General features: G+C 36.3%; 43 protein-coding genes and 1 pseudogene (2 of these 44 only partly in view). 25 read left to right on the top strand and 19 right to left on the bottom strand.

The window, feature by feature from the left end:
• The 4 genes in view from K350_RS0106950 to K350_RS0106935 are tightly spaced (at most 45 nt apart) and all read left to right on the top strand, a layout consistent with a single transcriptional unit that may run on beyond the window.
• A protein-coding gene (locus K350_RS0106950) for a circularly permuted type 2 ATP-grasp protein (protein ID WP_037574452.1) crosses the window boundary here: on the top strand, positions 1-354 show its end. It extends 1,125 nt beyond the left edge of the window; the window shows 354 of its 1,479 coding nt (coding positions 1,126-1,479); its start codon lies beyond the left edge, outside the window; the stop codon is at positions 352-354.
• Between the two features lie 7 nt (positions 355-361).
• Positions 362-1,303 carry an alpha-E domain-containing protein gene (locus K350_RS0106945; protein WP_028979284.1) on the top strand — a complete coding sequence of 314 codons (942 nt, stop codon included), beginning with the start codon at positions 362-364 and terminating at the stop codon, positions 1,301-1,303.
• A gap of 9 nt (positions 1,304-1,312) precedes the next feature.
• A complete protein-coding gene (locus K350_RS0106940) occupies positions 1,313-2,167 on the top strand; it encodes a transglutaminase-like domain-containing protein (protein WP_028979283.1) in 855 nt (284 codons plus the stop codon).
• A gap of 45 nt (positions 2,168-2,212) precedes the next feature.
• The gene (locus K350_RS0106935; protein ID WP_028979282.1) at positions 2,213-2,938 is read left to right on the top strand and encodes a proteasome-type protease; all 726 of its coding nucleotides are present in this window, start codon (positions 2,213-2,215) and stop codon (positions 2,936-2,938) included.
• Between the two features lie 72 nt (positions 2,939-3,010).
• Here the strand turns inward: K350_RS0106935 and K350_RS0106930 are convergent, their stop codons facing one another.
• Both K350_RS0106930 and K350_RS0106925 read right to left on the bottom strand, forming a co-directional pair.
• Positions 3,011-3,691, bottom strand: a complete 681-nt coding sequence (locus K350_RS0106930) for a hypothetical protein (RefSeq protein ID WP_156026962.1) — start codon at positions 3,689-3,691, stop codon at positions 3,011-3,013.
• A gap of 74 nt (positions 3,692-3,765) precedes the next feature.
• Positions 3,766-4,356, bottom strand: coding sequence for a hypothetical protein (locus tag K350_RS0106925; RefSeq protein WP_028979280.1), 591 nt, complete (start codon positions 4,354-4,356; stop codon positions 3,766-3,768).
• Between the two features lie 171 nt (positions 4,357-4,527).
• On the opposite strand from K350_RS0106925, the gene K350_RS30900 reads away from it, so the two are divergent.
• The 6 genes from K350_RS30900 (at position 4,528) to K350_RS0106895 (ending at position 9,854) form a co-directional block, all read left to right on the top strand.
• Positions 4,528-5,166, top strand: coding sequence for a DUF4136 domain-containing protein (locus K350_RS30900; RefSeq protein WP_051312941.1), 639 nt, complete (start codon positions 4,528-4,530; stop codon positions 5,164-5,166).
• Positions 5,167-5,199: 33 nt separating this feature from the next.
• The gene (locus tag K350_RS0106915; protein ID WP_028979279.1) at positions 5,200-5,817 is read left to right on the top strand and encodes an outer membrane beta-barrel protein; all 618 of its coding nucleotides are present in this window, start codon (positions 5,200-5,202) and stop codon (positions 5,815-5,817) included.
• Between the two features lie 187 nt (positions 5,818-6,004).
• Complete coding sequence (locus tag K350_RS0106910; protein ID WP_162144140.1) at positions 6,005-7,381, top strand: FAD/NAD(P)-binding protein; 1,377 nt, start codon at positions 6,005-6,007, stop codon at positions 7,379-7,381.
• Between the two features lie 140 nt (positions 7,382-7,521).
• Positions 7,522-8,949: a cation:proton antiporter domain-containing protein gene (locus K350_RS27790; protein WP_037574665.1), complete on the top strand. Its 1,428-nt coding sequence runs from the start codon at positions 7,522-7,524 to the stop codon at positions 8,947-8,949.
• A gap of 60 nt (positions 8,950-9,009) precedes the next feature.
• Positions 9,010-9,348, top strand: a complete 339-nt coding sequence (locus K350_RS27785) for a four-helix bundle copper-binding protein (protein WP_051312940.1) — start codon at positions 9,010-9,012, stop codon at positions 9,346-9,348.
• A gap of 134 nt (positions 9,349-9,482) precedes the next feature.
• On the top strand, positions 9,483-9,854 hold the full coding sequence (locus tag K350_RS0106895) for a hypothetical protein (RefSeq protein WP_028979277.1): 372 nt from the start codon (positions 9,483-9,485) through the stop codon (positions 9,852-9,854).
• 68 nt (positions 9,855-9,922) lie between these two features.
• On the opposite strand, the gene K350_RS0106890 is transcribed toward K350_RS0106895, so the two are convergent.
• From K350_RS0106890 to K350_RS0106880, 3 genes are all read right to left on the bottom strand, one after another.
• Positions 9,923-10,657 carry an FkbM family methyltransferase gene (locus K350_RS0106890; RefSeq protein ID WP_162144139.1) on the bottom strand — a complete coding sequence of 245 codons (735 nt, stop codon included), beginning with the start codon at positions 10,655-10,657 and terminating at the stop codon, positions 9,923-9,925.
• A gap of 205 nt (positions 10,658-10,862) precedes the next feature.
• Entirely contained in the window at positions 10,863-11,843 is a 981-nt protein-coding gene (locus K350_RS0106885) for a polysaccharide deacetylase family protein (RefSeq protein ID WP_051312939.1), read from the bottom strand.
• Positions 11,844-11,949: 106 nt separating this feature from the next.
• Positions 11,950-13,509, bottom strand: a complete 1,560-nt coding sequence (locus K350_RS0106880; RefSeq protein ID WP_051312938.1) for a tetratricopeptide repeat protein — start codon at positions 13,507-13,509, stop codon at positions 11,950-11,952.
• 279 nt (positions 13,510-13,788) lie between these two features.
• Here K350_RS0106880 and K350_RS0106875 point away from each other — a divergent pair, with 279 nt between their 5' ends.
• From K350_RS0106875 to K350_RS0106865, 3 genes are all read left to right on the top strand, one after another.
• Complete coding sequence (locus K350_RS0106875) at positions 13,789-14,592, top strand: phytoene/squalene synthase family protein (protein ID WP_162144138.1); 804 nt, start codon at positions 13,789-13,791, stop codon at positions 14,590-14,592.
• A gap of 11 nt (positions 14,593-14,603) precedes the next feature.
• A complete protein-coding gene (idi, locus tag K350_RS0106870; RefSeq protein WP_028979272.1) occupies positions 14,604-15,128 on the top strand; it encodes an isopentenyl-diphosphate Delta-isomerase in 525 nt (174 codons plus the stop codon).
• A gap of 123 nt (positions 15,129-15,251) precedes the next feature.
• Entirely contained in the window at positions 15,252-17,372 is a 2,121-nt protein-coding gene (locus K350_RS0106865) for a sensor histidine kinase (protein ID WP_028979271.1), read from the top strand.
• A gap of 32 nt (positions 17,373-17,404) precedes the next feature.
• On the opposite strand, the gene nagB is transcribed toward K350_RS0106865, so the two are convergent.
• The 3 genes and pseudogenes from nagB to K350_RS0106850 form a co-directional block, all read right to left on the bottom strand.
• Positions 17,405-19,339: a glucosamine-6-phosphate deaminase gene (gene nagB / locus K350_RS0106860; RefSeq protein WP_156026976.1), complete on the bottom strand. Its 1,935-nt coding sequence runs from the start codon at positions 19,337-19,339 to the stop codon at positions 17,405-17,407.
• A 159-nt stretch (positions 19,340-19,498) separates the two neighbouring features.
• Positions 19,499-21,409: pseudogene (gene acs / locus K350_RS27780) on the bottom strand (acetate--CoA ligase).
• Between the two features lie 51 nt (positions 21,410-21,460).
• A complete protein-coding gene (locus tag K350_RS0106850) occupies positions 21,461-22,822 on the bottom strand; it encodes a sugar MFS transporter (RefSeq protein WP_028979269.1) in 1,362 nt (453 codons plus the stop codon).
• Positions 22,823-23,332: 510 nt separating this feature from the next.
• Here K350_RS0106850 and K350_RS0106840 point away from each other — a divergent pair.
• The 10 genes from K350_RS0106840 (at position 23,333) to K350_RS0106790 (ending at position 38,275) form a co-directional block, all read left to right on the top strand.
• Entirely contained in the window at positions 23,333-26,353 is a 3,021-nt protein-coding gene (locus tag K350_RS0106840) for a tetratricopeptide repeat protein (RefSeq protein WP_028979267.1), read from the top strand.
• A 1-nt stretch (position 26,354) separates the two neighbouring features.
• Positions 26,355-26,906, top strand: a complete 552-nt coding sequence (locus K350_RS0106835) for a cob(I)yrinic acid a,c-diamide adenosyltransferase (protein ID WP_028979266.1) — start codon at positions 26,355-26,357, stop codon at positions 26,904-26,906.
• A 52-nt stretch (positions 26,907-26,958) separates the two neighbouring features.
• A protein-coding gene (gene prfB / locus K350_RS0106830) for a peptide chain release factor 2 (RefSeq protein WP_156026961.1) occupies positions 26,959-28,036 on the top strand; the annotation gives its coding sequence in 2 pieces (ribosomal slippage) (positions 26,959-27,018 and positions 27,020-28,036; 1,077 coding nt in all).
• Positions 28,037-28,509: 473 nt separating this feature from the next.
• Positions 28,510-31,602: a SusC/RagA family TonB-linked outer membrane protein gene (locus K350_RS0106820; protein ID WP_081670922.1), complete on the top strand. Its 3,093-nt coding sequence runs from the start codon at positions 28,510-28,512 to the stop codon at positions 31,600-31,602.
• Positions 31,603-31,623: 21 nt separating this feature from the next.
• Entirely contained in the window at positions 31,624-33,159 is a 1,536-nt protein-coding gene (locus K350_RS0106815) for a RagB/SusD family nutrient uptake outer membrane protein (RefSeq protein WP_051312936.1), read from the top strand.
• Between the two features lie 19 nt (positions 33,160-33,178).
• Positions 33,179-34,324 (top strand): hypothetical protein, encoded by a 1,146-nt coding sequence (locus tag K350_RS0106810; RefSeq protein ID WP_028979262.1) that lies wholly within the window; start codon positions 33,179-33,181, stop codon positions 34,322-34,324.
• Between the two features lie 701 nt (positions 34,325-35,025).
• Positions 35,026-35,502, top strand: coding sequence for a hypothetical protein (locus K350_RS0106805; protein ID WP_028979261.1), 477 nt, complete (start codon positions 35,026-35,028; stop codon positions 35,500-35,502).
• Between the two features lie 151 nt (positions 35,503-35,653).
• Positions 35,654-35,899 carry a response regulator transcription factor gene (locus K350_RS32855; protein WP_028979260.1) on the top strand — a complete coding sequence of 82 codons (246 nt, stop codon included), beginning with the start codon at positions 35,654-35,656 and terminating at the stop codon, positions 35,897-35,899.
• 524 nt (positions 35,900-36,423) lie between these two features.
• On the top strand, positions 36,424-37,227 hold the full coding sequence (locus K350_RS0106795) for a response regulator transcription factor (protein ID WP_028979259.1): 804 nt from the start codon (positions 36,424-36,426) through the stop codon (positions 37,225-37,227).
• Positions 37,228-37,738: 511 nt separating this feature from the next.
• The gene (locus K350_RS0106790; protein ID WP_028979258.1) at positions 37,739-38,275 is read left to right on the top strand and encodes a hypothetical protein; all 537 of its coding nucleotides are present in this window, start codon (positions 37,739-37,741) and stop codon (positions 38,273-38,275) included.
• Between the two features lie 96 nt (positions 38,276-38,371).
• Here K350_RS0106790 and K350_RS30895 read toward each other — a convergent pair whose 3' ends face one another.
• From K350_RS30895 to K350_RS0106765, 4 genes are all read right to left on the bottom strand, one after another.
• Positions 38,372-42,622, bottom strand: a complete 4,251-nt coding sequence (locus K350_RS30895) for an Ig-like domain-containing protein (RefSeq protein WP_051312935.1) — start codon at positions 42,620-42,622, stop codon at positions 38,372-38,374.
• A gap of 510 nt (positions 42,623-43,132) precedes the next feature.
• Positions 43,133-45,787, bottom strand: a complete 2,655-nt coding sequence (locus tag K350_RS0106775; RefSeq protein WP_028979256.1) for an MGH1-like glycoside hydrolase domain-containing protein — start codon at positions 45,785-45,787, stop codon at positions 43,133-43,135.
• 194 nt (positions 45,788-45,981) lie between these two features.
• Positions 45,982-46,422 carry a hypothetical protein gene (locus K350_RS0106770; RefSeq protein WP_028979255.1) on the bottom strand — a complete coding sequence of 147 codons (441 nt, stop codon included), beginning with the start codon at positions 46,420-46,422 and terminating at the stop codon, positions 45,982-45,984.
• A gap of 51 nt (positions 46,423-46,473) precedes the next feature.
• Entirely contained in the window at positions 46,474-49,173 is a 2,700-nt protein-coding gene (locus K350_RS0106765; protein ID WP_156026960.1) for a PQQ-binding-like beta-propeller repeat protein, read from the bottom strand.
• 55 nt (positions 49,174-49,228) lie between these two features.
• Between K350_RS0106765 and dtd the strand changes: the two genes are divergently transcribed.
• Positions 49,229-49,681: a D-aminoacyl-tRNA deacylase gene (gene dtd / locus K350_RS32295; protein ID WP_028979253.1), complete on the top strand. Its 453-nt coding sequence runs from the start codon at positions 49,229-49,231 to the stop codon at positions 49,679-49,681.
• Positions 49,682-50,008, top strand: coding sequence for a nucleotide pyrophosphohydrolase (locus tag K350_RS32290; protein WP_028979252.1), 327 nt, complete (start codon positions 49,682-49,684; stop codon positions 50,006-50,008).
• Between the two features lie 51 nt (positions 50,009-50,059).
• Here the strand turns inward: K350_RS32290 and K350_RS0106750 are convergent, their stop codons facing one another.
• The 7 genes from K350_RS0106750 to lysS all read right to left on the bottom strand — a co-directional run.
• Positions 50,060-50,830 (bottom strand): dienelactone hydrolase family protein, encoded by a 771-nt coding sequence (locus tag K350_RS0106750; protein WP_028979251.1) that lies wholly within the window; start codon positions 50,828-50,830, stop codon positions 50,060-50,062.
• 141 nt (positions 50,831-50,971) lie between these two features.
• A complete protein-coding gene (locus K350_RS0106745; RefSeq protein ID WP_051312934.1) occupies positions 50,972-52,249 on the bottom strand; it encodes an MFS transporter in 1,278 nt (425 codons plus the stop codon).
• A 10-nt stretch (positions 52,250-52,259) separates the two neighbouring features.
• A complete protein-coding gene (locus K350_RS0106740; RefSeq protein ID WP_028979249.1) occupies positions 52,260-52,487 on the bottom strand; it encodes a hypothetical protein in 228 nt (75 codons plus the stop codon).
• Between the two features lie 51 nt (positions 52,488-52,538).
• Positions 52,539-53,129, bottom strand: a complete 591-nt coding sequence (locus K350_RS0106735; protein WP_028979248.1) for a TetR/AcrR family transcriptional regulator — start codon at positions 53,127-53,129, stop codon at positions 52,539-52,541.
• Positions 53,130-53,345: 216 nt separating this feature from the next.
• A complete protein-coding gene (locus K350_RS27770; protein WP_051312932.1) occupies positions 53,346-54,806 on the bottom strand; it encodes a trypsin-like peptidase domain-containing protein in 1,461 nt (486 codons plus the stop codon).
• A 341-nt stretch (positions 54,807-55,147) separates the two neighbouring features.
• Positions 55,148-56,050, bottom strand: coding sequence for a class I SAM-dependent methyltransferase (locus tag K350_RS0106725; protein WP_028979247.1), 903 nt, complete (start codon positions 56,048-56,050; stop codon positions 55,148-55,150).
• Between the two features lie 107 nt (positions 56,051-56,157).
• Positions 56,158-57,671, bottom strand: partial view of a lysine--tRNA ligase gene (gene lysS, locus K350_RS0106720; RefSeq protein WP_028979246.1) — the 3' portion only. Its footprint extends 217 nt past the window's final position; 1,514 of the gene's 1,731 nt are visible here — the last part of the coding sequence; its start codon lies off the right edge, out of view; the stop codon is at positions 56,158-56,160.

The raw sequence follows: 57,671 nt of genomic DNA, 5'->3' as shown, positions 1-57,671 counted from the left end.
AACATGGAAAACCTTGTCGTAAAACCAGTAGACGAATCGGGAGGATATGGCATATTCATGGGACATAAATCTACAGCTGAGCAGAGAAAAGAGTTTCAGGATAGAATTAAAAGCAACCCCAGAAAATATATCGCTCAGCCTATCATGTCTTTGTCCGTACATTCGACCTTCATTGAAGAATCTGAGTTTTTTGAACCAAGACATATCGATTTAAGAAGCTTTTGCCTGATGGGTAAAAATAAAGACTTTGTTCTTAAGGGCGGGTTATCAAGAGTAGCTTTAAAAAAGGGAAGCCTTATTGTAAACTCCTCTCAGGGCGGGGGATCTAAAGATACTTGGGTATTAGAAGGTTAGTTATCATATGCTATCAAGAATCGCAAATAGCCTGCTCTGGATGGGACGTTACCTTGAGAGAGCTCAACATACTGCCCGTTATGTTAATGTTCATTATTTTTCTGCTTTGGATGCTCCTAATCTTTCCAAAAAGGAATATGTTCTGGATTCCATTTCATGCATGACAGGCCTCAGTTATGAATACGATGAAGATATTCTTAACCTCGAAGATCAGAATCTTATCTATAAGATTACCCTTGATGAGACCAATCCGGTTTCCATCAAATCTTTTATCAACAATGCAAGAGAGAATGCCAGAGGAGCCAGAGATATTCTCTCTTCAGAGCTTTGGGAATCTATCAATAAGTTTTACCATAGTGCAAATGCATATCAAGGCAAGACACTTACTGAAGAAGAGATACTTAGCTTTACTGAAATGGTCGTGCATCAGTGCGCTATTGTAAATGGTTATATTGATCACAGCCTCCTCCATGATGAGACATGGTCGCTTATACAATTGGGCATTCATACTGAAGCCGCTGGACAACTTACACGTATGCTGATAGCAAAGGTTCGTGACATTGAAAAAACAGAACAGTTGAAGCTCGGGAAAGCTATGGAAACTTATCAGTGTATTGCAATGCTAAAAAGTGCGGAAGGATATGATATGAGTAGGGTCCATTATAAATCGGTACCAAATCTGAAAAAAGCTCTAGAGTTTCTTATTCTTAATAAAGATTTCCCAAGATCCATTATCTTTAACCTGGAAGCAGTGAATAATTGTCTCCAGAAAATCAGTCTTGTGAAAGGTGAAGAAAAAGGTTCTGTGGAATTCTTTGCGGGAAAACTTCAGGCTTCATATAGTTACCTCACTATAGAAGAAATTCAGGACCAGATACTACCCTTTCTTGAGAAAACACTTGATAATTTATATAAACTGGGATCGCTGGTGGACCAGAAAATTTCTTAACATAAAAATATGTCTACGTATTTTGACATTGTATATCAGTCCATCAGCGAATATGAATATCCTGTTAAGGAAGCTTTTTTCGAGTTCATGATCTCGCCTTGCGAATGCGAGTATCAGTCATTGATTGAATTCCAGATAAAAGTTTCTACAGGACAAGATATTTTCAGTACTAAAAACAGTTTAGGATTTAATCAGATAAGAATAAGACCTGCAGGATATTTCAAAAATTTTAAATTGGAATATTCTGCAAAGGTCAGAAAAGAAGAACTTAATAATATTGATAACGTTAGACCTTCAGCTCATGAACAGTGGGCTGAAATAAACTCTACAAACTTTTACATAGAAAATTTTCTTTATCTCCACACTTCCCCTCTCACAATTATCCCCAAAGAAAATCAGAATGAAGTACTAATTTATAGAAGGAGTTCAGACCTGCTTGATTATTCCCTGGAATTAAACACTCATATACATAATCTTTTGTCCTACGAAAAGGAAGTAACCGATGTAAACACCACAGCTGCAGATGTTATACTGTTAAAGAAAGGAGTTTGTCAGGATTATACACATTTGTTCCTCGCAATGGCCAGAAGCAACGGACTTGCCTGTCGCTATATATCAGGGTATCTTGACCAAGGATCATCCTATACTGGTTCAGCAGGGATGCATGCTTGGGCAGAAGTTTATATCCCCGGTATGGGCTGGACAGGATTTGACCCTACCAATAACTGCCGTGTAAATATTCATTATATAAAAGTAGCCCATGGAAGAGATTATAATGATTGCAGCCCGATTAAAGGAGTGCTGCTTTCTATTGGAGAAAATAAAACATACCATATTGTACAGGTAAGCCAGCAACAGCAATAATATTAGAATTTAGAATAAATTATAAAATTTTGTTTATTACATTATATGACCTATTGTTTAGGAATTAAATTAAAATCAGGACTTGTTGCATTATCAGACACAAGAATAACTTCAGGATCAGAAACTACTACTGCAAAAAAAGTATATGTTTATCAAAAAGAAAGACACGCTGTGTTCATTATGACAAGCGGTCTGAGATCAGTGAGAGATAAAGCCCTTACCTACTTTAAAGAAGTAATAGAAGAAAACGAAGGCAAAAACTTCGACAAATTATATAAAGTTGTTAATGCTTTTGGTTCTCAATTAAGGAGGGTAGCCGACGAAGACAGGAGCTCACTTGAAAGATCCGGACTGTTTATAAACTTGTTTACCATAGTTGGAGGGCAGCTTGAAGACGATGAAGAGCATAAGCTATTTTTACTTTACCCTGAGGGTAACTGGATAGAAATCTCTACCAGCACCCCTTTCGTGATAATAGGTAACTCAGGTTATGGGAAACCTATTCTCAACAGAATTCTAACTTATGAAACAGATTTTAATGAAGCTTTAAAAGCTGGTTTCCTATCCTTCGATTCAACAAGAGTAAGTGCCAACGATGTTGATTTTCCTCTGGATGTAGTATTGTATAAGCCTGATACCTTTAATATGGTAGAGCATCGATATGAAAAAGATGACCTTTACTACATTTCAGCAAAATGGGAAGAAGAGTTGAGAGCGGCTTTGAAAAATCTTCCGGAAGACTGGGTAAGTGCTGCTTTGAGTAAATTTTAAAAATTATCATTTTCCTTTTAAACCCTTTTCCAATAAGGAAAAGGGCTATAAGGAAAATTAAACTAAACGATACTATTTTAGAAACGATATAGGATGCTTTTGATTGTATTTCATGATAAACATAAAAGTCTTAACATCCTTCTTTCCTTTATATTTATTATAATCATTTAATAGCTCGGCATCTTTTGAAAGCAGACTTACAAGCTGTTTTTTATTAAGCAAAAACACCTCTCCATTTTCAAAATTCATAATGTATTTATCAGCCTGAGTTTTTCTTCCCGGATCCATCATGTTTTTTCTCGTAATGTTGGTGTATGCATGAGAATAAAAAGCATCATTCAAATCCAGCATAGGAGAAATCTTTACAAAAAAGCATATACTGCCTATAATATCAAGTCTTGAAAAACGACCGTATGAGTTGCAATAAACCCTTCTCCCATCTGAATACCCCCAGTATTCTGTATTTTTCAGCAGCCTCAACTGACCGTTATCATAGATGTAAATTTTTTTATGGCTTAATAAGTCTTTAAAAAAATGAACGGAATTCGAATCCAGATCAGTTTTAACAGCAGAAAGCGGCAAGGGTGAATTATTCTTAAAATCTTCATAAGTAAGGTAAATCCCCCTTTTGAATTTAAACTCAGGTGTGTAAACTACCAGAGAATCTGCTGGATCAGCATTTACACAAATGCTATCCTGCCCCATAACGTTCAGGCTGATTAAGACTAAAATAGCTAGTAAGGTACTCTTCATAATTCAATCAAATTATTCCATTGGCTGGTTGGTAAAAGCTAACGAAACCAAAAAGATTAAATTATTTTTTACCCCTATTTCACATAACTATTTTCCAGATTCAGAAGGCGAATATCTTTATAGGGATGAGAGTCATCGAGCGAATATTCTATTACTCGGGTATTTGCAGTGGGGGTTAAACTTAAATCAGAATCATTATAGACTGGAAATTGCCTGACCAGGTGTTTTCCCTGAATAAAAAGAGAATCTTGCCCGATATATCCTTCCATAATCTTTGGGTTCGGTTCAGGAAAGGCAAGCTGAACGACCTCGTCACTGCCAAATTCAAAGCCAATAAAACTCCCTTTGGCATTATTGCCTCTGCCTATTACAAAAACATAAATTTCGGGAAGATTATTATTGTTGAGGTCACCAGTTTTTACTCCATAAACTTTTCCGTTGACTATCCTTATCAAAGTATCATTAAGCTCTGGTGATTTTATGATGATAGTTAACTTTTTCAAACTGCTTGTCCCTTTTACTGAAACATCAAACGTCACATCATTATAATGTAACACCTGTTCCAGACTTTCAGGTATTTCAGAGAAAGTAAAATATTGTTCCTGATTTCCCCGGCAGGAAAATAAGGTTACCCCAATCAGCCAAAAATAGACCTTCAACTTCATTATCAAGGAATTAATTAAAATCAGCTATAATTGTTTCCAGAGTTGGTATTCTTCAAGAAATATTACTTCCCTAACTAATCACTTATCCCTCTTGCCTTATCATTCCTTTGTCATTTTAAACTTATTTTATCATTTTTGTGAAATTAAATTTTCAAATAAATCCACTTATCAATGTCTAAAATAAATTTGTTTCTGACAGGCATTCTTTTCTTAGCAATAGCTTTTTCCTGCCAGAAGGTTGACCCTTCTAATGACCTTTCATTTGAGGAACAGGATGTTTATGTAACCAATCATGACAAAAACTTTGATTTCAATACAGTAAAAACTTATTCTATCAGAAATTCAGTTTCTCCTGTAAATCTCCTTACTGAAACTGCAATCCCAAATATCTCAGACACTGCTTTTATTTCTCTTATAAATACGAATCTTGCACAAAGAGGATTTATAAGAGTAGATAAAAATGCAAATCCTGATCTTATAGTAATTGTTTCTCGCTTGCTGTTTTACACAGGTGGAAATGACTTTTCTTACATCAATAGGGGGACTTACGCCGGACTTGCAAATCCGGATACAATTCTTTTCCCAAAACCGTTCTCAGTACCTTCAGACTTCAATAATCCAGCAGTAGTTAGTGGAAGTTTATCAATAGATATGGTCAATGTAAAAACATCAACCGACTCTCTAAATATTGTATGGAATGGAATTGTTGTTGGCGCCTTGACAAGTCCATTTCCCGGGACTGAGCAAAGGACAAAAGATGGTATCAATAGTCTATTCAACCAGTCACCTTATCTATTTGCAGGACAATAAATTCAATAAACACAAACAGACATAATACTCAAAATGAGAAAATATATTTTACCGGTCTTAATAGCCATAATACTTTTATCAGTTCAAAGCACTTGCAATGCTCAGGATAATATAAAAACCTTATTCTCCTACAACTATGGATTAGGCTTTGCTACAGGCGATTTAAAGTCCTATATAGACAAAAAATTATTTGATGGTTTTTCCATAGAAGGCAGATATTTTATCAATAAAAATATATCTGTTGGTTTGAATCTCGGATATAATGATTTCAGAAAATATTTTGACAGAGAAGTTTATTCTACAGGTAGTGGGAATATTTCCGCTGTTCAGACAAGATACTTTAATACAGTACCTGTGCTGGCAACAGGCTTCTATTATCTTAACTCAATATCAGCATTCAAGCCATACGCAGGTATCGGAGTGGGTGCATATGTAAGTAATTATCAGAAGTTTTATTCGACTTTAGAATCAAAACATACCAAAACCTGCTTTGGCTTACGTCCTGAGATCGGTACTCTAATAAAGTTAAAAAACGGTTTGGGCCTTATTGTTTCCGGAAGATATAACTATGCTGCATATTCCTATCAGGAATTCAGCAGTCTGAACTACTTCGAACTTAATTTCGGACTATCTTTTTCTATTGAAAAATAATTACACCTTTGTAAGTAAATAATAGAAATGAAGACCTCCTTCATTTCTATTATTTACTTAAGATTTTTTTACGAGTTCAGCATTTTTTTTATAAAGAAAAGTCCCCTTACTACTTCATACACAAACCATAACTGTAAGGATTAAACATATCCCTTTTGCTGGCAGTTCTTTTTACAGGTTAATGGCTATGAAGACTATCAGTATTGTTGGCGGTGGATTCTGCGGATGCATGCTCACATTGCACTTATTTAAAAAAAGACATTCTCAAATAAAAATACATCTTATTGAAAAGTCTGAAAAACTGTGTAGAGGAGCAGCATACTCAACCGAATTCAACTTTCATTTGCTGAATGTAAATGCTGGCAAAATGAGTGCTTTCCAATCTGATGAAGACAATTTTATTAACTGGCTGAAAGAAAATAAATATCCATATAACCATGAGGACTATGTCCCCAGAAAGCTTTATGGGAATTACCTTTCCAGTCTCCTTTACCGTGAATTAAACGAGAACCTTGATGCTATTGACATCCATACCGAAGAGGCTATTGACCTCACATTGGATAATGATAAAGCAATTCTACTGCTTGAAAGTGGAAAAAAAATTATCAGCGATAAAGTAGTCCTTGCCCCTGGAAACTTTCCTCCTCAATCAGACAATGATCCTTTTGAAAAGTACATTAATGATGGGATATATTTTACAAATCCCTGGGACCATAAAACGATCATTGATAAAATACATAAAGAAGAAGACATACTTATTCTTGGAAGCGGCTTAACAATGATAGATTTATGCACAACATTATTCTACAATTCTCACAAAGGAAAAATATATACTTATAGCAGACATGGCTTTTTACCAGCGGTGCATAAACCTGTGAATTTCTATCCTCCCTTTTACAATGAAATCCAAAAGGCAAGCTCATTAACTGAAGTTTTCTCCATAGTAAAAAAACATTTGCGGAGCCACAAACAGCAAGGAGGAGACTGGAGAGATATTATCGAAAGTTTAAGACCATTTAACCAGAAAATCTGGATGAGTTTTTCCGCTAAAGACAAGGCGCTTTTCTTAAAAAAATTAAACAGGTTATGGAGTATTTCCAGACATAGGATACCGCAAGAATATCAAATAACCATTAATGAATTACTAAAGAATAATATGCTTGAAATTCATTCAGGTACAATAGAAACGCTTGAAAAAAATGGCAGAAAATTAAATATAACAATCAGAAAAAATAAGCATGAACAACCAACAACAATTAGTGTACATAGAGTAATCAATTGTACAGGACCCCAATTAAACTATCTGAAATTACAAGATCCCTTGATTCAAAGCATGTTTCAAAAAGGATTAATTCACCCAGGTCCTCTCAATTTGGGCGTGGATGCTTCTGCTGACGGCAAAGTAAAAAATCATTACAATGAAAATATCATTTATGCTCTTGGCTCTCCCCTTACAGGAGTATTGTTTGAATCAACCGCAGTACCGGAATTACGATTACAAGCCGAAGTTCTGGCAGATATTTTATTATTCTCAGACCTTCCTGTTGAACAAAAAACGTATTGACTTTTCACAGTGGTATTTTAAAATCTAAAAGCCATTCAAAAATAATATTTTTTGTAAATTTGCGTAATCAGACAGCAGCCAATTAAGCTGGAAATCATCATGGAAATACATTTTCAGCTGTCTTGATTTAACAATCTTTTATGAAAAAAAATCTGATTTTCTATACCCTCTTTACCGGCGGCTTTTCTTTGTTAATTTGGTTTTTGCTTAATAACGGTAAACACCTGGAGGCACAAAGAATATTGCCACAATTGGCATCAACCCAAAATGACTCTATATTCTCTGGTCTGAACAGTAATGTGCATAATCCTCTCAGTACATTAATACTACAAATAACTATTATCCTGGTAGTTGCAAGAATACTGGGCTATCTGTTCCAAAAAGCCGGACAACCTTCAGTAGTGGGAGAAATAATCGCCGGGATAGTATTAGGTCCCTCTCTTTTAGGTTTATACTTTCCAGAAGCGTCTTCATTCATTTTTCCTGCAGCTTCTTTAGGCAACATTCAGTTTTTAAGTCAGATCGGGCTTATTCTGTTTATGTTTATTGTTGGAATGGAGATTGACGGGGCTACGATTAAGAATCAGGCTCATCAGGCAGTAATCATAAGCCATGCAAGTATTATATTTCCTTTTTTTCTCGGAGTTGTAAGTTCATTCTTTCTTTACAGCACTTTTGCTCCACCTACAATTCCTTTCGTGGCCTTCGCGCTATTTATGGGAATTGCGATGAGTATCACAGCCTTTCCTGTATTGGCAAGGATAGTTCATGAAAAAGGACTGAGCAAACATCCTATAGGGATGGTTTCCCTTACATGTGCAGCAGCAGATGATGTTACTGCCTGGTGCGTATTGGCTGCGGTAATAGCAATTGTAAAAGCAACTACTATTCTTTCTGCATTGCTCACGATAGTTCTTGCTATTGCATATCTTTTATTCATGCTGTATGTTATAAAACCAGGACTTAAGAAGCTTTTTACTGTGAAAGCACAAAATGGAGATATTAGTAAGTCATTAACAGGAATTATTTTTCTCGTACTCCTATTATCTTCTTATATCTGCGAAATCATTGGGATCCACGCCCTATTCGGAGCATTCATAGCCGGAGTAATTATGCCTGAAGAGCTTAATCTGAAGAAAATTATTTCCGAAAAAATTGAAGATGTAGCCCTTGTTTTGTTACTCCCTCTATTCTTTGTATTCACTGGATTGAGAACACATGTGAATCTTTTGAATAATCCCCAATTATGGATCGTTTGCCTGGGCATTATAGTCCTGGCAGTTCTCGGAAAACTTGTGGGTAGCGCACTAGCTGCAAGGATTACCGGGCTTTCCTGGAAAAGATCTTTATCTATAGGTGTTTTAATGAATACCAGAGGCCTTATGGAACTAGTGGTCCTTAATATTGGCTATGATTTGGGAGTGCTCAGCACGGAGATATTCACCATCATGGTGATTATGGCACTCGTTACCACATTTATGACAGGTCCCTTCCTGAATTTTATAACGAAAAACATTCCTGACCATGAGCTTGTAGAGAATGAAAAGACTGTTAATTCTATTGGCTAAATTATAAAATAACAATAGCAGCATCAAGCCAGTTGTACTGATAACCAAAAGAGTTAAAATATGGTTAGTCAGGATGAACTTATTGAGATACTTTCAGCATGTTCTGTAGTATGTAAAAAATGTGCAGCAGCATGTTTGGTAGAAAACAACTTTGAAAAGTATTCTATCTGCGCCAAACTGACTCTTGACTGTGCTGGTATTACAAATCTGACTGGAGAATTATCAGTAAGAGGATCATTAGTTCTCGACAAACAATTGGATGTATGTATTGATATCTGCAGGCTTTGTGCTGCTGAGTGTGAAAGACATCCTGAGATTTCACTTTGCAAGAGTTGCGCTCATATCTGCCATGATTGCCAGATAGCTTGTGAAAGCTATGCGCATCAGCACTCAATATAAAATAGTATACTTTTTATTTTCAAATTCCCCTAAGAAGATTTCCCATTTTCAAAAAAACCAATTTTATTTAGGTGAAACAAGTGTTAGATTCTGTCGTTTCAGAATAGACCGACTTGACTCTGAATTAAATACCTATGAAAAAATACTTTTCCAAAGACGTACTGCTAAACTACTTATATGGAATTCTTTCAGGAAGGCTACTTGGTTTTGTAGTCGGAACCTGGGCGAGTACATTAGTCTCTCATTTCTTTGAAACCAAAAGCTTTAAAAACCTTTGGGGATTGAGAGCAAAAAAAACAATCATCAGCAAATCCGCTTTTTCCGAGCTTGAATGGGTTGCATCGATATTAATAGGTTTTATCGTATTCGAAATATTTGAAAAAATACTTAAGGAAAAATTACAAACCCATGGACCTGTATACTACCGTAATACAATGACTTACCTGGAAGAAAAAGGTGTATTACAAAAAGTAAGGGAAGTGAAGCAGAAGATCTTAAAAAAATAAATCTCTGAAGACAAAAAAGGGCAAGGCTTTAAAAGCCCTGCCCTTTTTGCAGCAAACTATTTCATATGCTAATGCACAAAGATAAAGTTTGTAGCTTTATGTATCTCCTGGTCAAAATCAACCAGGTCATTACCTTCAACAATTTTTGCCTTGTATCCGAGTCCGCATAATACTTCCATACTTTTGGTTCTATTTTCGTTTTCGCCCAACTCACAATAGATGACGGGCTTGTATTTGTCTAATATCTCGCGAGCTCCTTCAAGAACTGCCCATTCAAAATGCTCTACATCCAGCTTAATAGCCACAATGTCTTGAGAAGCATGTTTGAGATGTTTGATACTATCCAGCTTTCTAAGCGGCACTGAAAAGGTTTCCCCTTCACTGCTTTTCGGAATAGCATCATGGATTACGTGACATAATCCCTGCATCTTTACAGAATTTACAACCGGCATTACCATGTCGATTTCACTATCTTCATTTCCCAAAGCCATTGGAAACACTTCAACATTATCAAGTTTAAACAACTCGATATTCTGATTCAATGTTCCCAGATTATATGGTATCGGCTCAAATGAATAAACAGTAGATTCTGGAAATTTTTTAGCAAGTGTTACTGTCATGAGTCCGATATTAGCACCTATATCCAGTATAATTCCATCCTTAGGGATAAGCTTGACAAAGTGAAGAAAATCTTTCTCCGCTTTATCTACCCTTAGCGAATAGATTTTATATAAGGAAAACAGGTGTAGATAATATCTGAATCCCAGTAGTTTTTGAAGATAAGCTTTAATAACCCTTTTCATCAACCCTCCTTTCATTAAAACTCTCATCATTAATAATAAGAATATTAAAATACCATTTGTTAATTAGGATATAGGATGAAGCTCCGCATTTCTTACTGAGTTTTGAAAAGATTGAAAAATAACTCCACAGAGGCCTGGTAATGAATAAATTAAAATCAGATTAAATTAAATATTTTGACTAACAATCCACATTACTTTAATGTTATCACCGGATTTCATTGGTCAAACTTTGCCTTAGATCAAAGAGCAACCAATCTCCTTCCTTCACCTTGGGGCCTTCGTTTTTTATAAGATTTAAAAAATCCTTTACACCTACAGGCTCATTTCCATTTCCATGAATCAATACAATACTTCCATCATAGGCTTTCTGTCCCTTAGCAAGCCATGCGTCTGTGCCAATAGGTAAAAGCCCAAATGTTGTTACTTTTTCATATAGGGATTTATCGGAAACAAGACCAGGAAACCTAAACATACAGGAAGGTACCAGTCCTTCTTCAATCATTTCCCTTTCTGTATCGAGTATTTCTTCACTTATGTTTGTACTCTTCTCCAATAGGAAATTTTCCTTAAGTGGTTCTCTTAAACTTACCCTATGATGAAAGCTGTGGTTGATCCATTCCACTGTCATCTTCTTCTCCCTTACCAGCCTCTTGAGCCATTCGAGATCTTCATGGTGTTTCTCCATCCATAAACCAGAGACAGAAATAGCAAGGGGAACAGGATGATCAAATTTCTCAAATTCTGATATTATTGAAGTAAATATTCTTTTATCAAGAGGCAAGTGAGAAGGACAGAGATCAATGGTAAGATCAATACCTTTCTGGTCAGGCATTACGTGTGTGATACCTGCATCCTGAAGATTACTGCTGTTTTTAATTGAACGATTGATTAATCTGATATAAGGTGAATCTTTAAATTCCCGATTCACTGATTCCCAGGAGAGCTTTTGAGTAGATCCCTCTGGAGCTAAGATTATGCCCGTATTCAATGTATTGGGATCGACTATTAAAAAATATCCTTTTCCCTCCAGTAGAAATTTCCGCAGAATGAGTTTCTTCTCTGATTTCCAATCAGGTTTATAGACTGCAAAGTATACCTGATATTCTTCCGGCCAACTATTTTTAAAGCTTACAGAGCATAAACATACTGAAACAAGCAGTAGAGAAATAAAGATTTTAATCAGCATATCTTAAATTTATATATATACATTTCAAGCAAAATGATGTTTATATATGCTGAAACAAAAAGAGGCGGATATACCGCCTCTTTTTCTTATAACTTATAACTTATTATTATTTACCACATATAGACTTAACCAAATCTGCCGCTTCTTTATCTCCAAGCTCTACGGCTTTTTTAGCATCGACGCATGCACTATCATCTCCTAGTTGCTCTTTGGCAACAGCCCTGTTATGGAACGCTTCACCATCTTTTGGATTTAACTCTATTGCTTTTGTAAAATCCGATAAAGCTTCCTGATCTTTCTTTAACTGAAGATGAAACAATCCCCTGTTGAAATAAGCCTGACTGTTATTTGGAAACTTTTCTATGATATTGTTATACTCTGAAACAGCTGATTTTACATCGCCGGATAAAAATTTTGAATGAGCTTTTTCAAAATAAGCATCATTAAACTTAGGATCAAGTTCAATAGCTTTATTATAATCAGCAATAGCAGCAGTAAAATCCTTCAATTCCCTTTTACAATTACCTCTGTTAAAATAGCTTACTTTATCATTAGGATCCAACTCTATTACTTTATCATAATCTGCAGATGCTTCAGCAAATCGGTACAAAGCACTCTTTGCAAACCCTCGATAAAAAAATGCATAGTTGTACTTAGGATACAACTCCACTGTCTTAGTAAAATCAGTTATGGCCTCTTCGTATTTTCCATATTCGTTTCTCGCTAAACCTCTTTGATAATATGCCTGGAAATTCTGAGGATCTTTGGATATCACTTTGGAGAAATCAGCGATAGCATCAGAATATCTGCTATAAAGATAATATTCATGACCTCTGTGGATAAGCGCTTCCACTCGGGAAGAGTCCTGCTTTAAAGCAGCAGTAAAATCTTCAATCGCTTCAGACCTCATTCCACTTTTGCTTTCCGCTATACCTTTTTTGATATACGCTTCTGTATAGTCTGGTTTAAGACGAATACAATTATTAAAATCCTCTATTGCACCCTCTATATCACCTAATTCAGACTTTGCTATAGCAGATACATAAAAGGCTTCATAGTTCTCTTTATCATTCTTTGCCAAAGATTCCGCTTTTTGCAGGGCTAACATATAATTACCCTTTTTCAGCTCTTCCAAAGCTTCCTTTTTTAAATCACTGAGTTGCTGGGAACTTAAATAGCCTTTCCAATATGTAAAACTGATATAATCAAGATTATCACCACCTGTAGCCAAAGATTTATTATCATCAGATATATTATCAAAACGAAGTACCATATATTCTTCACCTCCTCTTAGCCTTGCTACATAATAACTATGGCTCTTAATCTCTTTAACTAAAGCCGTTGCTTTTCCAGCTGAATAAATCTTTTGTATTTCGGCAAAAGAAACGGAAGCAGGGCTAGCTATCTCTGCTGCTACAAAAGAGGTTTGATTTTTACTTGTAAAGTTTAGTTTAAAAGCAGGCAGGTCAATACTATCAGTAAGATTTACAAGATCTTTTTCAGAATCGCTGTCCGATAAAAACTTCTGTTTATCGTTTTTGAAGTCCCAAGCAGCTGCACTTTTACCTTGCATATTATAAATTTTTCCTTCATATGATGGTACTTGAGCCAATGCACAAAAGGAGCTTAAACTAGCAATCGCTGCGATTATGGATAATTTAGTCATAAATTTGTACTTAATTAAGCAATAAGAAAAAGTATTTAACAGTTTGAAAATTAAGAAGAAATTCTGGTACTTAAAACAAATAATATTCAAAATACTCCTATAATACTTATGTGAGAGAAGCCTTAATAAAGAACACAGAACAATTTTTCCTCCTTACGGTTTGCCTTCTTATCTCTCATATAGAATAATTGATATCCATTTTTAAATCTATTTGATTATAATCCAAAACAGGCATAAATAAAGACTTTGACGATGAGTAATCTATTTAATCAAGTCTCATTGAATTGCAGCAAAGATCTTTCTAAGACTTATAGATCTGGCTTTTCTATTGGGATCCACGCATTAAGGCCGCAATTCAGGGAGAACATATATAGCATCTATGCATTCGCTACCTTAGCAGAAGAAATAGCGAACAGCCTTGAAAACAGAGACAAAAAAGAATTACTTTTAGACTATAGTAATGAAACTTATAAAGCTATTGAAAAGAGGTTCAGCTTGAATCCTATTCTCAATAGTTTTCAATTTGTAATAAACAAATTCCGAATTGATACAGCTCTGGTAAGCAAGTTTTTAAAAGGTATTGAATTAAATATCTATCACCTACCTGCCGATTTAAAAAATTTCGAACTATATGCTGCAGGCCCCTCGGAAGCTCTGGGTTTAATGGTTTTAAAAGTTTTATGTGATGGCAATCACCAATTATATGAAACACTTGAAACACCAGCTAAAAAGTTTTCTTCTGCAATCTTAAAGCTCAATAAGTTGAAAAATTCATCAAAGCATCAATATAACACAGGGTCAGCGATCGGAATCCATTCTGAAGGGCTTTCAGAAGAAGTGAAATTAGCTATGGAACTATCAATAGAAGCTGACCTTAAAGCAGTAAAATGCAACATAAAGAAACTTCCTCAAGGCAGTCGAAGAGCAATTTATATTGTATTCGCATATTACAATACTTTATTAAAAAAGATTAGAAAACTTTCCCTTGAAAAAATATTAATGAACAAAATTGGGATTTCATATAACAGAAAAATTATATTGGCCCTTGATTCTCTAATAAAACAGAGGTTGAACTTACTTTAAACTATATCCGCTTGACAAACAGCTTTGTTATATTGGTAGATAAAAATGATTCTGAAAAAGGATTAATGGAAAAAATGGAAGCCCACCAAAAAGGTGAGTTGCACAGAGCTTTCTCCATTTTTATTTTTAACTCAACCAATGAACTCCTTTTACAAAAAAGGGCGACTTCGAAATATCACTCCGGAGGTTTGTGGACCAACACATGCTGTAGTCATCCTGCTCCTGGAACCCTTATTTCTGAGGAAGCGGAGAAAAGGCTTTTTGAAGAAATGGGATTTACCACCAGCCTTCGTAAAATCTTTTCATTCATATACAAAGCAGAACTCGACAACGGGCTCACAGAATATGAATTTGACCATGTTTTTACAGGTTTATATGATGGCCATCCCAATATAAATTCTGAAGAAGTTGAAGATTGGAAATTTATAAAACTTGAAGATCTGAAACTGGACATTATTGAGCATCCGGAGAGATATACTAAATGGTTTTTGATTTGCTTTCCTAAAATTGAACAGTATGTAAAAGAAAATAGGTAATTACACCACACCCCAAATTAAATCCTCATTATTTTTTAAACATTTCTTCCTGATAAGTGTTATGATTAGTTCTTCTATATATAGAGAACCACAATCAATCTATCTATCCAGTACAACACTTTTATGTGGGAGAGACAATTTTTACTTGAATATTTTAAAAAAACAGCATTATCAGCAACCCGAAAATTACTTTCAGGGCTATTAGCTGTAATTTGCTTTACCAGCAATTTATATGCAAGCTCTAAAAATCCAGTTGTTATTACAGATAACAGGTTCGATTATTCAATATCCGAAAGATATTTTTCAATTACAGAAGATCCTTCAGATCGCTTTACCTATGAAGACTTTACAGACCAAGCCAAATCTTCTCTTCTAACAACTACCAAAAATCAAAAACTGTATAATTATAATCCTACATCTGCATACTGGATTAACACAGATATCCATTTTAAAGCCTATCAGAAAAACAAATGGATATTGGAACTCCTGGCAATACATACCGAAGAAGTTGATCTCTATCTTTTTGAAGATGGGAAGCTAACAGAATTCAGAAAAACAGGCGAAAAGTATTCATTTTATGAAAGAGACTATCCAACCAAAAATATCATTTTTGATCTTCCATTAAAACCAAACCATAACTACAAACTCTTATTAAGGCTAAAGTCTCAGCATCATGTGCCTTTTCAGTTTAAAATCAGGAGCCAACAGCATTTTTCATATTATTCTACCCATGAATATCTGTATCTAGGTATTTATTATGGAATTTTACTTATAATAACTTTATACAATGCATTGATTTATACCAGCACTAAAGAGAAGGTTTATTTGTATTATGTGATCTACGTATTCACCGCTATACTCCTATCTCTCACAGAAGATGGCTTTGGATTTCAATTTATCTGGAAGAACTATCCTGAAGTCATACCTTACTTGTATAAGTATATAGCCCCTTCATTATTTCTTTGCAGTTCTGTATTCTATTTTGATTCCTTTATGGGATTAAAAAGGAGATTTCCAGCGATTAGGCTTGTGGTTTTCGGAACAGTTGCTATTTATTTTCTTTTCTTTTCCTTGAACTTCATTTACATAAAATTCAATTTCCCTTCCTACATATTTTATGCAATTCCATTCCTAGTTGTGCTTTGTTGCACGCTCTACATGGCTATAAGAGGCTATTATCCTGCAAGAATATTTATTATTGCTTATACATTCATTTGTGTGAGTATCATTATCAAAATACTTCAAGTTCTATCTATTGTAAAACCCAATATACTCACGACCTATAGCTTCAATTATGGCATCACGTTTGAAGTCGTGTTGCTTTCTTTTGCTCTTGCAGACAGGTTCCGCACAATTAAAAGAGAAAAGGAACGCGCACAAAAATCAATGATTCAAGAGCTGAAAGAAAACCAGGTCTTGAAAGATCAGCTCATTCTTGAATACAAAAAGAATGAAGCATTGAATGAAAAAATCACTAAAGAACTGGAAGCACAGGTTGCAGAGAGGACCAGAGAACTTCAGGAAAAAAATATCGAGCTTGATACCTTTGTATTCAAAGCTTCTCATGACATTAAAGGACCTTTAAAGTCAATTATTGCTTTGACAAAAATAGGAATAAAAGACATACAGGATCCTTCCGCAGAGCCGTACATGCAGCACATACTTAAGAGTTCAGAGAAACTTGACAAGCTTTTATATGATCTTCTTTCAATCACAAAAGTAAAGAAAACAAATCTTTCCTATGAAGCGATAGACTTTAGACTAATGGTGGCAGATGCGCTATCAAGTTTTAAAAATTTTCCGGAATTTCCATTTATGACATTTGATATACAGATAAATGAAACAGTGAAATTTTATTCGGATAAAAATTTAATTAAATCTATCATTCAAAATCTTATTGAAAACCCAATTAAATACAGAGATTGCGACAAACCAGAAAGTTTTCTGAAAATAGAAATAAACTGCGATAATGAGGAAGCCAGACTGGTATTTACAGATAATGGATTAGGAATAGCCAATGAGTATCATACCAAGATCTTTGAAATGTTTTGCAAAGCAAATGAGAACTCAAATGGAACAGGATTAGGACTTTATATTGTGAAGATAGCTTTGGAGAAGCTTAATGGAAAGATTACATTATTAAGTGAACCGGGAAAAGGATCCTGCTTTTCTGTTGTGATACCTAGTCAAAAAAATGTATATAAATCTGCTGAATATGAAGAAGTCATTCATCAGAAAAATTAAAATTATGAATGACTTCTTTATTCAAAAAGATTTTAATATAAATACCTTACAAAAGCCTCAATAGCTTCATATTCAGGTAAGCCTAATTTGTTATACAGATCTGCTGTTGCTTTATTTCTTTCTTCTGCCCTCTGCCAGAACTCTCTTGAATCAGATCCTTGAAATACTACACCATCTTTCTGCGACTGATGTTTGAATATTCCGTATCTCTTTCTCAATACCTGATCAGGGCTCATTGGAACTGCCATTTCTATCTGATGTACATCCCACTCCTGCCATGCTCCTCTGTATAGCCACAACCAACAATCTTTAATCCATTCCTGATTTTCAGGGTCATTTTTTAATCTTTTTAGAGCTTCAAATACAGCATCGAGACAGACTTTGTGTGTGCCATGCGGATCTGCTAGATCTCCAGCTGCATATATCTGATGGGGCTTGATTTGCTTGATCAAATCTACCGTTAGCTGTATGTCCTCTTCGCCCAAAGGTTTCTTCTGAACCATTCCTGTTTCATAAAAAGGAAGATTCATAAAATGCACGTTATTATCTGGAATACCAACAAACCGGCAAGTTGCTTTGGCTTCAGAAACCCTTATCAACCCCTTTATCTGGCGCACTTCGTCAATATCTTTTTCGCTTTGTTTTTTATTCTTCAAGAACTCTCTTGCATTTTGATAAATAGCATCTATCTCAGAGTTGTTCAAACCAAACTTCTGATCAAAGCCAGTAACAAAATCAGCATATCTCAGCGCCTCTTCATCTGAAACAGCTATATTTCCGGAAGTCTGATATGCCACATGGACATCGTGTCCTTGGTCCTGAAGCCTCATAAACGTTCCCCCCATAGAGATAATATCATCATCGGGGTGCGGACTAAAAATCAATACCCTTTTAACTGCAGGTAATGCCCTCTCCGGTCTCTTACTGTCATCTGCATTTGGTTTACCTCCAGGCCAACCAGTAATTGTATTCTGCAACTGATTAAATACTTCAAGATTAATATCATAAGCAGGACCATGTTGAGCTACAAGCTCTCCCATTCCGTTATCATTGTAATCTTTGTCTGTCAGCTTTAACACAGGCTTTTTCAAAGATACAGCAAGACCTGTTACAGCTTTTTTAATAAGCTTTTTATCCCAGGTAAATGTATCAACAAGCCATGGAGTCTTAACACGAGTAAGTTCCGCCGCAGAGGCTTCGTCCAGAATAAAAGTTGCATTAGGGTGATTTTGGAGATAAGAAGCTGGCACGTGCTCAGAAACCGGACCTTCTATAGATGCTTTAACAATTCTGCTTTTATGTTCTCCAAGCGCCATGAGAACTACTCTTTTTGCATGAAGTATAGCAGATACGCCAAGAGTAATAGCGGTCCTTGGGACATTATGCAATCCATTGAACTCCTGAGAAGCTGCAGCTCGTGTGCTGTGATCTAAAGCTACCAATCTCGTTTTGCTGTTGGAAGTTGAACCAGGTTCATTAAATCCAATGTGACCATTTCCCCCAATTCCCAATAACTGGAAATCAATACCTCCATGCATTTCTATTCTGCTTTCATAGTCCCGGCAAAATGAGGCTATCCGTTCTTTGCTAAGAGTACCATCAGGAATATGGTAATTTTCAGGAAGTATATCTACATGGTTGAACAGTTGCTCTTTCATAAACCTCACATAGCTATACAAAGAATCAGGCTGCATTGGATAATATTCATCAAGATTAAATGTAATCACATTTTTAAAACTTAACCCCTCTTCCTTATGCATACGAATAAGCTCCTTGTAGACCCCCTTGGGTGTAGAACCGGTCGCCAACCCAAGTATGCATGGCTTATTCAACATCTGCTTGCTTCTTATAATCTGTGCTATTTCTATAGCTACAACTTTTGATGCAATTCCTGCATTTGAAAAAATTTCCGTTGGAACCTTTTCAAATCGTTTAGACAGTTCTGAATCAGGTATTAAGACAGCCATTTTATCATTACTGTTCAGGATACCATTTTCCGAACTTATTGTAGATCCTTTTACTGAAGCCTCTCTCATATATCAATACCTGTTTTTCCTTATTCTATTTGAACCGTATTCTTTAATTTTAGTTTGCTCTTTACGAATACATTTGCAGGGAGTTTCCCCTTAGCTTTTTAATGGCACTAAAGCTCCCTTTTTAATTTCTTCTACTACTCCCGGATCTAGCAAAGTGGATATATCTCCTAAGTTTGAAACATCACCTTCAGAAATTTTTCTCAGAATCCTTCTCATTATCTTTCCAGATCTGGTCTTCGGTAATCCACTTACTATCTGAATTTTATCAGGTTTAGCAATAGGGCCTATAATTCTGGTTACTGTTGCAAGAATACTTTGTCTGATTTTCTCATGATCTTTATCAACATCCTCACAAATCACAAAAGCATAAATGCCCTGTCCTTTAATGTCATGAGGATATCCAACTACAGCAGATTCAATAACTGCTTCATCTTCATTGATTGCATTTTCCACCTCTGCAGTTCCCATTCTGTGACCAGAAACATTTATCACATCATCCACACGACCTAGTATTCTATAATAACCATCTTCGTCTCGGCGGCATCCGTCGCCAGTGAAGTAAAGATTTTTATAGGTTGAAAAGTACGTCTGTCGGCAACGTTCATGGTCTCCATAGGTTGTTCTTATAATTGAAGGCCATGGAAATTTAATACAAAGATTTCCCTCAACGTCATTACCCTCAAGCTCCTTACCTTCACTATCAACAATTACAGGCTGTATACCCGGTAATGGAAGGGTTGCATAAGATGGCTTTGTTTTAGTAATTCCGGCTAAAGGAGAAATAAGAATTCCGCCTGTTTCTGTCTGCCACCAGGTATCGACAATAGGGCAATTGTTTTTTCCCACATGATCATCATACCAGTGCCATGCTTCTTCGTTTATTGGTTCACCTACGGAACCAAGCACTTTTAAGCTTCCAAGATTGTGAGGAGTAACGTGCTCCAGACCACAAGCCATTAATGATCTTATAGCCGTCGGAGCTGTATAAAAATGCGTTACCTTATATTTATCTACCACTTCCCAGAACCTTCCAGGAGAGGGATATGTAGGAATGCCTTCAAATAGTACGCTTGTTACCCCGGCCAGGAGAGGTCCGTAAACAATATAGCTATGTCCTGTAATCCAGCCAATATCTGCTGTACTCCAATAAATACTATCTTTTTCGCATTGAAATACATTACTGAAAGAGTATTCAGAAAATATCATGTAGCCTGCCGTTGTATGAACAACACCTTTCGGCTTACCTGTAGAACCTGATGTGTATAAGATAAATAATGGATCTTCGCTTTCCACAGCTACGGCCTCATTCAGAGGGCTAGCTTTCTCCATTAACTCATTCCACCAGAGGTCTCTTGGAGATTTCATTTTTACAGGCTGTCCAGTACGCTTGTAAACTATTACATTCTTTACTCCAGGGCTATTCTTCAGAGCTTCATCTACAATGTCTTTGATTGCTATGGTTTTATTGCCTCGGAATGAACCGTCTGATGTTATGACTAAATCAGCTTTTGCATCGTTTATTCTGTCAGATAGAGAGGTTGCACTAAAACCAGCAAATACTACTGAATGGATAGCACCAATACGGGCACATGCAAGCACTGCCACGACCACTTCAGGGATCATTGGCATGTATATGCAAATTCTCTCTCCTTTTTTTGCACCTAATGACTTCAGCACATTCGAGAACTTACAAACTTCAGTATGCAATTGGTTATAGGTAATTGTACGTCTGGCTTCCGAAGACTCATTAGGTTCCCAATAAAAGGCCACTTTATCACCGTTTTCCTTTAAATGTCTGTCAAGACAGTTTTCAGAGATATTAAGTTGCCCTCCTGAAAACCATTTTACATCAGGCTCAGAGAAATTCCAGTCCAGCACCCTATCTCATTTTTTCTTCCATTGAAACCTGTCTGCCTGCTTTGCCCAGAATGCTTCCGGATCCTTAACACTTGCAGCATACTCTGCCTGGTATTCTTGCAGATTGTTGATTTTATATGCCATAAACTGAATAAAAATTTAGGTTTGTTTTTACTAGGTATTAATTCAAGAAAATTATTTTAAGTCATCATTAGATGTGAGCGTCCTTTTGCTTTTATAGCCTCTTACTGAGAAATATAAGATATAGATATAACATAAAAGAACTACCCAGAAACTTGAAGTATATCCAGTTTTTTCGGCTATCCCTGCTTGTATCAAAGGAATTAAAGCTCCCCCTACTACCATTGTAACGAGTAAACCAGAACCTTTACTTGTAAATTTCCCAAGGCCATTTAGTGAAAGAGGGAAAATACACGGCCACATTACAGAGTTAAGCAGCCCGACAAGAACAAGCAACAAGATGGAAGCCGGAATCTCAATCTTCGGCAACCCCTGATCAAAATCAAGTACCATTAGTCTGATCCCCACAAAGTAGGAATCCAATAAACCAGTCATACTTGCCCCTACAAACAGAACTGCTAAAAAAGCTACAACACGTAACATGATTTCTGCTCTTACTTTTTGGCCAATAAAACTTCCAATTAGCCTTCCAACCATGGCACTGCCCCAATAATAGGCTAAAAGAGAAGAAGCAAGAGTTTCTTCATTGAATTTAGCAAAAATGGTTGGGGATGCTTTTATTAAATTATCTTCTACAATATACAGGATCAGAATACTTCCAATGGACACCTCAGCTCCCACATAGAAAAATATAGCTCCTGCTCCCGCAAACAAGTGATTGAAATCAAAAATGCTTCCCTCCAGCATATCTCCTTTCTCCACCTCAGACTTTATTTTGGGAAGATTCAAAAAATACAGAATTACACCTATTCCAAAGGTCAAGAGAGCAAGGGCAATGTATGGACCTCTCACCGCAGCTGCCTTTTCAACTGTATTATTAAGGTCTGGATTCAGAATAAACGCACTTCCAATGATGGGACCAATAAATGTAGCTGTAGAATTGAGAGCTCCTCCAAGATTTAACCTGGATGCACCTGTTTCCTCAGGCCCAAGAGCAACGATGTATGGATTAATTGCGACCTGTAAAATGGTCAAACCTACGGCTACAATAAATAGAGCTAACAAGAAAAAAGGATATGAAATAATGATACTTGCTGGCACAAACAACAACAAACCACTACCCATAACTGAAAGAGAAATAGCCAACCCTTTTTTATATCCTATCTTTTGTATAAGATATCCCGATGGTACTGACATGATAAAATATGCTCCGAAAAAACAAAACTGGATAAGCATTGCCTGCCAGGTTTTAAGGTTAAACAACCCTTTTAAACTCGGAATCAGAACATCGTTCATTACGGTGATGAAACCAATCATAAAAAACAGTGATACCATAAGCGCCAATGGTACGCCGTAATTGGTATTTTCATTTCCCGAAATCTGAGCGGGTCTGGAATCTTTGCCGAATGTGGCCATATTTTAGATTTAATATTTTAAAAGTTACTTATAAAATTAAGATCAAGTTCAGTCACAAATGCTGTGGGTTATTTCACAATATTATAATTACTCAACTTCCTCCCTCAATTATTTTCCAAAAAAACAATATTTTTTCAGACCATCAAGATTTTCAAACCTTTGTTTTTTCTGAAAGTCCTAAAAAAGATTCATCCTAAATTCTTCTCCTGAAGGAGAAGGATTTTAATACTCCTAAAAAATCTAGTACTGATGATTGGATAAACTACATAAAACCTACCAATAAGTTTAAAACATTTATCCGGCAAATCCTATTTACCCAACAAAACATCATCTAAATGCATTTGCAAGAATACCTACCTCCCGGGCTTGAAGAGATTTCTTATGTTTAAAACTCAACTTTAAACTTTCAGCTTTAACCACTTACAACTATTTACCATTCTCCAATGGGGGCAATTTTTATTTACCCGATTAAAGATTTAAGTTTGCCAATTAATTATAATGTGAGGTAAGATGAATAGTATTTATTTCTGGAACTCCTGGAAAAAAAGTCAAAAGATAGTTTTTATTTCAGCAATTGGCCTGTCTGTTCTGGCTTTGATATACTTCTTTGCCGGATGGTATCTAGAGAACAAACTGGTCATCCAATGGGAAGTTGATTCTAATGCTGAAACATTAAATACTCCAGTTGACACGTTCGTTAAACACCTTTTTAAATACACTGTTGAGTCTGATAGCTATCTCCTATCCCAGACTTTCAAGGGAAGTAGTCTTCATCTCTATCCCTTGACATCCTACATTTACTTTGCTCTTTCCGTGGCGGCGATAATATTACTATTAACGACCTTTACATATCTGGACCTTATCTGGTATGGAGCTGCAATGCTTGTCTTCACCTTATTTTTATCAACTCTTAAGACAGATTTAATTGGAGTTTTTAAAATATATGGGAATCAATTTCTGGCTGGCATGCTCGTGATTTACCTTATCCCCAGTTATTATTTTCAGGCATTTAAAAAAGATACTGCATTTTCTATAAGACTGAGTGTATTTACAATTATCACTCTTATTCTTGGCATTATTATAGGAAAATTCAGTGAAGTAAGTACGCCATTTTATTATATGGCCAATTTCGGAATAGCTGTTCCAATAGCCCTTACAATGCTATTTCTATTTCTGATCTCCTTTGAAATTATTAACAGTTTTGTATTTCTAACTGCCGGTTCCAAAAACATGGCAGGCAAAAATTCTATTTTAAATTTCATCATCATAACTTCTTTATATCTGGGCAACCTGTTACTACTGCTGCTCAAGAAGATGTTGATTATTCAATGGGACAGCCTGATCTTAAATGCATTCTGGATATTTCTGATCTCCGCTATTGTCGGACTTTGGGGGTACAAAAAAAGAGCTCCTCTTTTCTATGATATTATCCCGTTTCGCCCTTTCGGAGCGTACTTTTATGTAGGGTTGGCAATTGTCTCCCTTTCTGTCTGCGGTTATGCACTCATTTCCGCAAATGATCCACTTAAGGAGTCTATCGAATATGCCATTATATATTCGCATCTCGGTATAGGCGCCACATATTTTCTATATATTATCTATAATTTCTATGACCTTTTTCCAAGAAATGTTAAGGTCTATGATGTCGTTTACCAGCCTAAAAGGCTGCCATTCTTTATGGTAAGAGGTATTGGATTTGTCGTGGTGTTAGCGCTCTTTTTATATTCAAACAGATTTGCTTTCTACTTGTGCCTGTCTGGGTATAATAATGGAATAGGTGATGTTTATCTTCACGAACAAAATATTCTTCTAGCCAAACATTATTATAGAGAGGGTGTCATTAATGACTTTCAGAATCATCGCAGTAACTACTCACTGGGAGTGATTGCTGAAAAAGAAAACAACAGAAGAGAAGCTGTGGACTATTTTGCTTCTGCCAGTGTGAAAAGACCGATGGCAGAGGCTTACGTAAATCTCAGCAGAATATATTTTCAGGAAAACATGTTCTTCCCTGCGCTTTTTACACTTCAGGAAGGTTTACAGAAGTTCCCAGATAATGGCATGATTCAAAACAATCTTGGTGTGCTATATATGAACAAAAGCATGTCAGACTCCACCTATTTTCATTTGACGCAAAGTGAGAAAAATCTTAAAGAAAATAAGTCTGTGGCTGCTGGCAACATTTTGAATTTCCTTACCAGAAAAGGACTTACAACAGAAGCAGACTCCATCAGCAGTCAAGGGCTTTTTGAAGATGCGATTGCGTATCAGACAAATAAACTTTCTATCCTCAATTTCAATGGCAAAAAATATCAGTCGGGATTAAAAAAAGATTTTATCAAAGACAGTATTTTATCTCTCGAATCTTACTCCTACCTGAACAATATAACATTAAACCATCTTAAAGATGGCAACAAAGAGATTCTTGATCACATCAAATCATTTGTAAAATGGCAGGGAAATGAAGAATATAAGGAACAACTCACTTATTTAACCGCATTATATTACTATTACAATAATGAAGGTTTGAAAGGGAAGGAAATACTAGACAACATCAGATTAAATTCTTCTTTTGCTCCTACTTACAATTCTGTTCTTGGTCTTTGGATGATGCAACACGATCTTTATAGGGTGGCTATCGACTACTTCTCACAAAGTAAGGCAGAACTTAAAAGCTCCAATATTCTTTATTATGCCATTTCCCTTATGGAAACTGGAGATTTTGAAGGTAGCAAAATAATACTGATGCAATTAAGTTCTGTTCCCGACAAGAACATAAACAAAATTACTGAGAATCTGCTTCAAATCATTAATACCTCTGCGATTGGAGAAGTTAAAACCTGGAGTGATGAGTTGAAGCTTCAGTTCATCCATTATAAAAAAGGCTCTTTAACCACTGAACAAATAAAAGAGCTATTTAGCTCTATGTCACGTGGAAACGCAAAGATAGAAGTCACAGCAGATCTCATGGAGTTTTATCTTTCTCAAAATAAAATTCAGGAGGCTGATTATTTCTTTGGCGCTCTGGGAGTAATTGAGAAAGAAGAAAATGATGCTCAAAGCTTTTTAAACAGGACATATCTGAAATACCTGGCACACAAAGGTGAATATGAGGAACTCAACAAGCAGATCACCAAAGTTTACCTGAATGTGGATGATTCCAAGCTTAAGCCTTTCTTTTCTGCCTTGTATGATGAAGCCAGGAACAATACAAAAAATGCAATGTTAAATTTTAACAAAGCATTGCAGCTAAATCCATTCAATGAAGGAGTACGCATTGCTGCAGCTCTTTTCTTTCAAAAGAATGCTCAGGGAGAAAAGGCTTATGACATTCTTCTAAAAGGGATCGATATCAATAAATACAGTGTTCAACTTATTAAAGCCTACGCCCTGCAAGCAGTAAGAATAAACCTGGTTTCCTACGGAGAAAGCATTCTTGAGGACCTTAAACTATATGTGAGTCCTACAGAATTCTCACAATTCCTAAAAACTTTTCAGGAAGAGGTTAAGAAAAACCAAGACGCTGAATAATATGAAAATATATACCAAGACAGGAGATCAGGGCCAGACAAGTCTTTTATCTGGAGGAAGAGTTTCCAAATCTGACATAAGAATAGAAGCTTATGGCACAGTTGACGAGCTGAACTCTTATCTTGGATTGGTGAGAGATCAGGAGGTGAATAAAGTAAGGACCGGCCTTCTTGAAGAGATTCAGGAAAAGCTCTTTGTTATAGGTGCAATTTTGGCAGCAGGAAAAGATCCTGAAAGAATGAAATTGCCCCAGGTATTAAATGAAGACGTGGAAAAATTGGAAGCCGCAATCGATATTATGGAAGCAGAATTGCCTCCTTTGAAAAACTTTATTCTACCAGGAGGCCATCCCTCTGTTTCCTATACACATATTACAAGGTGTATTTGCCGTAGGGCTGAAAGGCTTGTGATTGCCTTGCATGAACAACATCCGGTAAACGACATTATAGTTATCTATCTAAATCGTCTTTCTGACTACCTATTTGTTCTTGCGAGAAAAATGTCTCATGAGCTGGGCATAGAAGAGCACGTTTGGAAAGGCCGAAAAGCGTGAACAGCCAGATTTAAATTTTGTTAATATCTTTTTAATACATATATAAATAAATATGACCAACGAACAATACAAAGATCTAAAAGGCAGAGTTGCTGCTTTGAGGAGGTATCTTTGACTACGACAACAAAGTAGAACAGATAGCAGAATCAGAAAAAATTACAACTGCAGCCAATTTCTGGGATAATCCCAAAGAGGCTGAAGTAACGCTTAAATCCATTAAGTCACTAAAGGTCTGGACGGATTATTATAAACAAATTGAAGATACGTTCAATGATTTTGAAACCCTTTATGAGTTCTATGAAGCTGGTGATGTGGAAGAAGCCGAGATAGACAAAGAATTCACTAAAGTTTCAAAAGATGTAGAAGGACTTGAATTCAAAAAAATGCTTAGTGGAGAGGAAGATCAGTTAAGCGCTATTATTGAAATCAATCCTGGTGCAGGAGGAACAGAAAGTAATGACTGGGCTGGGATGCTTATGAGAATGTATATTATGTGGGCTGAAGCTCATAAATTTGGTGTAAAAGAAGTCAATTATCAAGCCGGTGAGGTTGCCGGAGTAAAATCCGTTACATTGGAAATTACTGGTGATTTTGCTTACGGATACTTGAAATCTGAAATTGGAGTACACAGACTGGTTAGAGTCTCCCCTTTTGATTCAGGGGGAAGAAGACACACCTCCTTCGCCAGTGTTTTTGCTTATCCTGTAGTAGATGATACGATTGAAATCGATATTAACCCGGCAGATATTGAATGGGATACATTCAGAGCTGGAGGTGCAGGAGGTCAGAACGTGAATAAGGTAGAAACTGCAGTACGATTGAGACACAAACCCTCTGGGCTTATTATTGAGTGTCAACAAGAACGTTCTCAGCTCCAAAACAAAGACAAGGCTTTGAAACTTTTAAAATCAAGGCTATATCAAATAGAAGTAGACAAGAAAAACGAAGCAAGAGCAGCCGTAGAAAGCACAAAGAAGCGAATTGATTTCGGATCACAGATACGCAACTATGTATTGCATCCGTACAAACTTGTTAAAGACTTAAGAACTGGCATAGAGCGCACAGATGTTCAAAATGTGCTGGACGGAGATCTTGACGAATATATTAAAGGATTTTTAATGGAAGCATAAACTTAGAAAAGCCTCGACAAAAGTCGGGGCTTTTTATTCCCCCTTTTATTCGGCTTTATCCATTGACACTCTCATAAATTCATATCCTCTTATACCTTTTATCTTTTAGAAATGATTTTCATGTCTTTGCCCAAATACTCATGAGTAAAAAATCAAATTTTATCTCCCACATAAATCATCAAATGGTAAAAATCTTGTAAAATAATACACAAAATTAATTTCTCAGCCAGAGCCTGCACATCAGATAAGTTTAATTTATTATTTAAATAATGCCAAAATGCAGAATAATAAATTTTAGCCTGAAAAAAAAGCTTTTCCATCTAAAACATGTAACCTTTTTTAAATGTAGTAACATACAACTGATGTCCAACGAATTTAAGGGGGTTTTGTTTGCCTACTATTTTTTTTCTTTGTATTCTCGCAGATTCGTCAAAAAAAATTCAAACTATTTAACCAAATAATCACACTTAAACATGAGAAAAAAGCTACCACCGAAAATCTCTCGGGGAAGTAATTTTATTACATCTCCGAGAATTTTTAAGATTGCGTTAACACTCGCTGTCATTTTAGTCGGCTTCATGCAGGCAATGGCACAAAATGCAATTCCTATCACAGGACGAATAGTATCTGATGATGGGGAAAGTATACCTGGAGTTACAATTGCCATCAAAGGAACTTCAGCAGGAACAATCACCGACGAGAACGGAGATTTCTCTATTTCGGTGCCGGATAGTAATGCAGTGCTTGTTGTAAGCTACATTGGCTTTGTAACACAAGAAGTAAAAGTAGGAAGTCAGACAGTTGTAAATGTGAAACTGCCAGCAGATAACAAACTTGACGAAGTTGTTGTCGTTGGTTATGGAACACAGAAAAAGACTGATGTAACAGGTTCAATCTCCTCAGTAAAAGGTTCTGATGTTACTAAAGTGGTATCTGTAGATCCTGTACAATCGATACAAGGTAGAGTTACCGGTGTTAGCGTAACACAAAACACAGGAGCTCCGGGAGCGCCACTATCCGTGCGTATAAGGGGTGTCGGTACGATCAACAACAGTGACCCTCTATATCTGGTAAACGGTGTTCCAGTTCCTGATTTAAGTTTTATCAATTCAAGTGATATAGAATCAGTCAACATTCTTAAAGATGCGTCTGCGGCTGCTGTTTATGGAGCTCGTGCTGCAAACGGAGTTGTGCTGGTTACAACCAAAACAGGAGCAAACAGAAAAACTTCTTATGAATTCAATGCTCTTACTGGTGTATCAAGTGAATGGAAAAGATATAATTTATTAGATGCAAAAGAGTGGGCCACATTAGCCAATGAAGCTTCAATGGCTGACAACGGAACAATCAAATACAATACAGATACTATCGGAGGTGGAACTGATTGGCAAGATCAAATTTTCAGAAAAGCCATCATGCAAAACTACTCACTTAGTGCTTCTGGCGGAACTGAAAAACTCAATTACTATCTTTCTGGAAGCTATCTTCAACAGGAAGGTATTATGAAAAATTCTGATTATAACAGATTAAACTTTAACACTAAGATCGATTATCAGCTGCTTAATAACTTAAAAGTGGGTACTTTTATGAACGTATCCTCTTTTAACAGATCTCAGTTATACGATTCAGATCCTTTTAACTCTGTTATTTCAGGAGCTCTTAACATGGATCCTGTTACAAACATATATTCAGGCCGTGGAGGAGATTCTCTATATGCATCAGGTATTCCTAGAACTGATATTCCAAATCCATTGGCTCGTCTAACTTACAACCACAATAAGTATAAAGGGATGAACTTCATAGGAAGCTGGTTTGCCGAATATCAAATCATAAAAGGGTTGAAAGTTAAATCAAACCTTGGCTATACTTCAAACCGCTTTACACAAAACCAATTTAATGGAAAGTACTATGTATCTAATAGCGAAAAGCTAGATAATGCTCAGGTTGTTTTTCAGCAAAATCAAACAAGAACCTATGTTTGGGAAAACTCATTAAATTACACAAAAACACTTGCTGAAAATCATAAAATTGAAGGATTGTTCCTCGTAGGAATGCAAAACACCAGATTCGATTACTACAGAGCATCTAAAGACGGAACCTTCAGCAATGACCCAAGTCAGCAATATCTTACTTCTGCATCAGTTAACGCTAATGCTCAAGGCGAAGGTACGGAATCAGCCTTATTCTCTTATGTAGGCAGAATCAACTATTCTTATAAGGAAAAATACCAGTTACAAGCAAATACCAGGCTTGATGGATCTTCAAGATTCACCAAAGAAAACAGATGGGGTATTTTTCCATCTTTTGCTGCAGGATGGACTGTTTCAGAAGAAAGCTTCATGCAACCAATCAGAAGCATTGTAAATTTCTTAAAATTAAGAGCGAGCTGGGGTAAATTAGGTAACCAGAATATCCCAGGTAATGACTATCCTTATACTACCAATATCAACCAAGGATATAACTACTCATTTAATAATTCATCTGCATTTGGTAGCACACCACTTGGGGCAGGTAACAAAAACATCAAATGGGAAACTGTAACAACGTCTAACTTTGGAGCTGAATTTGGTTTCTTAAACAACAGAATTACTTTCTCTGCTGATTATTTCATCAAGAATACATCAGACATGATTTACAAAAGAAGAATTCCCGGATATTCAGGAGTTGAAGAGCCTCCGTTTGTAAATGCTGGAGCAATGACTAATAAAGGGGTTGAATTATCTGCAGAATACAAAAATAACATAGGAAAAGTAAACTATAGAGTTGGTGGAAACTTTACTGCTATCAAGAACAAAATAACCAAACTTGACGATCCAATTTACGATGGTCAATTCAGAACTTTCTTTACAAACATCACTCAGCAGGGAGCTTCAATGGCTCAGTTTTACGGATTGGAAACTGATGGAATTGTTCAGACAGCAGAGGAAGCAGCAGCCCTTCAAACTGTGCAAGAAGGTGTTCGTCCTGGAGACTTCAAATTTAAAGATCGCGATGGAGATGGAAAGATTACTCCTAACGACAGAACAACACTTGGAAGCCCACTTCCTAAATTCATTTATGGTTTCAACGGTGATGTAGAATATAAAGGATTTGATCTTTCTATATTCTTCCAGGGATCTTATGGAAACAAAATCTTTAATGGTAACAAGTATACGCTTGAAGGTGGAGTTCCTTACTCAAATTTCTCAGAAGAAATGCTTAACAGATGGACTGGTCCGGGAACATCAAATGATGTACCAAGAGTAACATTCGCAGACCCAAATGACAACAGAAAAATCTCTAATTACTACATTGAAAATGGATCTTTCCTGAGAATCAGATCTGCTCAGCTTGGCTATACTCTACCAGCAACATATTCAAAACTGGTAAAACTTGAAAAGTTAAGAGTTTATATCATGGCTCAAAATCTGTATACGTTTACAAAATATACTGGCCTTGATCCGGAAATCGGAACATATACTCCTGATTTCGCCCGTACAAGATCCTTCCTGGATGTAGGAGTTGACAAAGGAGGTACTTATCCTCAAGCGAGAACATGGATGGTTGGTGTAAGCGCTACATTTTAATCAAATTAAACTGCTAAAAAAATGCTAAAAAAAGCTAATCTTATATATTTAATTTTTGCTGCTTCTTTATTTAGTAGCTGCAAAAAAGAATTCCTTGATAAAAAGCCTCAGGTATCAGTAGTTGACGAAAACTTTTACAAAACTGATCAGGATATGATTGCGGCTATCAATGCAGCATATGATCCATTGACTATGGAATCTGACAGATTGGGGCAACAGTTCTGTCTACCTTTTCTATTTGGAGATGTCGTTTCTGATGATGCATTAAAAGGAGGTAGTGGAGATCCGGATCAGGTAAATTTCGATTACTTTGAAAAATTTGATGCGAAATCTAGCTTCCCGGAAGTACTCCTAGTATGGCAGAAAAACTATACCGGAATCTACAGATCAAACCTTGTATTGCAATTCGCCCCAAAATCAAATGCCAGCGAAACAATTAAGAATCGTGTTATGGCAGAGGCTAAGTTCCTAAGAGCGTACTATCATTTTGAACTTGTAAAAATGTTTGGTGATGTACCTGTTGTAACCAAAGTCTTAAACCCGGATGAATATACGCTTGAAAAAAGTCCTAAAGCTGATGTTTACAAACAAATAGAAGCTGACCTTACTGAAGCATTAGTATTACCTAATAAAGGACAAATTGAACTTGGAAGAGCTACCAAAGGTGCTGCATTAGCTCTTCTTGCTAGAGTTCAATTGTATCAGACCCGTGACAATGCTGCAAAATGGAGTGAAGTATTAAAAAATGCTGAATCTGTTATTAACTCTGGCATTTATGACTTAGAGTCAGATTACTCTACAATACATTCTTTGGCTAAAGAAAATGGAATTGAATCAGTATTTGAGATTCAGTTTACAGCAGGAGTTGCAGGAAGAGGTGGTGACAATAACTCTAACTGGGGAAGCGGTAATGAAGGAACTTTCTTTAACGTAATGACAAGAGGAAGAGATAATGGTGGATGGGGATTTAACTGCCCAACCAAAAGCCTTCTAGACGAATTCAAGAAAGAGAAAACTAAGGATGATAAGGAAGATCCTCGCTTGAAAGCTACGATAATCCAGGATGGTGACTTAGTTGGCACAGAAGTATATAAAGCTAGTGCTGCCAATTATCCTTTCACAGGAACATATTGCAGAAAATATGTAGAATCTGATAAACTTTCTCTTCTTAATCCTAGTGATGGTCCGTCTAACTACCGTATCATAAGATTTGCAGATGTCCTTTTAATGGCTGCTGAAGCTGCCAATGAACTTGGACAAACGGAAAATGCTCTAAAATATCTTAATAGAGTAAGATCAAGAGTAAACATGGCGGATAAAACCGAAACCAATAAGGAATTACTTAGAGATATAATATGGAGAGAAAGAAGAGTAGAGCTAGCTTTAGAAGGACATAGATTCTTTGATCTGGTTAGACAAGGAAGAGCTGCTTCAGTGATGAAGGCTACACCTGAAGGAGGGAAATTTAAAGAAGGAATTCACGAAATTTTCCCTATTCCTTTACAAGAAGTTCAATTATCTAAAGGTAAAATCTCTCAAAACAAGGGTTATTTTTAATAGTAAAAATTTATCGAACATGAAACGATTTAATATTCTTATAAATATGGTACTTACAGCTCTTATAGTTGTAAGTTGCCAACCTAAGAAAGGAAAGGATGAAGAACTCCCTGCTCCTTCTGTAGCTGATTTTGAAATAGTTCAAAACACGAATGATCCAAGTGATAAAAATACATTCACATTTAAGAACACTACCCCAGGGGCATTTATAACTTCATGGGATTTTGGAGGTATTGCTAAATCTTCTGCATCAAATGAAACTGTATTCTTTGGATATAAAGGGACCTATAAAATAAAGTTACTTGCGACATCTAAAGGTGGTACAACTACAATTACTAAAGATCTTGTCATTCCGGAGAACAGTCCATATGCCGCAGATTTTGAAATTGAAAAAGTTGGAGATTTCAAGTTTAAAGTTACTTCAACTGTACCAGATCCAATAGATATGACATTCACCTATGCAAATGGTGATAGTTCAAAGGCTCAAGTTTCTGAAGTATATTTTCCTTTTAAAGGGAATTACAACATTACTTTAAAAGTAAAAACTGTTAAAGGTATTTCTTCTATTACTAAACCAGTTGAAGTTACAGAAGATTACGATCCTACAAACCCAGATCTTAATGATCCTGTAGTATTGGCTTTGACAGGTGGACTTGCTGCAGCAAATGGAAAGACCTGGGTAATGATACCTAATGGTAAAAGTGGTGGAGTTGGTCCACTTGGAACATTAACTCCTGATTGGTGGAATCAACCTGATGGATTTACAGGTCCTGCATGGGAAAAAGGAATGCTAACCAACGAGTTTACATTCAATATTCGTCAATACCAATATATTCCTAAAAATGGTAACGTAACTGTACATTGGAACTTCGCTAAAGAACTTACTGGAGTTAAAAGAGGAACATATGATGATGGTTTCTATTCAGATCCTAAGCACAAGCAAGCTCCATTCATAATTAGAAAGGCAAATGGAGCAGGTACTGGTTACACTCTTGATTTCACAAACGGAAGTTACCTTGGCTACTATGATAGAAGATATAATCATGAGATAGTGAAGATATCTGCAGATACGCTATTTATCAGACATCACTACTCTGACAGTACTAATACTAAGCCAGTTGATGATGGTGGAGCTAGATATTTTACGCTAGTGCCTAAAAAATAATGATTTCTTAAAAGATCAATAAAAAAAGCCCTGAATATCGGGGCTTTTTTTATTCATTTTCAATTTCTAAATTCTATCGAGTCTCCTCCTGCTTCATATTCTTATTCACACTACCAAATAACCATTTATGGTTATTGACCTCTACTCATTTTTTGGCAATAATTGCAACATGATTATTAAGTAACAATATTTGGGTAATTCAATCAGCTATTTATTCTAAAACTAAAAACGGCAATTTCAATTTTTGAAGTTGTCGTTTTTTTTTGAACTAGGCTCAAATTATATTTTAACCATTATTCAACTTCAATATTTTCATCAACAAATGTGTTCTAAGAATTAATCAACCTAATATTAATTCTCGAGATTCATAATCTGCCCAAACTGCTCTGGAGAATACTAACATTTTCATCATTAAATAACCAATATTGGTAATTGAGTAAGGTAACTCTAGATCATAAAATTGCACTATAATTTTTCATCTTATAAAAACAAAATCTTTATGAAAAAGCTAATGTCCCTATTTTTTTCCATGCATTATTTGCATTCAAATCCGAAGCAAATGTTTTAATAAAAAACTCTCTGACCAATCTTTGCAAAGGCAAAACTCAAACATTTACAGCCCTCGCTTTTACAGATTTTAATATGACACGGAATTTACAGACTGAGTTAACTCTTATTGGAAATGGTATCTTTGTGAATCTATGACTGGGGAATATGACATAAATAAAGCCATAGTAAAAAGTGAAAACGTGAACAATACATTTACTGTCTCGATACCCAATAACAGAGATATTTTGCAATATGCGGTTGTAGCAAAATTTGAAAAAATTAAAGGCAGTCATGAAGCATGTAGCTATATAAGCACCCTTCATGGGAATTCTGGAGAAGGTGTTTATCGGGTTAATGACTGGCCAATAAATATTTCTGGGAATACCTCGTTAACCTGCGGCACCAAAACAACACTTAATGCTTCATCAAACCTGGACCTGAAATATAAATGGAAATCTAACGCTTCCACAGGTTCCTCAATGACAGTAATGCTCTTAAATACTACATCATACACAGTAACAGCCACTGATGTTTGTGGAACAACTAAATCAAATTATGCGATTGTCAATGTTAATCCTAGACCATTCACTTTAACCCCATCTACCTACCACGATGCCAATGACTTTTGACAGGTACGTCTGAGGTAGCGAAATTGAAGATATAAAATCCACATACAGCATCAAACTCAATCATAAAGACGGCTCTCAAAGATAGTTCCATCATCAAGTAACGGTTATATCAAGAGATTAGAACAACAATGCCCGCATTTTAATAAATCAAATGACTGATATCCATCAATTCAAAAATGATGAAAATATCACCTTTTCTGTTCACAAAAAAGATAAGAAGGGAGTTTATATAAATATCATGAAGAGGACCTTTTTATGTGGAGATCAAAAAAATATTCTTTCTGAAAGAGAAGTTGAAGTACTGAATCTTATGGGACAAGGCCTCACCAGTAAAGAAATTGCAGGCTACTTATTTGTCAGCGAGCATACTATTATAAACATAGAAAAAATATGTTAAAAAAATTGAATGTTAAAAGATCAGGAGATCTATTAAAGAAAGCTTTAAGTGCAGGTATTGTTTGATAACAACAATTCCGCTTTTGTAAAACCATTTTTTTATATTCCTTTCACGAGTATTGATGAATGATAAGATTCATCAATACTCGTGAATCAAACTTTCAATTATTATCCTTCTTCTAAAAATCAACAGAGTTCTCCTACTTTAAAAGTTTTTTAATAAATCCTTTTCGAATTGCTCAGTCTATCATTAAAAATAACCACTAATGGTTATTGACCTAAGATCAATATTTTACAATTTTTGTATTGTGATTATTAAGTAATACTTGGGAAGTTCAATCAGCTATTTTTTTAAACTCGACTAAACTAAACGGTAGATTCATTTATTTGAATCTGCCGTTTTTTTTTTGCTAACCCTAAAGAATTCCAGCAAATTTATTATTATTATCACCTAATATATCGTACCTTTTCACTGTTCAATCTATTTTTTTACAAAACCTTTTTTATAACTAAACTTATTCTTCTATGGGTGTTACAAACTTGCAGAAAAGATATACTGAACTGAATGTGATCAATGACGAGATTGCTTCTTTGGCAAATGAGCCTGATATATATTATCATATTGAAAAAATAAAAAGGCTTCAGGAGATATATCCACATCTGAAACATTCCCCTAACATAATTTGTGTTATAGATATTTTAACTCAGGAATATCTATTTGTAAGTGACAATATCCTTGCTATTCTAGGCCATGAGCCATCTGATATATATAAAGAAGGTTTCAGAAAAACTTTCTCTTTATTTGCGCCCAATCAGCTTAAAATAATACTGGATAAAATATTCCCTACAATGTTTAAGTTTTTTAACCAGCATAAACATTCGGGAACACTAATGGATCTGAAAATCTCATTCTCTGCATTAATGAGCCACAAAGATGGCTCTCAAAGGTGGTATCTGAATCAAATCACTGTTGTGAGACAAAATGAAGATAATAATCCACACTGGCTGCTAAAACAGGTGACAGACATTCATGATTTCAAAAATGACAATTTTATCACCTTTGTGATTGCTCAAAAAAATCAAGATGGCATTTATCACAATATATACAAAGAGTCCTTCCTATGTGATGAGGAATCAACCAATTTGACAGAAAGGGAAATTGAAATTTTACACCTCATGAGTCAGGGGTTTTCAAGCAGAGAAATTGCAGATGCTCTTTTCATCAGCCTGCATACCGTGTATAAGCACAGAAAAAATATGTTAAAGAAAATGGATGTAAAAAGATCCGGAGATTTGATGAAAGCAGCAATTAAAGCAGGATTATTATAAAGAATCTCTGCTTTTCCAAGGCTTTCAACATCTTCTTTCATTTTTTAGATTACGCATCAAGTAATTCATTGAGCAACCTATTTTTTTAGGTAAACAAAAGCCCTTCTCCTCTTTCTGAAAAAGGATCTATACTAAAAAGCAATAAAAAAAAGGAAGATGAGTGTAAAAGATCTGGTGACCTGCTAAAGAAAGCCATGGCTTCAGGAATTATATAGATTAGAATACTTATTATAGATTTAACAATTTACCAAATTTATTATCCCATCATAAATATTATACATCTATATAATCCCCAAAAAACTTCTTTCAGTTTCCTAACAAAAGGTGCATTTGTAGGTAATTTAAAGTTAACATTAAACGAAAAAGTTGATGGTTCAGAAATTGAAATAATTATTAAAAGCAACTTAAGGATTCAAAGCAAAAGGTATAATCTGTGACGTTAATTTTAAAAATTTGATTTTTAATAACTCTTGTTTTACCTTAACAATCTTCAAACAATATTTTACAAAAAATGGAAAGAATACTAGGCGTTGGTTCCAGAATTAATCACAATAGATTCGGCGAGGGAATAGTTGCCGGAACAAAACTGGGAAATTACAGGATCAGCTTTTTTGGCAAAGGCATCATTGAAATTCCTAAAGATACCGAAGAAATAGAAGTACTGGAACTGCTTGCTCCGGAAGAACGAATGATAAGCACTGATGATGTTGAAACTACCTTGATTGGCATTCTCAGAAAATGGTCAGATCTTTCGGAAGTAGTACATATTGCGGACAAATGGAAAAAAGGCACATTGATTATTAAATCCTATGATGATTCAGTAAAGCCAAAAGAAGTACCTCTTGATACTTTCTTTCATAAAATCGTAATGCTTAGGGACCGATTAAGAGTTCTGGAACAAAAGATTAATGCCCACCCTGTCATGACGGATAATGAAAAAGTAGATATGCAGCAGTATATCACTCGTATCTACGGTTCTTTAACAACATTCAATATATTATTTAAAAATTCATCACAGGTGTTTGTTGGAGAGAAAGGAAAAGAATAATTAAGAGATTCAACCAACAGTTTTTATTCATTACAAAAAAAAGCGGACCATACTTTGTACGATCCGCTTTTTTTATAAATGGAACTACCTATATTTTTACTTTATCTTAATCATCCTTACAGCCTCCTTTTTACCAGAAGCATAGATTACTTTTAAAACATATGCTCCCTGCGCCAGATCCTCTCCCAAAGTTATTTCCTGTCCGCCGGAAACTCTTCCTTCTGAAGAAACCGTTTCTCCCAGAAGATTTACAACCGAATAACTTTCGATGTCTTCATTTACTACAAATTTGAAATCTGTATAACTAGGATTAGGATATAATTTTAATTGTGACAATGATGTTCCGGAGTGAATTCCAGATATTACCGGAGCCACATTAATGGTCACAGGAACTGATGGCATCTTTACTCCGTTGTCATCTACCGCAACTGCAATGATTGTATAAATGCCATCACCTGGATTTAGCCATGTAAATTCGTAAGGAGCGTTAAAAGCGGAACCTAAGAGAGTGCTTCCATTATAAAATTCTACTTTTGACACATTTCCATCTGCATCTGCTGCATCTGCTGTTAAAATTATTTCCTCAGAAGAAAGTAATATAGCATTATTCTTTGGAGATGTGATTTTCACCGTAGGTGATTGATTAGTTACTGCTGTCAATGCTATCGGAGATGAAATTGTTACCCCGCCATTGCCATCAGTAACCTTAATAGTGATGTTATGCGCCCCTGTTCCTGTAAATGTCCAGTTAATATTAAAAGGAGCAGAAGTTGAGGTTCCTATTAAAATTGTTCCATCATAATATTCAACCTTTGCAATGCTTCCATCAGGATCAACTACTGAAATATCAAAATTAACAGATGAGCCAACTTTAACTGTAGTATTATTTGCCGGAGAGTTTACCAGAATCACAGAAGGTTGATTTTCATTCACTTTAAATGATACTGTAGAACTGGTTGTTGCTGCTCCATCATTGTCTGTTGCTTTGATTGTGATCGTATAAGTACCCACAGGCAAATCAGATAAAGTAAAGGTATAAGGAGCAATAAGATCTGTTCCTATTAAAGTACCCCCTGAATAAAATTCAACTTTAGCCACAGAACCATCTGAATCTTTTGCATCAGCGCTTATTGTAACTAAAGCTGGAGCTACAAAGGATGCATTGTTTGATGGTGATGTTATTGCTGCCGAAGGTGCCTTATTAACAACCAATAAAACAGCAGTAGAAACTGTCACTCCTCCTTTATCATCAATTGCTTTAGCTGTAATGGTGTATTTACCGGCAGCTATAGAAGCCCACGTGAAACTATATGGAGATGAAGCATCTGCTCCTAATAGTGTGCTACCATTATAAAATTCAACTTTAGTAATCGTACCGTCAGAGTCTGCAGCGTCTGCGGACAATACAACATTAGTTGCAGGAGCCTGTAGAACTGTGTTACTTACTGGTGCTGTGATGAAAACAGATGGTAGTTTATTTGCATTTACAGTTATTTTAACTACATCACTTGTGAGCGTAGCTCCATAATTATCTGTAGCTTTTGCTGTGATATTATATGTTCCAGCAGCAACACCGTTCCAGATATAGCTATATGGAGCAGTCAAATCAGAACCAAGCAAGGTGGTACCGTTATAAAACTCAACTTTAGAAAGCATCCCTTCTGCGTCAGACGCATCCGCAGTAATAGTGATATCTGCAAGGGCTACAAAAGAGACATTGTTTAAAGGGGATGTAATTGAAACTGTAGGCGCCTGATTTGCAATAAGAGTCACGGCATTTGAGGTTGACACTCCGCCTTTATCGTCTGTAGCCTTCGCTGTTATGGTATAAGTACCTGCCGACAAAGTAGCTAATGTATAAACATAGGGAGATGTATTGTCTGTTCCAAGCAATGTGCTTCCATTATAAAACTCAACTTTAACAATGGATCCATCTGTATCTGAAGCAGAAGCTGTCAATGAAAGATTCGAAGCTGGAGCCGCAAGAACTAGTTCTGTATTATTTCCTGGAGCTGTCAATGAAACAGATGGAAGTTTATTCGCATTCACAACAACAGTAATGACTGAACTTACAGTTGATGCACCACTATTATCTGTAGCTTTTGCAGTAATAGTATATGTACCAGCAGCAACATTATTCCAGTCGTAGGAGAACGGAGATGTTGCATCGCTTCCTAATAAAGCAGTGCCATTGTAAAACTCAACTTTGGTAATATTTCCATCTGAATCAGTCGCATTGGCTGTGATTGTAAATGATGCAGCTGCAACGTAAGAGGTATTATTTAAAGGGGCTGTAATACTCACAACAGGAGCTTTATTAACAGCAGATACGTCGACATAATTAAGGTTTATCTCATCCGAATCGAATACAATTTTCATGATTTGATTTCCGGTAGTTAAAGAAATTGCGGGAATCGTAACTGTCTGCCATGCTTGAAAATCACCTGTATTAGGAATTGTGATTGCACCAGTAACATTAATACCATTCATTTCAATATGCATGCTTTTGCCTGCTGCTGCAGCAGCTACCCTTACCTTAAAATCATATTTTCCTGCCTCTGACACATTTACAGAATACTCCAACCATTCGCCGGCTACTGTCCAACCAACATTATAACCTCCCCCTGCATCTGTTGACGCTTCAATATCAACATCGTCTGTTCTGAAAGCAGAACCAGCATTCCCAGCATCAGAATCAGAATACCCAAGACCGCTTCCTCCCAGATCATAGTTCTCAGCTTCTATCCTTCCTGCAATTGGCCAAACTTTACCGCCATAAGGAGTTTGAGGGACTGTTACAGTAATCTTTATAGCAGTTGAACTGCCAATACCTCCTTTATCATCAGTAGCCTTAGCCGTTATAGAATAATTTCCAGGAGCAACACCTGTCCAAATATAAGTATAAGGAGAAGTAGTTGCTGAACCCAGCAATGTGGTACCATTATAAAATTCTACCTTGCTGACCGTACCATCTGCATCTACTGCACTAGCCGTCAGTGTTATGTTCGTCCCACCTTCAAAAGTTGCATTGTTTACAGGAGCTGTTATTGAAACTGTGGGAACTTTATTCGCATTTACCACAATAGCAATTGCAGTAGAAGTAGTTATTGAGCCACCATTGTCGGTAGCTTTTGCTGTTATAGTGTAAGTTCCTGCAGCTACTCCGGCCCAGGTATATGCATAAGGAGAAGTAGTTGAGGAGCCCAGCAATGTGGTACCATTATAGAATTCTACTTTACTGATTTGACCATCTGCATCTGAAGCACTTGCTGTCAATGTTATGCTCGCACCAGCTGCGTATGTTGCATTGTTCGCAGGAGAAGTTATTGAAACTGTTGGAGGAGTATTTACCACACAAGAAATAAAATTATCAGCAACGGATAATTTAGCTTTCATATATGTTCCAGACTGCGTAAGATTATTCCAGGCATTTGCATTACAAGCACCAGGACTAAGTGCAGCTGAGCTTTCCGCTTTATCAGAATAGCTCCAGTTGATCCAACTGATCTTCTTCGAATTCATCCAGCTTATCCAATTATCGAATTCTGAAAGGTAAGGACCACCGTTACCGCTTGCATCCGAAGAACCGCATTCAGTTACAAAAAGCGCTTTACCCTTTGCAATTGCAGCATTCCCCTTATCTCTTAAAGACTGAAAATGGGAACCGCTATAAAAATGTAGTGTATACATTATATTAGTGTAATTCAAAGGATCATTTGCTGCTATGTCCACATCCTGACTCCAGTTTGGAGTACCAACAATTATAATCGTATTTGGATCAATAGCTCTGATGACGGGAATAACTGCGTTCGCATAGGTCTTCACTGTAGACCAGCTTACACCATTTGGCTCATTACAGATTTCGAACAGCACGTGTTTCTTTCCACCGTGTTTAGTGGCCATGTAAGTCCAGAAATCTTTAGATTCAGTCAGATTAGCATTCGGATCACCGGGATTCAGAACATGCCAGTCAATCATACAATAAACACCTCTTTTCTCACATTCATCCACCCATGTATCGATATATGATTTCCAGTAATCCGGTTTGGTAATATAGCCTTGTTCCTGCACATACATTGCAAGACGGAAAATATCTATTCCCCAGTTGTTGACCAGCTCATCCAATGCTGAAGTTTTCACACAATTAGAAAACCATTGCACACCATGAGTGCTGAATCCCTTAAGTTGTACAGGATTCCCGCATTCACTTGTCAATTGAGATCCTACAACCTTAAGTTTACCATTCATGGCAACAGGCGAACCTGCAGGATATTGAGCAAAGCTATTCTGCCAGCAAAAAAATAATATTAGAAAAGCTATATTTCTAATGAAGGAGAAGTGCTTCATAATTGAAGGTTTTTAATTTTTTTTTGTAAAATTTCCAGATTTAAAACTACAAATACAATTATTGTTTATCTGATTCGACAAAAAACTTAACCCATCAAATATTATATATAATTATTGTAAGAAAAATACCATATCAAAATCGACAAAGCTTAGTGATGCTAAACACCTTGTATAAAAAAATAAATAACAAACATCTACAAAATACAAATACTCCAAAAATTATAAAACAGTATAACCTTTCGATTAATGTAATTCTATGCCTACTCTTCATTAGCTATGAATGGCAATATTGGTCGGCGGTTTAAGATATACTGTCCCGAAATTGGTGGATAGGCATCAACAAAAAATCCAAATCTGGCACCAGTATAAAGGCTATAAACAGGTTGTAGTTAAACATTTCATTTGGACTCAGGTTCTTGATTCAAAGAGGTTAATACAGAGTACAAAAGATGACTTGTCCGGAGAACAAGAATCTGATGATTCCTTTCCGGACAAGCTCATTATTAGAATCTAAACTTTCTTTTGATTTAGAAATTCATATTTCTGAGATATCAATTCACTTACAAGTCCCGTCCAGCCTGTCTGATGAGAAGCTCCCAGTCCTTTGCCTGAATCACCGTGGAAATATTCGTAAAAAAGGATGTAGTCTTTAAAATTAGGATCTTTGTTTAACTTGTCTACATTCCCAAATACAGGCCTTTTACCTTCTGCATTCATTGTAAACAACTTAATAAGACGATCTCCAAGATGATGAGCGATCTCATTAAGATTTAATAGATTTCCAGAACCTACCGGATATTCTACTTTATAGTCATCTCCGAAATAATGGTAAAATTTATTCAGAGATTCGATCAGCAGGAAGTTCACAGGAAACCATATGGGTCCTCTCCAGTTTGAATTTCCACCGAACAGCTTCGAATCTGATTCACCCGGAAGGTAACTCACTGAGAATAAATTATCATTGACCTTTATTTCATAAGGCTTATCCTTATGATACTTAGATAAGGCACGAATACCATAGTCGGATAAGAATTCTTTTTCATCCAAAGCCCTCTTTAACAAGTTTTTTAGTCTTGAACCTCTGAGTAGTGACAGTAGCCTTGTCTCGCCCTTTCCTGCTTCATACCACCTCGAAACCAAGACAGAAAGATCAGGACGATTTTCCAGTACCCATTCCAATCTTCTTTTAAAATCCGGAAGTTCAGATACCATTTCCGGTTCAATTGTTTCCACTGCAAACATCGGAATCAAACCTACCATTGACCTGATCTTCATAGGAATGCTTTCTCCTTCAGGCTTATGAAGCACGTCATAAAAGAACTCATCTTCATTATCCCAAAGACTGATACCTTTTCCAGCAATATTGGTAATGGCTCCAGCGATATAAAGAAAGTGTTCGAAGAATTTCGTGGCCACATCCTGATAAACAGGCCTTTCCATAGCCAGCTCCGTACTAATCTTAAGGAGGTTCAATGAATACATCGCCATCCAGCTTGTGCCATCGGCTTGCTCAAGATATCCTCCGGTAGGAAGTTTCTGACTTCTGTCAAACACTCCGATATTATCCAGGCCGAGAAAACCACCTTCAAAGATATTGTTACCGCTAATGTCTTTTTGGTTTACCCACCAAGTAAAGTTAAGCAAGAGTTTATGAAGTACTTTCTCCAGAAAATCATAGTCACCTTTTCCGGTAAACTCTTTATCTATCTGATATACTTTATATGCTGCCCAGGCATGTACAGGAGGGTTAACATCACTGAAGTTCCATTCATATGCAGGAATTTGTCCGTTTGGATGCATATAATATTCTCTCAGCAGCACTACCAGTTGTCTCTTTGCGAAATTAGGATCTAGTCGCGCAAGAGGAATACAATGAAACGCAAGATCCCAAGCAGCATACCATGGATATTCCCATTTATCCGGCATAGAGATAATATTGGAATTACTCAAATGCCTCCATTGACTGTTTCGTTTATGCTTTCTTTCTTCAGGAGGTGCTGGTTGGCCAGGATCACCTTCAAGCCATTGATTTACATTAAAGTAATAAAATTGCTTGCTCCATAACATTCCTGCATATGACTGACGCTGGATCATTTTCAGCTCCGGGTCTGCAACATTCTTCTGTAAGTCATTATAAAATGCATCCGCTTCATTTAACCTCAACCTGAATATATCATCAAACTCTTCAAATGCTCCTTGATGTGATTTATCAGCAAGTCTGAGTTTGATCACCTTTGTTTCTCCCGGCGCAAAATCAAGTTCATAAAATGCTGAAGCTTTAGTTCCTTCTTTAAAGTTTACAGCTCCTGCCTTGCCATTAACTATATAATCATTAATGCCATCCTTACAATAAGCAGTAGAGTTGGCGAAATTGTATAATCGTTTATAGTTGGTTTCATTATCGCAAAAGAGGAATGATCTGTTGTGATTTTCTGCATACAAATGAAAAGATTTATCTGGCCTGTATTTTATGTAAATCTCCTCATTAGAAATGGCCTGCATTCCAGGTTTAAAAGTTTTGTTATCCCAGGACCATGTATTCCTCAGCCAGACAGTAGGTAAAACTGTGAGCTTGCAATGATCATCTCCCCTGTTTGTAACGCTTATTTTTACTAAGATATCTTCCTTGTCAGCTTTTGCATATTCAATGAAAACATCATAGTAGCGATTATCATCAAATACTCCTGTTTCCAGAATTTCATATTCCGGATCAGCCTTTGTTCTTTTCCCATTTTCCGCTACTATTTTATCATAAGGGAATGCCCTTTGAGGATACTTGTAGAGCATTTTCATATAAGAATGTGAGGGCGTATTATCAAGGTAATAATATAACTCCTTGCAATCTTCTCCGTGATTCCCCTCGTTTCCTGAAAGACCATAAAGTCTCTCTTTCAGTATAGGGTCTTCACCATTCCAAAGTGCCAGGGCAAAACACAGTAATGATTTATTATCTGAAATACCTGCAATGCCTTCTTCTCCCCATCTATAGGCCCTACTTCGGGCCATATCATGAGAGATAAACTCCCAGGCACTTCCAGAAGTACTATAATCTTCTCTTACAGTGCCCCATTGACGTTCTGTTAAATATGGTCCCCACTTTTTCCATCCAATACTTTCTCTGTATTGTTTCACACGCTCCCGTTCAGGATTCCAGCTATTTTCCATTAAATAAAAAAATGATAATGCTAATTTGAATGAGTAATTAGAGCTTACACTCTCTGTATACTTCGCCACTTCTGGCTTTAGTTTTTTCTGAAAGTCTAAAAAGGACTTCATCATAAATCCTTCTCCTAAAGGAGAAGGACTTTAATTGATCTATATTCAACTTTCAGCTTTATGCTTTTAGCTTACAGCTTAATTTAATTTACCTTCACCTTTTCATAACCTACCATGTAGGTCTTTGGAGTCAAAGTCTTTACAACCTCTTTTTTCTGCTTGCCATTTTTATCAACCATCTGTATTTGATTGTAGTCTTCCTCTGTCTTAATATCTACGATGATCTCGACGTTTTCTTCTTTTGGAATGATAATGTATTGATTTTCTACTTTAGGATCTGGTTTGATAGAAGCATGCTTAGAGGTAACATACATTGTATGCTTTACATTTTCAATTCCTCCTTCAAGCTTCACTCTGATCTTGTTTTCTTTGTTCTTTTTCAAATGTGTAATCAGGTTCTCCGAATCTCCTTCAATAAGGTAAATATTCGCTCTTGGAGCCGAACCTTCTTTAGGTTTACCCTGAGCAAAGATATTCAGGGAAACAAAAGTCAATGCCAGGATAATTATAGATCTTAACGCCATGTATTTTTATCTAGTTTAGTATTTTAAATTTACAGAAATAATCCCGAAAGGTTATTTTATTCGGGCGATCTCAATACTTTTTTTATTCACTTTAACCAAACTTCCCTCATTATATTTTTCCAGATAAACCGCTGTTGGCTTTTCATGGCTTTTAATCCATCCTTCTCCTAAAAACTTTCCATTTGGAGCAAACACTATACTTCTGTGATTAGTAAGGTCATTTACCAACCAGTAAGAAATGTTAGCTGCAATAGAATGTATATACTTGATATCATACTTTTCCAGGGGAAAATTAGTCTGAGTAAACAAAGGACTTAGGGACATATCAAGAAAATCCAGACGGTCTTTATCTTTTCGGACAATTGTATACGACTTCATTCTGTTATCAGGATATAGGGAGAATTTACTCTCAGGGCTTAAGCGGAAAAGCTGTGCCCTCTTTGCTATTTTACCTGAAAAATCGACTTTAACCAATTCTCCTTTTTCTGATAAAATTGAAATGTAACTGTTGATGTTTGAAGAACTCTTTTCTATAAAAAAAGTACTTGTTGTTGCATGCTCCAGCTTTACAGGAAAACCTTTAATTGGCTGACCCTTTCTGTTGAATACATGTAATTTCCCTTTTCTTGACAAGGCTACAATATAATCTTTATCATCTATACGAACATGGGCAGGCTTGCCTATCAAGCTGTAATCAATCTTTTTCGGCTTCCAACCATCAAGTAACTTTCCTTGAGTATCCAAGGCATATATATTACCTGAATCATCGCCTGCAAAAAATCTGTAATTTTTGCTTCCATCATAATCAATCAAAGCAAGAGAAGTGATATAAACTTTACCAGGAATAGTTAATGGATAACCTTTTATTAACTGACCATTAGCACTATTGATAGCATATATTTTATTTCTGACTGCAAAAACTATTTCATCCTTGCCTGCTTTGTCAATATTTCCCCACACAGGATCTGAACTTAGTTTTCCTTCAACTTTAGCACTCCACAATAACGTACCAAATCTTGAGAACAAGTGGGTTTTAAACAATGAATCCTGAACAAGAAAATGTTCATCCAGTCCTGATATTGCTCTTAAGGGAAAGGCTTCCGATATAAGGCCAGCATTGAACTCTAAAGTTTTATTGACAGCCAAAGATTTAGGTACTCCAGTCGTGCTTCCTTTACCCTTTTGAATAATATACCTTAATAAAAACTTCTTATCATAGTCTGCAGAAAAGCTTACACCTGTATAGGAAAAAGAACCTGAAGACCTTATCCAATTTTTCTTTATCTCCGGATCACGAATGCACTTACCAGCAAGGAATTCAGAGCGATCCGGATTTACATAAAGTGAGATATTGGAAGGTTCTGCAAAAAACTTTATTCCAGCTGTCTTTTTGAGAACGTATCCGTTTTGCACTTGCTGAAGGTAAGTTTCCAATGCAGCCAACTGGTTTCCAATTACAACAAAGTTGCCGTGACTTGTAATGAAGTATTCTTTAAAATCAGAAAATACAGGACCGAACAAATGAGTAAGAAGGTTCTTTTTATGTACGGCATAAATCTTTCTGTTAGGATTAGGAGTAGTTACCGAAGTAGATGAGTCTGCCAAGGTTCTTAAAGCCTTCATAAATGCATTAGCATCTGAAGTTTTTATAATTGAATATTGAAAAACTCTATCGGAAATTTCAGGCTCAGTGATTACCCAGGCTACTTCATCTTTAATAAGTTCGATAGCTTTTGTCAATTGTTTATATGCTCCTCCTTTTAAAGGAATTTCTTCATTTATTTTATCATACTCAGCAAACCAGGTGGGGCAATCTGATATGCCAAGCCTGAAAACGGCTGATGCATTTTCAGGAATTACAGCACCCATTGAAAACTTTACAGGAGTTTGATTTTTAAACGTATTTAGATATTGATTTTCATTTGCTACTGTTTTTCCATTCAATGTTAATCCTGCATCAGTCTTTTCCCATGTTACACCTGAAGAGGATGCAAAATTTGCAAGTCCTTTGAGGCCTGCAGTATATCTGGCTGTACAGTAGAGAGATAAATATCTGGGTAAGTTCTTATGATTTATAAGGATTTTTGTTGAAGTTTTATCTTCTGCAAGATTATTTGCCTTAGTCCAGGCAAGATCTTTATCCTGACTAAGATTTCTGATAACATCTTCAAGTAAAAAGCCTGAAAAACTTCCGATAAAATAACCCTGATAAAATATGAAGGAAAACTTTTTCCTGTCCCCTCTTCTGCCTAAATCATATATCATGATATCGTTGAAGAGACGATGGTCCAGTGTTAGTGAAGCGTCTTGCTTTACAAGCTTTCCAAAATCAGAATGAGCTTTTTCTTCATCTTTCTTCAGATAAAAAATAAGGTCTACATCACTTTTACCAGCAGCATTCAAAGAAATGTATACCTTTTGTTTATCTGAAAACTTAATAAGGCTATCCAGAAGCGGATCTTCATTTAAATGACTGTATAGAAATTCAAAAAAAGGAACAGAGGAAAACATGGAAGCAGAAGACCGACATTCTTTCATAATATCTGTAAGGTCTTCAGATTCCATTAATACTACAGCTGAAGGAGACAACAGTTCATATACTGCATCCTTTTCACTTTTATTAAATCTGAAAGCAATGAAAATAAGGAATACCGCTATAACAGTGATTCCGGCAGCAATTAAAGCTTTCCTTTTTCCGCTTAAAAATTCTTTAATTTTATTGATTACTTCTGATTTGCTTTTGGAAAGCATTTGCATTATTTTTTTACAAAATTTATACTTTTATTTCAATTAGAAAAATTTATTAATGATTGCTGTTATTCAAAGAGTTAAACATGCTTCTGTAACGATTGACAAAACGCTAAAATCCAGTATCTCTGAAGGACTGCTGGTTCTTTTAGGTATTGCACATGAAGATACACAGGAAGATTCAGACTGGCTCACTAAAAAAATAATTAACCTGAGAATTTTTTCTGATGCTGATGGCAAAATGAATTTATCTCTGAAAGACATTAATGGAGACCTCTTGGTTGTGAGTCAGTTTACTTTGCATGCAAGTACTAAAAAGGGTAACAGACCTTCCTTCATTGAAGCGGCAAGACCGGAAAAAGGGATTCCCATGTATGAACAATTTGTACAATTAAGTGAAATTGAACTTGGTAAAACGGTATATACTGGTGAATTTGGCGCGGACATGCAGGTCCAACTCTTAAATGATGGGCCTGTAACTATCATTATTGACACAAAAAATAAAAATTAAATGACTATAAAAGAAGCGCAGGAATCTGTTGATCAGTGGATTAAAACTACCGGAGTCCGCTATTTCAACGAATTGACCAATACTGCTATTTTAATGGAAGAGGTCGGAGAAGTAGCCAGAATCATGGCAAGAAAATATGGAGAACAATCATTTAAAAAAGGGGAAGACGGCAAGGACCTTGGGGATGAATTTGCGGATGTTTTATTTGTATTAATATGCCTTGCCAATCAGACAGGTGTAGATCTAACTGAAGCTCTCACCAAAAGTATGGAAAAGAAGAGTATCAGAGATAAAGACAGGCATAAGAATAATGAGAAGTTGTTTTAAAAAATTGATGCCATCGCTTGAGGCGATGGCATTAATAAAGTCAGTTTCTTCTCAAGCTTTAAAAACCTCTTTTAAAAAGACCACTAAAGCTTCCCACGAACGTTTAGCAGCTTTCTCATTATAGGCTGCACCTTTGGAATTGTCATTGCCTGCACGTTCCTCGGTGAAAGCATGAACAGCGTTGCCATAGTAAACCATCTGCCAGTCTGCCTTACCATCACGCATTTCTTTTTGAAATCCTTTAATATCAGCATCTGAAACATAAGGATCATCTGCCCCATGCAACACTAATACTTTAGGTTTAATTAAGACATTTACACGTGTAGTATCTTTACCAAGACCACCATGAAACGAAACTATTCCTGCCACAGGAAGCTGTCCTCTTGCTGCCTCCAAAGCTCCTGTGCCACCAAAGCAATATCCCATTACAACAATCTTATCTGGATCAGCACCCAGTTTTATAAGTTCCTCTATAGCTGCTTTAATTCTAGACTGGTAGATTGAAGGATTACTTTTATAGTAGGATGAAGTTTTTGCGGCCTCCTGTTTATCTTTTGGTCTGGAGTTTTCACCATAGATATCAGCGGCAAATGCATTGTAACCTAGTTTGCTTAATTGATCAGCTGAATTTTTTGCATGTTCATCAAGGCCCATCCATGCATGGATTACAATTACGCCTGGAGCTTTCCCCTTTGCTCCTTGAGCCTTCACAAAGAATCCCTTTAATGAAGCAGAGCCATCGGAATATGTAACATCTTTGCCCTGAGCAAAGGCAATGTTTGTGAGCATAACAAATGCAATGATTATTTTTAACAATCTCATATTAATAATTATGTTTTATTAAAAGTATTTTCTGTAAACCATTAAAGCAACGAATAAGAAAAAATTGATACTGTTTTTTTTCTCTCCCAAAATAAAAAAGCCGATCTGAATAGACCGGCTTTCTGATGTTCATTTCAGCCTTTAGCCTACAGCTATCTTTTGTTGATTTTCGGAGGTTTTTAAAGCATTCTTATTTTTCTCTTCAACCTGTTTGTTTACATAATAAGTCATCACTAAAGCTGCAATCATAGCGACCAATACAACATAACCAAGGATATCATAATTATGTATATAACCATCGGAGGTTTGAACGACTATCAAACCTGCAATAGCAGATCCGATACCTCCTGATGTTTGCTGAACAGCTGAATTAACGCTCATAAATGCGCCTCTGTCCTGAGCGGACGGAATGCCTGTCATTAATGCTGAAGAAGATATGATGCGAGCTGTGATGCCTGCAAACATGAAAATATTTATTACTATCAACAACCATAGAGGTGTAACTCCAAGATGGCAGTATATCATCATTGTAATCATACTTAATATAGTGCCGATAAAGAAGATATTATACTTTCCGATTTTATCGCTGTATTTACCTATAAGCGGGCCTGCAACCATTGAAAAGACACCTGTAACACCATACAAAATCGGAAGACTTTTAATTGAAATTCCAAGGTTGTTTGTTGTAAATGCACTGGCAAATGGCATGATCATAAAGCCTCCGGTAGCCAGCAATGTAGTAGCAGCAAAAGCTTTTACATAAGACTTATTTGAAATGGTTTTTTGAAGATGTTGAAATGCATTTCTTTCTGATTTAACCTTGAGATGGTCCGTTACCGGTTTCATATACAGAAATAAAACAACTCCGATAATTGCTCCGAAACCAGCAATCATCCAGAAAGGAGCATGCCAACCAAATTGATTAGCAAGATAAATTCCTACAGGTATTCCTAATATCTGGCTTACAGAAAAGGCCATTTGAACAAATCCCATTACACGTCCTCTTACTTCCATTTTGAAAAGATCTGTGATAATGGCAAACCCTATTGATCCAATGACTCCACCAAATAGCCCGGTAACAATTCTGGCAATAAGCAAGGACTGAAAATCTGTTGCCAGAGCGCAGAATATTGTTCCTAAAATAAAGCCCACATAAAATAACATGAGCATTTTTTTTCTGTCATACTTATCGGCAAAACCTGCAGCAGCTATACCTGCAGCTCCTGCACTCAGTGCGTAACCTGAAACAACAAGCCCGAACTGTGACGTTTTCATATTCAGCTCTTTTAGAAGTATAGCTCCCAGAGGAGATAAAACCATAAAATCAAGAATAACGGTAAACTGCAGAATCGCAAGCATTGCGATCATGAAGACCTGATATCCGGTGAAGAGTTTTTCTTTTTGTATTGTAGTTGTCATTTTTTTAATTTTAATCCATTAGCTCCTCGCAAAAGAAGCCCGCTTCGTTGATTGTTTTTATTATTGTTTCTATTTGAATTGCAGAAGTTTCAAGTCTCAGCACTTTATCATTATCTTCCAGGTCTACACTCCACGAAGAAATCTCCTTTATTTTCCTAAAAAGAGGTTTAATCAGTTCCAGATCCTTCTTAAGTCTGATATTAGTCCGGAAGACCAGCACTGTATGAGTTGTTTCCATGGCGATCTTTTTTAAAATGAACATTCATTTAGTCAAGTAACAAAAAGAATATTATGGCTTTAAAGCTTTTAAAACCAACTGGAGTGTTTGCATCATCAATTCATCAGTCAGGTGAAATTTTTTGTTTGCATAACTATGACCTTGAGAGTGAAATTTGATTAATTGATACAAAGGGCCAAATGCCACAGACCAGTAAGCTTCAAAAGGGAGCTCAATTAATTCTTTGTTTTTGATGGCATTGGTGGTAAATTTTTTCATAACATCCCTGAAATGTTCCTTATTTGCTTCTACAAATCTTTCATAATGCTGTGAATGTTTGATTTGTTCTACAAAAAGCATTTCCGTAGGATTTTCAGTAAAAAACCTGGCTCTGTTTCTCCACTGCAATTTCATTCCCTCTTCAAAACTCATTTCCGGGTCGAAATTTTCAAGGCTTGTACAGGTTAGCTTTTCACTGGCATACAATGCAAGCTGTATAATAAGGTCCTCCCGATCTTTATAATAAATATAAATTGTAGCAGGAGAAACGCCGGCGGCCCTGGCTAACTTTTGCATGCTCAGCCCATCGAGCCCCTCTTTCACAATCATCTCAACAGCCTTTTGCCTGATTGCTATTTCTTTATTTTCGTCCCTTGCTCTCATTACTTAATTACATGCAAATATAAATGAATGTTCATTCACTTAACAAAAAATTATATAAACTTTATTTCAAAAAAGACACATATTATTAAATTTCAATACTTTAATTACAATTTATAACCTCAAAATCGTATATCCTATTTTTAAAATAAAATAAGCAGAAGAGAGCATTAGCTCCTATCTGCTTATTTCCTCCTCCAACAACCTCTATTTAAAAACTTAAAAAGCTATAGCATAAAAGGCTTTTTCTCCATTGGGATAAACCCCCTGTACCAACACCTCATTCTGTTTATTCTTATTGATAATCTTAGTTGCATCCTCCATAGATTTCACTGGTATTTTATCAATATGTGTGATGATGAACCCATCTTTCATGCCGGCGTTTTTAAATTTTCCAGGCATAACTTTCTCTATTTTCACACCACCTTTCACCTTAAATTTCTTTGCTTCTTCTTTTGAAAGATCTCTTAACTGTGCTCCGACAAGGCTAGCCATTTCATTCGGATCTTTCTTGCTCAGCTTGGTATTGCCAGTACTGTTTTTCAGGAGTACTTCAGTTTCATTAACTTTACCTCCACGAGAGTAAGATAATTTAATCTTATCCCCCGGTCTGTGAATTGCGACTATTTCCTGAAGCTCAGAAGGAGAATCTACAATATGACCTTCAATCTTTTTAATAATGTCACCTTTTTGAAGCCCTGCATCGGCTGCTGAACTACCCTTGACTACAGAGTCGACATAGACACCATGGAAATCCGGAATTTTCTTAGCTTTTACAAGGGCTGCATCCAGATCCTGAATCGTGACTCCCAGTATAGCTCTTTGAACCTGGCCATACTTTTTAAGGTCTTCAACTACCTTAAATACAATATTAGAAGGCACAGCAAATGAATAGCCTGCATAAGATCCGGTTGGGCTGGCAATAGCCGTATTAATTCCGATCAACTCCCCTTTCGTATTAACCAGTGCTCCACCGCTATTACCAACGTTAACCACAGCATCTGTCTGAATAAATGATTCAATGGCCATATTGCTTTGTTCTGCAAGCACACCTACATTTCGTCCTTTGGCGCTAACTATTCCCGCTGTAACTGTCGATGTCAGGTTAAACGGATTTCCAACAGCCAGCACCCATTCACCAATTTTTATGATATCAGAATTGCCATAAATGATAGGAGTTAATTCTCCCCCTTCAATCTTCAAAAGACTTAGATCTGTTTCCGGATCTATGCCCACAATCTTTGCTGTATAACTTCTTTTATCATTCAGCACGATTTCAATTCTATCAGCGCCTTCAATAACGTGGTTGTTACTCACTATATATCCTTCTCCGGAAATAATTACACCTGATGCAGATGCAACTGGATACTCTTCCGGTTTCTGTTCTTTTTCCTTACTTTGATCTCCTTGTGGGGGCTCAGCCTGACCACCATACAGTTCTTCCAATAAATCCTGAAGCGGATTTTCCAAAGAAGCAGAACCTTGAGGAGAACTTGAATATGTCTGAATAAAAACCACTGCAGGCCTTGATCTTTCTGCAGCATAGGTAAAATTCATCCGCTCCGGAACTACAATATTTGTGTCTTTGGGAGCAGGCGCCTGCAAACCTGCATAACTAAAATGATTCACTCCTGTGAAGGATAGAACCAGAGCCATCATTAATTTTGTCCAACTTCTCATACGCGTCTATCTTTTGGCAAAGACAGTTTTACTGGTTGTCATTTGCTTGTTTATTTATTCAACTGGGCATGATGAGCAATAGTTATTTGAAGATTTTTTAGCGCGATTTATAGGGAAAAACGAGCTCAAAAAACAGATTTATAGATGTATTGCTAAAAGATATAATGTTGGTAAACTCTATATTCACTCATATGGAAATGATTTTGAATTACAGAGAAGACAAAGGGGGCCACAGAGAAGGCTAAGCATTATTGAAAGTTTTCTTAAGATTAAAACAGGTTTAAATAAAAAAAACAGGAATTTATTCCTGTTTTCAATCTCTTAAAATTCAAAACCAGATATTAACCTTTCGCAGAACTGAATCTTGAGAATACACCTAAGGGCAATTTCTTTTTAAATCTATCCTGAAGGAATAACTCGCCTATCTCAAAATTCTTTCTATCTCCAAAAAGCTGTCTGGTAAATGTTTCCAAGATAAGTGCAGAAAATCCTATTGAATACAGGTTAATGATAAAGAAATAATTTTCATTATCCAGTAGCTCTGCACAGTACTTCAGCATTTGATTCAAGTGCTCCTCGATGATCCACTTCTCTCCAGTAGGACCTCTCCCATAGGCTGGTGGATCAAGAATAATGCCCTGATACTTGTTACCTCTCTTCACTTCCCTTTGCACAAACTTCATAGCATCTTCAACAACCCAACGAATATCGGTCAGCTGAGATGCCTCCATATTTTCTCTTGACCATGTAATTACCTGCTTTACCGAATCTACGTGTGTTACATCTGCACCAGCTGCTTTGGCTGCAATAGAAGCCCCACCGGTATAAGCGAAAAGGTTTAACACTTTCGGCTTTCCTGGCATGGCCTTTACAGTATCATAAATATAATCCCAATTGGAGGCCTGCTCAGGAAAAATTCCCACGTGCTTAAAGCTTGAAAGGCCAAGCCTGAACTTAAGCTCCATTCCCTTGTAAGAATATGGCATCAGCCATTGCTCTTTCATTCCTTTCTTCAGCACCCACTCCCCTCTTTCGCTGTCAAAGTTTTTATTGCCTTCTTCTTTTTTCTTAACGAAAGCGGCGTTGTTCATTCTGCTCCATTCATCTTCTCTCATCGACGGATCCCAGACAGCCTGAGGTTCTGGTCTGGAAAGAATGAATTCACCGAACTTCTCCAGCTTTTTATAATTTCCCGAGTCTATCAGTTCATAGCTTTTCCAGTTTTCGGGAGTAAGTAATTTCATTATGTTAAAGGAGGTTAAAGGAATTATATGAAAATCTCTATTCTATTAAAAACATAAAGTGTAAGCACCTTTCGATACTTACACTTTTTATAACTACTATTTTGAAATTAAGCTTCAATCCAGGATTTCACCTCATCGATTGTTGGAGCTTTAATTTCAAGCTTCATCTTTTTTCTCATCCCGCAAAGATCGTTGAATAACTTGTTAGCATTTGCGGATTTCAATTGTTCAATGTTATTAATTCCGGCTTTCTGCATCAAAGGGATCCATTCTTTCTGAATTCCTCTTGCAAGATACTCAGCATCTGGTGTCTGTTGTATCTGCTTCTCAGGCTTCATCTGAGGAAAGAAGATAACATCCTGAATAGAATTTGAGTTGGTCATGATCATTGCAAGACGATCTATACCAATACCAAGACCAGCAGTCGGTGGCATACCATATTCAAGAGATCTTAAGAAATCTTCATCAAGAACCATTGCCTCCGTGTCTCCTCTTTTCCCTAACTCCAATTGCTCTTCAAATCTTGCTCTTTGATCCACAGGGTCATTTAATTCAGAGAATGAGTTGCATATTTCTTTTCCATTACAAATCGCTTCAAAACGTTCTACCAGGCCTTCTTTTGTTCTGTGCCTCTTTGCAAGTGGCGACATTTCAACAGGATAATCCATGATAAATGTCGGTTGAATAAGATTCGGTTCGCATTTAGCTCCGAATATCTCATCTATCAACTTTCCTTTACCCATTGTATCATCCACGTTTATATCAAGACTTTTAGCTACATTTCTAAGTTCTGTCTCATTCATATCATCAATGGTGATGCCAGTGAAATGCTTGATTGCTTCGAACATTGTATATCTCTTCCATGGTCTCTGGAAGCTGATCACATTATTTCCAACCTTTACCTCTGTAGTTCCATGAAGCTTCAAAGCAATTTTCTCAACCATCTCCTCTACAAGGTCTGCCATCCAGTTGTAGTCTTTGTAAGCGACATACAATTCTATCTGGGTAAACTCCGGATTGTGGAAACGAGACATCCCTTCGTTTCTGAAGTCTTTTGAAAACTCATAAACGCCATCGAAACCGCCAACTATAAGCCTCTTCAGGTATAGCTCATTTGCAATCCTGAGGTAAAGCGTCATGTCTAAGGTATTGTGATGAGTTTTAAACGGTCTTGCAGCAGCACCTCCGTAAAGAGGCTGCAGAATCGGAGTTTCCACTTCAAGATAACCTTTGTTGTTAAGATAGTCTCTCATAGTGTTCACCAGAGCAGTTCTCTTAATGAAAGTATCTTTTACATCCGGATTTACGATAAGATCAACATATCTTTGGCGGTATCTCTGCTCAGGATCTGAGAATGCATCGAATATTTTCTTGTTACCTTCTTCATCTTCTGCTTCCTTAACGATTGGCAACGGTTTCAAGGCTTTCGTAAGTAATGTAAGGCTTGTAACGTGAATAGAAATCTCGCCGGTCTGAGTGGTGAATACATATCCTGTCACTCCTATAAAGTCTCCAATTCCAAGAAGCTTTCTGAAGAAAGTGTTATAATATGTTTTATCCTCTTCTGGACAAAGATCATCTCTTCTGACGTATAATTGAATTCTGCCGGAACTATCCTGAA

The sequence above is a fragment of the Sporocytophaga myxococcoides DSM 11118 genome (assembly GCF_000426725.1).
Taxonomy (GTDB): Bacteria; Bacteroidota; Bacteroidia; order Cytophagales; family Cytophagaceae; genus Sporocytophaga; species Sporocytophaga myxococcoides.
The sequence above is the reverse complement of the archived record's forward strand: the minus strand, read 5'-3'. Positions and strand labels throughout refer to the sequence as shown.

What these genes read in the sequence shown, in the direction of transcription:
- K350_RS30900 (WP_051312941.1), top strand. Translation starts at nt 4,528, where the DNA reads ATGTCTAAAATAAATTTGTTTCTGACAGGCATTCTTTTCTTAGCAATA.
- K350_RS0106925 (WP_028979280.1), bottom strand. Translation starts at nt 4,356, where the DNA reads ATGAAGTTGAAGGTCTATTTTTGGCTGATTGGGGTAACCTTATTTTCC.
- K350_RS0106890 (WP_162144139.1), bottom strand. Translation starts at nt 10,657, where the DNA reads ATGAAAAGGGTTATTAAAGCTTATCTTCAAAAACTACTGGGATTCAGA.
- K350_RS0106880 (WP_051312938.1), bottom strand. Translation starts at nt 13,509, where the DNA reads ATGACTAAATTATCCATAATCGCAGCGATTGCTAGTTTAAGCTCCTTT.
- K350_RS0106930 (WP_156026962.1), bottom strand. Translation starts at nt 3,691, where the DNA reads ATGAAGAGTACCTTACTAGCTATTTTAGTCTTAATCAGCCTGAACGTT.
- K350_RS0106895 (WP_028979277.1), top strand. Translation starts at nt 9,483, where the DNA reads ATGAAAAAATACTTTTCCAAAGACGTACTGCTAAACTACTTATATGGA.
- K350_RS0106805 (WP_028979261.1), top strand. Translation starts at nt 35,026, where the DNA reads ATGACTGGGGAATATGACATAAATAAAGCCATAGTAAAAAGTGAAAAC.
- dtd (WP_028979253.1), top strand. Translation starts at nt 49,229, where the DNA reads ATGATTGCTGTTATTCAAAGAGTTAAACATGCTTCTGTAACGATTGAC.
- K350_RS32290 (WP_028979252.1), top strand. Translation starts at nt 49,682, where the DNA reads ATGACTATAAAAGAAGCGCAGGAATCTGTTGATCAGTGGATTAAAACT.
- K350_RS0106935 (WP_028979282.1), top strand. Translation starts at nt 2,213, where the DNA reads ATGACCTATTGTTTAGGAATTAAATTAAAATCAGGACTTGTTGCATTA.
- K350_RS0106795 (WP_028979259.1), top strand. Translation starts at nt 36,424, where the DNA reads ATGGGTGTTACAAACTTGCAGAAAAGATATACTGAACTGAATGTGATC.
- K350_RS30895 (WP_051312935.1), bottom strand. Translation starts at nt 42,622, where the DNA reads ATGAAGCACTTCTCCTTCATTAGAAATATAGCTTTTCTAATATTATTT.
- K350_RS0106815 (WP_051312936.1), top strand. Translation starts at nt 31,624, where the DNA reads ATGCTAAAAAAAGCTAATCTTATATATTTAATTTTTGCTGCTTCTTTA.
- K350_RS0106775 (WP_028979256.1), bottom strand. Translation starts at nt 45,787, where the DNA reads ATGGAAAATAGCTGGAATCCTGAACGGGAGCGTGTGAAACAATACAGA.
- K350_RS0106735 (WP_028979248.1), bottom strand. Translation starts at nt 53,129, where the DNA reads ATGAGAGCAAGGGACGAAAATAAAGAAATAGCAATCAGGCAAAAGGCT.
- nagB (WP_156026976.1), bottom strand. Translation starts at nt 19,339, where the DNA reads ATGGCTGTCTTAATACCTGATTCAGAACTGTCTAAACGATTTGAAAAG.
- K350_RS0106820 (WP_081670922.1), top strand. Translation starts at nt 28,510, where the DNA reads ATGAGAAAAAAGCTACCACCGAAAATCTCTCGGGGAAGTAATTTTATT.
- K350_RS0106790 (WP_028979258.1), top strand. Translation starts at nt 37,739, where the DNA reads ATGGAAAGAATACTAGGCGTTGGTTCCAGAATTAATCACAATAGATTC.
- K350_RS0106915 (WP_028979279.1), top strand. Translation starts at nt 5,200, where the DNA reads ATGAGAAAATATATTTTACCGGTCTTAATAGCCATAATACTTTTATCA.
- K350_RS32855 (WP_028979260.1), top strand. Translation starts at nt 35,654, where the DNA reads ATGACTGATATCCATCAATTCAAAAATGATGAAAATATCACCTTTTCT.
- K350_RS27770 (WP_051312932.1), bottom strand. Translation starts at nt 54,806, where the DNA reads ATGAGAAGTTGGACAAAATTAATGATGGCTCTGGTTCTATCCTTCACA.
- K350_RS0106740 (WP_028979249.1), bottom strand. Translation starts at nt 52,487, where the DNA reads ATGGAAACAACTCATACAGTGCTGGTCTTCCGGACTAATATCAGACTT.
- K350_RS0106810 (WP_028979262.1), top strand. Translation starts at nt 33,179, where the DNA reads ATGAAACGATTTAATATTCTTATAAATATGGTACTTACAGCTCTTATA.
- K350_RS0106945 (WP_028979284.1), top strand. Translation starts at nt 362, where the DNA reads ATGCTATCAAGAATCGCAAATAGCCTGCTCTGGATGGGACGTTACCTT.
- K350_RS0106865 (WP_028979271.1), top strand. Translation starts at nt 15,252, where the DNA reads ATGTGGGAGAGACAATTTTTACTTGAATATTTTAAAAAAACAGCATTA.
- K350_RS0106850 (WP_028979269.1), bottom strand. Translation starts at nt 22,822, where the DNA reads ATGGCCACATTCGGCAAAGATTCCAGACCCGCTCAGATTTCGGGAAAT.
- K350_RS0106835 (WP_028979266.1), top strand. Translation starts at nt 26,355, where the DNA reads ATGAAAATATATACCAAGACAGGAGATCAGGGCCAGACAAGTCTTTTA.
- K350_RS0106885 (WP_051312939.1), bottom strand. Translation starts at nt 11,843, where the DNA reads ATGCTGATTAAAATCTTTATTTCTCTACTGCTTGTTTCAGTATGTTTA.
- K350_RS0106725 (WP_028979247.1), bottom strand. Translation starts at nt 56,050, where the DNA reads ATGAAATTACTTACTCCCGAAAACTGGAAAAGCTATGAACTGATAGAC.
- K350_RS0106840 (WP_028979267.1), top strand. Translation starts at nt 23,333, where the DNA reads ATGAATAGTATTTATTTCTGGAACTCCTGGAAAAAAAGTCAAAAGATA.
- K350_RS0106765 (WP_156026960.1), bottom strand. Translation starts at nt 49,173, where the DNA reads ATGCTTTCCAAAAGCAAATCAGAAGTAATCAATAAAATTAAAGAATTT.
- K350_RS0106770 (WP_028979255.1), bottom strand. Translation starts at nt 46,422, where the DNA reads ATGGCGTTAAGATCTATAATTATCCTGGCATTGACTTTTGTTTCCCTG.
- K350_RS0106750 (WP_028979251.1), bottom strand. Translation starts at nt 50,830, where the DNA reads ATGAGATTGTTAAAAATAATCATTGCATTTGTTATGCTCACAAACATT.
- K350_RS0106940 (WP_028979283.1), top strand. Translation starts at nt 1,313, where the DNA reads ATGTCTACGTATTTTGACATTGTATATCAGTCCATCAGCGAATATGAA.
- K350_RS0106745 (WP_051312934.1), bottom strand. Translation starts at nt 52,249, where the DNA reads ATGACAACTACAATACAAAAAGAAAAACTCTTCACCGGATATCAGGTC.
- K350_RS0106910 (WP_162144140.1), top strand. Translation starts at nt 6,005, where the DNA reads ATGAAGACTATCAGTATTGTTGGCGGTGGATTCTGCGGATGCATGCTC.
- K350_RS27790 (WP_037574665.1), top strand. Translation starts at nt 7,522, where the DNA reads ATGAAAAAAAATCTGATTTTCTATACCCTCTTTACCGGCGGCTTTTCT.
- K350_RS27785 (WP_051312940.1), top strand. Translation starts at nt 9,010, where the DNA reads ATGGTTAGTCAGGATGAACTTATTGAGATACTTTCAGCATGTTCTGTA.